Annotated in this window: 49 protein-coding genes and 1 riboswitch (2 of these 50 running past the window's edge); of the genes, 14 read left to right on the forward strand and 35 right to left on the reverse strand. The window is 36.3% G+C overall.

Annotated features, from left to right (window positions below; genetic code table 11):
* The 6 genes from K350_RS0109310 to K350_RS0109335 all read right to left on the reverse strand — a co-directional run.
* On the reverse strand, positions 1–323 hold the 5' portion of the coding sequence (locus K350_RS0109310) for an ArnT family glycosyltransferase (protein ID WP_162144151.1). 1,117 nt of this gene lie to the left of the window's left edge; only the first 323 of its 1,440 coding nucleotides appear in the window; the start codon lies at positions 321–323; the stop codon falls past the left edge of the window.
* 155 nt (positions 324–478) lie between these two features.
* Complete coding sequence (locus K350_RS0109315) at positions 479–1,783, reverse strand: HTTM domain-containing protein (RefSeq protein ID WP_037574891.1); 1,305 nt, start codon at positions 1,781–1,783, stop codon at positions 479–481.
* Positions 1,784–1,900: 117 nt separating this feature from the next.
* Positions 1,901–2,467 carry a hypothetical protein gene (locus K350_RS0109320; protein ID WP_028979683.1) on the reverse strand — a complete coding sequence of 189 codons (567 nt, stop codon included), beginning with the start codon at positions 2,465–2,467 and terminating at the stop codon, positions 1,901–1,903.
* A 92-nt stretch (positions 2,468–2,559) separates the two neighbouring features.
* Positions 2,560–3,951, reverse strand: a complete 1,392-nt coding sequence (locus K350_RS0109325; RefSeq protein WP_028979684.1) for a hypothetical protein — start codon at positions 3,949–3,951, stop codon at positions 2,560–2,562.
* A gap of 155 nt (positions 3,952–4,106) precedes the next feature.
* A complete protein-coding gene (locus K350_RS0109330) occupies positions 4,107–6,914 on the reverse strand; it encodes a TonB-dependent receptor (RefSeq protein WP_028979685.1) in 2,808 nt (935 codons plus the stop codon).
* Positions 6,915–7,217: 303 nt separating this feature from the next.
* Entirely contained in the window at positions 7,218–7,565 is a 348-nt protein-coding gene (locus tag K350_RS0109335) for an ArsR/SmtB family transcription factor (protein WP_028979686.1), read from the reverse strand.
* A 180-nt stretch (positions 7,566–7,745) separates the two neighbouring features.
* On the opposite strand from K350_RS0109335, the gene K350_RS0109340 reads away from it, so the two are divergent.
* The gene (locus tag K350_RS0109340) at positions 7,746–8,987 is read left to right on the forward strand and encodes an MFS transporter (RefSeq protein WP_051313008.1); all 1,242 of its coding nucleotides are present in this window, start codon (positions 7,746–7,748) and stop codon (positions 8,985–8,987) included.
* Positions 8,988–9,021: 34 nt separating this feature from the next.
* On the opposite strand, the gene K350_RS28085 is transcribed toward K350_RS0109340, so the two are convergent.
* The 9 genes from K350_RS28085 to nusB form a co-directional block, all read right to left on the reverse strand.
* The gene (locus K350_RS28085) at positions 9,022–9,354 is read right to left on the reverse strand and encodes a GNAT family N-acetyltransferase (RefSeq protein WP_051313009.1); all 333 of its coding nucleotides are present in this window, start codon (positions 9,352–9,354) and stop codon (positions 9,022–9,024) included.
* Positions 9,355–9,493: 139 nt separating this feature from the next.
* Positions 9,494–11,056 carry a hypothetical protein gene (locus K350_RS0109350; protein WP_028979688.1) on the reverse strand — a complete coding sequence of 521 codons (1,563 nt, stop codon included), beginning with the start codon at positions 11,054–11,056 and terminating at the stop codon, positions 9,494–9,496.
* Between the two features lie 58 nt (positions 11,057–11,114).
* Positions 11,115–11,711, reverse strand: a complete 597-nt coding sequence (coaE, locus tag K350_RS0109355) for a dephospho-CoA kinase (protein WP_028979689.1) — start codon at positions 11,709–11,711, stop codon at positions 11,115–11,117.
* Positions 11,701–12,636, reverse strand: coding sequence for a YbbR-like domain-containing protein (locus K350_RS0109360; RefSeq protein WP_156026984.1), 936 nt, complete (start codon positions 12,634–12,636; stop codon positions 11,701–11,703). The genes coaE and K350_RS0109360 overlap by 11 nt, the downstream gene beginning before the upstream one ends.
* A gap of 5 nt (positions 12,637–12,641) precedes the next feature.
* Positions 12,642–12,968, reverse strand: a complete 327-nt coding sequence (yajC, locus tag K350_RS0109365; protein WP_028979691.1) for a preprotein translocase subunit YajC — start codon at positions 12,966–12,968, stop codon at positions 12,642–12,644.
* A gap of 29 nt (positions 12,969–12,997) precedes the next feature.
* Positions 12,998–13,504, reverse strand: coding sequence for a DUF1573 domain-containing protein (locus K350_RS0109370; protein ID WP_028979692.1), 507 nt, complete (start codon positions 13,502–13,504; stop codon positions 12,998–13,000).
* Between the two features lie 27 nt (positions 13,505–13,531).
* Entirely contained in the window at positions 13,532–14,533 is a 1,002-nt protein-coding gene (locus K350_RS0109375) for an isocitrate/isopropylmalate dehydrogenase family protein (protein ID WP_028979693.1), read from the reverse strand.
* 31 nt (positions 14,534–14,564) lie between these two features.
* Positions 14,565–14,864 carry a YtxH domain-containing protein gene (locus tag K350_RS0109380; RefSeq protein WP_028979694.1) on the reverse strand — a complete coding sequence of 100 codons (300 nt, stop codon included), beginning with the start codon at positions 14,862–14,864 and terminating at the stop codon, positions 14,565–14,567.
* 111 nt (positions 14,865–14,975) lie between these two features.
* Entirely contained in the window at positions 14,976–16,112 is a 1,137-nt protein-coding gene (gene nusB / locus K350_RS0109385) for a transcription antitermination factor NusB (protein WP_162144152.1), read from the reverse strand.
* 226 nt (positions 16,113–16,338) lie between these two features.
* Between nusB and K350_RS0109390 the strand changes: the two genes are divergently transcribed.
* On the forward strand, positions 16,339–18,120 hold the full coding sequence (locus K350_RS0109390) for an ABC transporter ATP-binding protein (RefSeq protein ID WP_028979696.1): 1,782 nt from the start codon (positions 16,339–16,341) through the stop codon (positions 18,118–18,120).
* Between the two features lie 118 nt (positions 18,121–18,238).
* Here K350_RS0109390 and K350_RS28090 read toward each other — a convergent pair whose 3' ends face one another.
* The 4 genes from K350_RS28090 to truA all read right to left on the reverse strand — a co-directional run bounded on the left by K350_RS28090 (position 18,239) and on the right by truA (position 22,755).
* Positions 18,239–19,228 carry a sugar-binding protein gene (locus tag K350_RS28090; RefSeq protein ID WP_081670947.1) on the reverse strand — a complete coding sequence of 330 codons (990 nt, stop codon included), beginning with the start codon at positions 19,226–19,228 and terminating at the stop codon, positions 18,239–18,241.
* 349 nt (positions 19,229–19,577) lie between these two features.
* Positions 19,578–20,105, reverse strand: coding sequence for a hypothetical protein (locus tag K350_RS0109400; protein WP_028979697.1), 528 nt, complete (start codon positions 20,103–20,105; stop codon positions 19,578–19,580).
* Positions 20,105–21,874 (reverse strand): ABC transporter ATP-binding protein, encoded by a 1,770-nt coding sequence (locus K350_RS0109405; RefSeq protein WP_028979698.1) that lies wholly within the window; start codon positions 21,872–21,874, stop codon positions 20,105–20,107. Before K350_RS0109405 ends, K350_RS0109400 begins: the two co-directional genes overlap by 1 nt.
* Before the next feature lie 131 nt (positions 21,875–22,005).
* The gene (gene truA / locus K350_RS0109410) at positions 22,006–22,755 is read right to left on the reverse strand and encodes a tRNA pseudouridine(38-40) synthase TruA (protein ID WP_028979699.1); all 750 of its coding nucleotides are present in this window, start codon (positions 22,753–22,755) and stop codon (positions 22,006–22,008) included.
* An 81-nt stretch (positions 22,756–22,836) separates the two neighbouring features.
* On the opposite strand from truA, the gene K350_RS0109415 reads away from it, so the two are divergent.
* The 4 genes from K350_RS0109415 to K350_RS0109430 all read left to right on the forward strand — a co-directional run bounded on the left by K350_RS0109415 (position 22,837) and on the right by K350_RS0109430 (position 27,636).
* Positions 22,837–23,307, forward strand: coding sequence for a DUF4293 domain-containing protein (locus tag K350_RS0109415; RefSeq protein WP_028979700.1), 471 nt, complete (start codon positions 22,837–22,839; stop codon positions 23,305–23,307).
* 164 nt (positions 23,308–23,471) lie between these two features.
* Positions 23,472–25,334 carry an OmpA family protein gene (locus K350_RS0109420; RefSeq protein WP_028979701.1) on the forward strand — a complete coding sequence of 621 codons (1,863 nt, stop codon included), beginning with the start codon at positions 23,472–23,474 and terminating at the stop codon, positions 25,332–25,334.
* A gap of 162 nt (positions 25,335–25,496) precedes the next feature.
* The gene (pgi, locus tag K350_RS0109425) at positions 25,497–27,146 is read left to right on the forward strand and encodes a glucose-6-phosphate isomerase (RefSeq protein WP_028979702.1); all 1,650 of its coding nucleotides are present in this window, start codon (positions 25,497–25,499) and stop codon (positions 27,144–27,146) included.
* Between the two features lie 223 nt (positions 27,147–27,369).
* Positions 27,370–27,636 carry a hypothetical protein gene (locus K350_RS0109430; RefSeq protein ID WP_028979703.1) on the forward strand — a complete coding sequence of 89 codons (267 nt, stop codon included), beginning with the start codon at positions 27,370–27,372 and terminating at the stop codon, positions 27,634–27,636.
* 184 nt (positions 27,637–27,820) lie between these two features.
* Here K350_RS0109430 and K350_RS0109435 read toward each other — a convergent pair whose 3' ends face one another.
* Positions 27,821–28,798, reverse strand: coding sequence for a type I phosphomannose isomerase catalytic subunit (locus tag K350_RS0109435; RefSeq protein WP_028979704.1), 978 nt, complete (start codon positions 28,796–28,798; stop codon positions 27,821–27,823).
* A 162-nt stretch (positions 28,799–28,960) separates the two neighbouring features.
* On the opposite strand from K350_RS0109435, the gene htpG reads away from it, so the two are divergent.
* Both htpG and K350_RS0109445 read left to right on the forward strand, forming a co-directional pair.
* Positions 28,961–30,778: a molecular chaperone HtpG gene (gene htpG, locus K350_RS0109440; protein WP_037574898.1), complete on the forward strand. Its 1,818-nt coding sequence runs from the start codon at positions 28,961–28,963 to the stop codon at positions 30,776–30,778.
* A 283-nt stretch (positions 30,779–31,061) separates the two neighbouring features.
* A complete protein-coding gene (locus K350_RS0109445) occupies positions 31,062–32,519 on the forward strand; it encodes an ArnT family glycosyltransferase (RefSeq protein WP_028979706.1) in 1,458 nt (485 codons plus the stop codon).
* 37 nt (positions 32,520–32,556) lie between these two features.
* On the opposite strand, the gene K350_RS0109450 is transcribed toward K350_RS0109445, so the two are convergent.
* From K350_RS0109450 to K350_RS0109510, 10 genes are all read right to left on the reverse strand, one after another.
* Entirely contained in the window at positions 32,557–33,165 is a 609-nt protein-coding gene (locus tag K350_RS0109450) for an alpha-ketoglutarate-dependent dioxygenase AlkB family protein (protein ID WP_028979707.1), read from the reverse strand.
* Positions 33,152–33,397: an Ada metal-binding domain-containing protein gene (locus tag K350_RS0109455; protein WP_028979708.1), complete on the reverse strand. Its 246-nt coding sequence runs from the start codon at positions 33,395–33,397 to the stop codon at positions 33,152–33,154. The genes K350_RS0109450 and K350_RS0109455 overlap by 14 nt, the downstream gene beginning before the upstream one ends.
* Positions 33,398–33,400: 3 nt before the next feature.
* A complete protein-coding gene (locus K350_RS0109460; protein WP_028979709.1) occupies positions 33,401–34,105 on the reverse strand; it encodes a 2OG-Fe(II) oxygenase in 705 nt (234 codons plus the stop codon).
* Positions 34,105–34,857: an SDR family oxidoreductase gene (locus tag K350_RS0109465; RefSeq protein WP_028979710.1), complete on the reverse strand. Its 753-nt coding sequence runs from the start codon at positions 34,855–34,857 to the stop codon at positions 34,105–34,107. Before K350_RS0109465 ends, K350_RS0109460 begins: the two co-directional genes overlap by 1 nt.
* A gap of 234 nt (positions 34,858–35,091) precedes the next feature.
* On the reverse strand, positions 35,092–38,097 hold the full coding sequence (locus tag K350_RS28095; protein ID WP_081670948.1) for a glycoside hydrolase family 11 protein: 3,006 nt from the start codon (positions 38,095–38,097) through the stop codon (positions 35,092–35,094).
* Between the two features lie 832 nt (positions 38,098–38,929).
* Complete coding sequence (locus tag K350_RS0109485; RefSeq protein ID WP_028979712.1) at positions 38,930–39,553, reverse strand: SMI1/KNR4 family protein; 624 nt, start codon at positions 39,551–39,553, stop codon at positions 38,930–38,932.
* 73 nt (positions 39,554–39,626) lie between these two features.
* Complete coding sequence (locus K350_RS0109490) at positions 39,627–41,573, reverse strand: CotH kinase family protein (protein ID WP_028979713.1); 1,947 nt, start codon at positions 41,571–41,573, stop codon at positions 39,627–39,629.
* Positions 41,574–41,747: 174 nt separating this feature from the next.
* Positions 41,748–42,779 carry a YncE family protein gene (locus tag K350_RS0109495; protein ID WP_028979714.1) on the reverse strand — a complete coding sequence of 344 codons (1,032 nt, stop codon included), beginning with the start codon at positions 42,777–42,779 and terminating at the stop codon, positions 41,748–41,750.
* A gap of 7 nt (positions 42,780–42,786) precedes the next feature.
* Entirely contained in the window at positions 42,787–44,484 is a 1,698-nt protein-coding gene (locus tag K350_RS30965; protein ID WP_051313013.1) for a T9SS type A sorting domain-containing protein, read from the reverse strand.
* Positions 44,485–44,493: 9 nt separating this feature from the next.
* A complete protein-coding gene (locus K350_RS0109510; RefSeq protein WP_081670949.1) occupies positions 44,494–46,509 on the reverse strand; it encodes a TonB-dependent receptor in 2,016 nt (671 codons plus the stop codon).
* Between the two features lie 35 nt (positions 46,510–46,544).
* A riboswitch (cobalamin riboswitch) is annotated at positions 46,545–46,738 on the reverse strand.
* A gap of 160 nt (positions 46,739–46,898) precedes the next feature.
* On the opposite strand from K350_RS0109510, the gene K350_RS0109515 reads away from it, so the two are divergent.
* Entirely contained in the window at positions 46,899–47,567 is a 669-nt protein-coding gene (locus K350_RS0109515) for a superoxide dismutase (RefSeq protein WP_051313014.1), read from the forward strand.
* A gap of 112 nt (positions 47,568–47,679) precedes the next feature.
* Here the strand turns inward: K350_RS0109515 and K350_RS0109520 are convergent, their stop codons facing one another.
* The 3 genes from K350_RS0109520 to K350_RS28110 all read right to left on the reverse strand — a co-directional run bounded on the left by K350_RS0109520 (position 47,680) and on the right by K350_RS28110 (position 51,178).
* Positions 47,680–48,312: a hypothetical protein gene (locus K350_RS0109520; RefSeq protein ID WP_028979718.1), complete on the reverse strand. Its 633-nt coding sequence runs from the start codon at positions 48,310–48,312 to the stop codon at positions 47,680–47,682.
* A gap of 162 nt (positions 48,313–48,474) precedes the next feature.
* Complete coding sequence (locus K350_RS0109525; RefSeq protein ID WP_028979719.1) at positions 48,475–49,125, reverse strand: hypothetical protein; 651 nt, start codon at positions 49,123–49,125, stop codon at positions 48,475–48,477.
* Between the two features lie 217 nt (positions 49,126–49,342).
* Positions 49,343–51,178, reverse strand: a complete 1,836-nt coding sequence (locus tag K350_RS28110) for a glycoside hydrolase family 15 protein (protein ID WP_081670950.1) — start codon at positions 51,176–51,178, stop codon at positions 49,343–49,345.
* A 194-nt stretch (positions 51,179–51,372) separates the two neighbouring features.
* Here K350_RS28110 and K350_RS0109535 point away from each other — a divergent pair, with 194 nt between their 5' ends.
* The gene (locus tag K350_RS0109535) at positions 51,373–52,020 is read left to right on the forward strand and encodes a cyclase family protein (RefSeq protein ID WP_028979720.1); all 648 of its coding nucleotides are present in this window, start codon (positions 51,373–51,375) and stop codon (positions 52,018–52,020) included.
* Positions 52,021–52,026: 6 nt separating this feature from the next.
* Here the strand turns inward: K350_RS0109535 and K350_RS0109540 are convergent, their stop codons facing one another.
* Together K350_RS0109540 and K350_RS0109545 are read right to left on the reverse strand one after the other, a co-directional pair.
* Positions 52,027–52,509, reverse strand: a complete 483-nt coding sequence (locus K350_RS0109540; RefSeq protein ID WP_028979721.1) for a GNAT family N-acetyltransferase — start codon at positions 52,507–52,509, stop codon at positions 52,027–52,029.
* A 162-nt stretch (positions 52,510–52,671) separates the two neighbouring features.
* On the reverse strand, positions 52,672–53,814 hold the full coding sequence (locus K350_RS0109545; protein WP_028979722.1) for a putative sensor domain DACNV-containing protein: 1,143 nt from the start codon (positions 53,812–53,814) through the stop codon (positions 52,672–52,674).
* Positions 53,815–54,505: 691 nt separating this feature from the next.
* Between K350_RS0109545 and K350_RS0109555 the strand changes: the two genes are divergently transcribed.
* The 4 genes from K350_RS0109555 to K350_RS0109575 form a co-directional block, all read left to right on the forward strand.
* Complete coding sequence (locus K350_RS0109555; protein WP_156026985.1) at positions 54,506–55,105, forward strand: hypothetical protein; 600 nt, start codon at positions 54,506–54,508, stop codon at positions 55,103–55,105.
* Between the two features lie 80 nt (positions 55,106–55,185).
* Positions 55,186–55,560: a hypothetical protein gene (locus K350_RS0109560; RefSeq protein ID WP_028979725.1), complete on the forward strand. Its 375-nt coding sequence runs from the start codon at positions 55,186–55,188 to the stop codon at positions 55,558–55,560.
* A gap of 261 nt (positions 55,561–55,821) precedes the next feature.
* Positions 55,822–56,853, forward strand: a complete 1,032-nt coding sequence (locus tag K350_RS0109565; protein ID WP_028979726.1) for a T9SS type A sorting domain-containing protein — start codon at positions 55,822–55,824, stop codon at positions 56,851–56,853.
* 691 nt (positions 56,854–57,544) lie between these two features.
* Positions 57,545–57,671 carry the start of a T9SS type A sorting domain-containing protein gene (locus tag K350_RS0109575; RefSeq protein ID WP_028979728.1) on the forward strand. The gene runs 2,699 nt beyond the window's last position, so 127 of the gene's 2,826 nt are visible here — the first part of the coding sequence; its start codon is at positions 57,545–57,547; the stop codon falls past the right edge of the window.

The raw sequence follows: 57,671 nt of genomic DNA on the forward strand, positions 1-57,671 counted from the left end.
GAGTAAACAATCAGAACAGGAACCAGTGCATACCATTTGTTTTTAAATAGTTTTAAGCCTAATTCAAATAAAAAAATTAATCCTAACAAAAAGACAAAATAGCTTAACAGCCTTGGAATAGCTTCATGAACACCAAAAACCCTGTATAATTTTCCTGAAAGCCAATAAATAATGGGAAACTCACTTATAACATATCCTTTATAGGCCATTTGAAACATCACTCTGGGAAAAAAGAAATTTGAGCCTTCCTGAAGATAATTCAGGCAATAAGATGCACTATCGCACTGTCTCCATTGATGCACCGATTGAGGACGCAAAAACATGATATTATGCAGATTGAACATAAAAAAAATCAGCACATTAATAATGTAAAAAATTAATCTTTGAACTTTCATCTTATTCCAGAAATTCTTTTTGTTAAAAATTCTATAAAATTAACTAAAATATCACAAACATTCTCAATCCTCTATCTCTCCTTCTATTTGTTTTCCTGGATCCAATATGAATGCGAGAAATGTTCCCATTCCACTTCAGCAAGATTTACATCAGAATTTATAAAAGTTTGTAATGCTCTTCCATTCAGACTTAAATGAGAATCTGCAAATATCTGTACCGACTTCTCACCCTTTTCCTCCATCTCCCGCTTCAAATACTGTACATATTGCCAAATCATATCAGGATCTGAACACATTGAATGGTATTGTCCTATCGATATTTTATTCTGAGGATAATCGTGCATAAGCATTCGCCCCTGAGCATCTTTAATGATAAACGACAAATCACCATGCTTTGAATTCAGCATCATTCTCCAGGCCATAGAATAACCTTCTTCATTCCAGTTTACATCCCCTTCATAATGCCAATGCCTTAGCGGTAAATATATCTGAATCATTGCATATATAATTAAGATATATGCAATTGCAGTTCCCTTCTCCTCCACCTTTAATAAGGGAATACTTTCCGTCTTAGCTTTAAATAAAACCTCAGCAATTGCGGAAGGTGGAAAATACAGAACTAATGCACCGATCATTAAGAAAGGAAATGTACCAACCTGAAATACAATTGCGTTGAAAAGGTTAAAGAAAACGGCCATTATTACGGCATACTTTCTTGTTTTTGACCAAAGTAAAAGTGGCACTATAAAAAGGTCAAAACACAATCCTCCATAAAAAATCAGATACTTCATTAAATCAGACCTGAATAAGGGCCCTACAATTGGCCAATAACTACATTCATCAAATTTATATGAAAGTGGTTTCATAGCAAGCCAATCCGGATTGACCTTTGCTATACCTGCGAATACAAATACTATAGAGATCTGAAATACGAGAATATAATGACACCATGTTGAACAAGTTTTTTCTTCAGCAACTGCTCCCCTCTTAATATCCAATGATAATCTTTTATGTGCAGGTATTATTATCATGAGGAATGCAAGCAAAACCATCAGGTAATAGTGATTATTATAATGCGCTTTCTGCATGAGATAACTTCCCCACCACATGAATGCAAATAGAATAGAGGCCAACCTGAAAAATAAACCTGCTGCGATTGCAAGGCCAAGAAGGGACATTGTGGCATAATAGAAATACATTCCATTGCCAGGCAAGGGTTTCAACCATTCTATGCTAATGTAATTGAATACATATTTTGGTTCAATAAAAATATCATAAACCCAGCCGGTTAATATTGCCCCTGAAGTTTCTATAAAAATTATAATTCCAAATACAATTCTGAAAGCAACAATGCCACTATTGTCTATTCGTTTGAACAGGCTCTCCATTTGAAAAATTTATTACTAAAAATCGGAAAACTAGCGACTAAAAACAAATACAAACTGGGGATATAACAAAAGCCCGCTGAATCACGGGCTTTGTTAATAAAGAAAATAAACAACAAATCAATTCTTTCTTAGCAGACTATCCAGGCCCTCATTGACCCAAGCCTGTTTCTTTTTGTTATAAGTCCAGGTAAGATTTGGAAATTCCACATAAGTGATATCGTTTTTATACCTTTCGATATTGCCTGATGTGATAAATTCTTGAAGCAAGGTTACACCTTTATCGTGAGCTTCTTCATCTGATAAAATAGGTGTCAGGAAGATTTCTTCAAAGTCTGTAATTTTGCCGCTTGCATCTTTTCTGAATCTTCCAGCTTCCGCTCTCTTATTTGCTTCATAAAGGCTCGGCACTCTTCGTATGACCATAAAATAATGGAACCCATCTTGATCAATATAATATTGATCTAGGGAAAAAAGTTTTTTACGTTGTTCATACCCTTCTTTGAATTCTTCTCCAAAGCGATTATTCATATTTGCTCCAGATTGAAGCTTGTCCATTTGAATTATCAGTGTACTAAGCAAATTTTCTTTTTGCTCAGTAGTAAGAAGATTTTCCGGATCATAAGACTTCTTACATGAAAAAAATACACTGGTTAATAAGATAAATATTATTGATTTCTTTAGCATGATCTCTCCTGCTTATAATGCTTCAGATATTTTTTAGTTATAAAAAAGCCGGAAACATATGCCTCCGGCTTGGGGAATTATTTGATTGGGTTTTAGTAAGCTTTGTTTTTTGGATCAAACTCTGTCCATCCTTGCAACCAGTTATTAGAAGCATCGAATGCGCCTACGAAAGAAGTTTGCTCAAGACCTGCAGGTACTGATTTAGAACCTGAAAGAAGAGGTGAACCAGCTTTCAATAATAGATTTGGGTTAGAAAGTTCAAAGATATTTGCAACATTTGAACTTGAATCTATTTTCTGATTAACTACACCAGCAAAGTAATCTGCTAAGTTAAATCCTGCAAGGGTTCTGTTGTTAGCGGCAAAACCGGTAGTATCGTTTCCGTTACCAGCAGTGAAAGCTGCAAGTGTTTTGTATCTGCTTAGGAAGTTACCAGAGAATTTTGATCCAGAGTTAGCTTTCTCAAAGTTCACTGCAGTTGGAAAACCAATGATAACGCTGTTATAGATTGACTCTGATGTATTTCTTCTTAGGTGAGCTCCCTGACCATAACTTCCGCTGATATCCCCGAAAGTATAGTTGTAAATTTTCCCTTTTGCAGCTACTGATTTCACTTTGAAAGCATATGGCCCTAGAACTGTAATGTTTGAAAACTGAGCAGCTGTCAGAGGCTGACCAGCTCCACCATCTTTATCATTATCAGACTCAAAACCATTTGAAAGAGAAATATCAGCAATAGAAGGATCTCTTAATACGATACCATACTGAACATTTCCAGAGAAACCGTTATCTGTATCGAAATCATCATCCCAGCTTCTGTATGCTACAAGATATTTAGCATTTACAGTTCCTCCGAACCATTCGAAGGCATCGTCACCAGAGAAGGATACCTGAACGTGATCAACTTTAGTTGAACGACCAACACTTCCGAAAGTTAAACCGTTCAGCTCGTTATCAGGAGAAAGAGCTATCCCTGCGAACTCAACTCTTACATATTGGAATTCGCCTGAATTGTCATCAGCTTCTGTTCCACCATGTTTACCATTTTCACCAGCCTGTGCACTGATACCTTCAATGTTTACGTTTGTACCTCCATTGTTAGGAGCTTTACCAAGGATAACGATTCCCCCCCAATCGCCATAGTTTTTATAACCGCTAGGAGCAGCTGATGTAAAGATAATAGGGTTGCTAGACGTTCCTGTTGCATGGATTTTTGCGCCTCTGTCAATCACAAGAGCACCTTTGGTTACTTTATCTCCCATTATGACAGTTCCTGCAGGGATAGTTAGTTCTGCTGGAGCAGCAACATAAACATTGCCTCTCAGGATATATTTTTTGCCAGCCTCAAGTGTCAAATTTTGAGTGATTGTACCTTCAAGAGTAACATCATTTGAAGGAGTTACTTTTGAATCGTCTTTATCTTTTTTACATGCAAAATTCACCGCCATTAATGCAGCAAGAAAAATAGATGATAATCTTTTCATAATTTAATTTATTGTTTGTTTTAACCTTTAAAGCTTCACAAAGCTAAGCTCCCAGTATTAAGCAAATGTTAAGCACTTGTTAGTAAATGTTAAAATCAAAAGGCCTTTGTCGTTAATCGACAAAGGCCTTTTATTATACTATGAAATTTTTTAAGTTAAAAAGAATATGATATACCAGCTGTTATATACTGACCTCTACCGTTCTTCTGAAAATACCCATCAACAGAGGTGATCTTTGAATCAAAGTTTGAATCATACATTAGTTTATACTGTTGATTAAACAAATCCTGTATACCAAATCTTACCAGAAATCTTTCAGTGATACCTTTAGTTATAGTTAAATCCATAACGTTTCTTGGCATCTCATAAATGGTTGGAGTATTGTTATTTCCAACAAGGAATATTCTCTTTCCAATTACGTTATAAAGTAATGTAACTTGCCAACGGGTATCAGGGTTGTTATAATAAAGACCTGTATTGATAACATATGGAGACTGCCCCTGCATTGGTCTTGAATTTTCTTTGATATCTGTATTTCCAAGATCTACACGGCTTCTTATAACAGAAGCATTTGACACAAGACTAAGGTTTTCTAAAAATTTATTATTGGAAATAAATGACAATGATTTTCTCAACTCCAGCTCTGCTCCCACACTGCTTGATTTAGGTGCATTACCATAAGTGAATACAGGTAAAGAAGCGCCTTGTTCATTATAGATCTCAATTGGATTTATAAAGCTTTTATAGAAAACGCCTAAAGCTATATTCTCAGAAGGTGTAGGATATAGCTCCCATCTAAGATCATAGTTATTAATGTTTGCGATTTTCAATTTAGGATTACCGACATAGTTCACGTTATATTCAAAGTCATAATAAGAGAAAGGTGCAAGCTCTCTGAAATTACCTCTGTTAACAGTTCTGCTGTATGCTGCTCTTAAAAGCATCTTTTCACTGAAAGTATAGCTTAGGTTTGCAAATGGCAGTAAATTGGTATTGGTAGAATTAACTTTGTCACCTGCGTTGAACGATGGTGTTGTCAACTCCTGATGATAGTTTTCTAAGCGTAGTCCTGTTGAAAGATTGAAATTGTTAAGAAACCCAAACGAAGTTCCAAAATAACCTGCTGATAAAAAGCTATTAGCTTGATAAGCATCAGTCAAGTTGGTTCCCTCTTCTATTACCAGCTTGTTTGGAGCTAAATTTCCCGGACCAAATATCTGGTCAACAGGCTGAGAATTAAAATTCTGATTTTCCGGTAATGAAGGATTCTCAAAATCTGCCCATTTATAAGACAACCATCTTGCTTCAAAATCTCTTTTCTTATATTCAAAATAATAACCACCTTTTACTATGAATGGCCTTGCTGTATCAGAATCTTTAAAATTATGCTCAAGATCTCCGCTGGTCATCACCAGGTTTTCATTCATATTTGAATAAAATCTTGCAGCATCAAATGTAGAAGCTGAAGATGGAATCTGTATTTGAAAAGCCTCATTTGATCCAGTAGGTCTCTGAGATCTTACTCTTCTGTAATCAGGTTCATTTCTGTTTATATTACTATAACCTACAGTCCAGTTAAGTTTAGTCTTATCATTAGTAAGGTTATGGTCACCCTGTAACTGGCCCATATAGATTCCTCTGCTTAAATACCAAATGGCAAGATTTTGCAAATCATATTTATTCATCAGATCAACTCCATTTCTTTCTGTAGTCTGACTAGTTCCTAACCTCGTATATAGATTTCTGAATAAAATTTTATTCCTTGAATTGTACTCAAATGTCCAGTTGGAAATAAGTCCAACGTTAACATTTCTTGAATACTGATCATCACTTACACTTGTTCTCTGAGGAGTATTCTGAGTGCTTTTATCAAATGCATCATATGTAGCTCTTGAAATCTTAAAATATGTATAAGCATTGGTATAATTTACTGAAGATATGTTTGAAACCTTAACACCTTTCACAAAGAATTTTCTTGAAAGGTTAATATTGAATCTCATATCAGGCAATGCTGTTGTTGATTGTGTGTTCCATGCATTTTTGAATGACCTACTTACATCAAACAGCTGATTGCTATAGTAGTTTCTTAAATTGTCTTTGGGAAAATCCGATGGAAGACCTCTTTTAGAATCTACTCCAATGAAATCTGTTCCGCTGCCTTTTTCAAGATGAAGGTTATTAAAAGTTGTTCCAATCCTGTCAGACAGAGAGAAGCCTATTTGTGTAGCATTGGTATCTACAATATTTCTTGTGTAGACTTTGATAACTGCACCGGCAAAATCACCAGGAAGATCTGCAGCTCCTGATTTATATATTAAAAGTCTGTCCAGAAGTCCGCTTGGTATCACATCGAAAGAAAAGCTTCTTCTGTCAATCTCAGTGCTTGGAGCCATCATATCATTCAGCATAACGGCATTATACCTTTCACTTAATCCTCTGACAACAACGAATCTATTGTCTACAACAGTTACCCCCGGTATTCTTCTCATTACATCAGCAGTAGTTCTGTCCTGTGATTTACTTATCTGTTCTGCAGAAACACCGGTAACTACCTCCTCACTTTCTTTAATCTCCTGCACAACAGCTTTTTCACTGTTGGTTACTTTTGTTCCGGTAACAACTACTTCCGCAATTTGCTCCGGATCCGTTTTCATCTCTATATTAAGCTTTGTAGTTTCGTCCCCTTTGATGATTACATTGTGTACAAACTTATTTTCATAACCAAGGTATTCTACCTTGATTGTATAAGTTCCAGGCATTATGCCTTTTATCATGTAATCACCATCAATACCTGTTGCAGTTCCGAGCCCTGCTCCTTCTACAAAGACAGTAGCTCCGATCAATGATTCACCTAAGGAGTCTTTTACAATTCCTGAGACACTGCCTGTTTGTGCTAATACACTGCTTTGTGCAAAAACAAGAATTGAGAAGAGAAAAAATAAAATAGAATAATACTTATTCATATCAGTTTGGATTTGTTTTTCTTTATCGGCGACAAAATTAAGTAGAACCGAACTGATAAGACCTCAATAAGCAATTAAGGAAATATTAACAAATCATATCTAATGTTAAGACAATGTTAAAAGCATGAAAATAAAGAATACATCTTACCTGATGGCTGGACCAACCTCTTAACAATTTCTTAACACAAACTTTATGATATGGAAATGATGCAATTGTTTTAAGTGAAGCAAAGATTAGTATTAAATAAAAAAGCGAAAGCCCTCTTTAAGAACTTTCGCTTTTCAATCAGATTATTTTTAGAGTTAATTCTGTAAAACTTTCTTAGTATTCTCTATTGCTCTGAAAGATTCGTTATAAAATCTGTCCATGAAAATCTTAGACAATTTGAACTGTTCTTCATCTAGAGAATAATAAACCCTTGGCCCGTCTATCGCACCTTTGATAAGGCCAGCTTCCTTAAGGTCTTTAAGATGCTGACTGATAGTTGACTGGGACAATGGAAGTTCATTTACGATACTTCCGCACAAACAAGGCCCTTTCGCAGCTAATAACTCCATAATAGCAACTCGAGCCGGATGAGCAAGAGCTTTTGCCAATACAGAAATTTTCACCTGATGCGCCTGAAATTCATTCCTTTTTGTAATAGCCATATGAAAAAATTTTATATCGCAATTTTACGTTCTTTTATTAGAAAAACAATACATTTTTGAAATAACAAATAAATATTTCTCTCTTCAATGTTTTGCGGTACATGGGCTCTAACAAATATCTCCCATACTTATTTTTTCAGTAATTCCTAAAAGTAACTTAACTACATTTGCAATCAATATATGAAAGTTATAACCCACGATCCTTACGCTGCCCTCAGAATAGCTGATTTCAGATTATTTATTTTTTCCAGATTGTTTCTGACCTTGTCTGTTCAAATGCAGACTGTAGTTGTTGGATGGCAGATTTATGACCTGACAAAAGATCCGCTTGCACTCGGACTGATAGGACTTGCAGAATTCCTTCCTTCCATCTCCGTTTCATTGATCGCTGGACACATTGCTGATATTGTACCCAGAAAAAGGATAATTCTCGCCTGTATGGCTCTATTACTTTTCTGTACAAGCGCGTTGTTCTATTTTACGACAGACTTGTCGACATTCCTTGCCAGGTATAATGCATTACCAATTTATATAGTAATCTTCATAAGCGGCTTTGCAAGAGGATTTATAGGACCAGCACTTTTTTCTTTTATGCCTCAGTTGGTTTCAAGAGAAATTTACGCCAATGCCATTACCTGGAACTCCAGTACATGGCAGGCAGCTGCTGTGGGAGGACCAGCTCTTGGTGGACTTATTTATGGATTTCACGGAATCAGCATTTCTTATTTTACGGATCTATCTCTTATGATTATTGCAATAGCTCTTATGAGCTTTGTAAAAAGCAGACCCGTACCACTTTCTGATGAAAGTGCCAGCTCTATATTTGAAAGAATTAAAGTAGGGATCAAGTTCGTATTCACGAATCAGCTTATTTTAAGTGCTATCAGTCTGGATCTTTTTGCTGTACTATTTGGAGGAGCTGTAGCACTGCTTCCGGTTTTTGCAAAAGACATTTTACATGAAGGTCCTCAGGCACTGGGATATCTGAGAGCTGCTCCGGCATTGGGTGCCGTGACGATGGCAGTGATCATGGCTTACAAGCCAATTAAACAACAGGCAGGGTTAAAAATGCTTGGTGCTGTTGCTGGCTTTGGATTGGCAATGATTGTTTTTGCTGTTTCCAAAAACTTCTGGCTATCTTTTGCAGCATTGCTTACGAGCGGAATTTTTGACAGCATCAGTGTAATTATCCGATCCACGCTTGTTCACACACTTACTCCAGAAAGTATGAAGGGAAGAGTATCAGCAGTTAACAATATATTCATAGGATCCTCTAATGAACTGGGAGCATTTGAATCAGGAGTAGCGGCAAGGTTTTTAGGTGTGGTACCTTCAGTCATTTTCGGTGGGTGTATGACTTTACTTGTTGTTGCAGTAACCCGTATAAAAGCAAAGAAGCTTAAATCCTTAAATCTGGACTAAGCTTCTTCCCTTAAAAACACATTAACTATTAAAATCAGTTATCGCTTAAAACAATATTTTGTAATTCCTCTCTTTTCAAAACCATCTCATTCAACTCAGGATGTTCTATCAGGTAATTGGCAATGTAAGAACAGGACGTTTTAATTTTCAAATTATTCTTTTTGGCAAACTTCACTACATGTTCTATCACTTTTTTAGCAATACCTTTGCCTCTCAAATTCTGAGGAACAAATAAAACACGAAGGTCAATTATACCGTCAAATCTTTCATATTTAAGTGTTGCGCTGCGGCCAGCTATATCTATGTAAAATTTTTTATACTGCTGATCATGGTTAATTTTAAGCGTCATCTCATCCTCCTTTTTCAAATTTTCAAAAAACGTATTTAAATATCTAACCCTCAAGAAAGTCAAATTGTTATATACGTTAATATCTAGGAAACAAAGGATTTTCATGAATTCGTTCAATCAGGGAACGACTTTTCACCGACACAATATCAGTGCCTATCTAAAGCTTAAATTTGGCTATTGAGGATGATTTGCCCATCAATCCTTTCTTGCCTACAAGAACAATATTAGACTCGTCCAGAAAAAGCGTATAATCCCTTACCAAAACCAATTTATCCTGATTAGGGAGTACAATATTCTTTACAATCTTGCCAGACTTCCGGTCAAACGATACCATATTGATAGTGTGTGGGGCTGCATCCATTCCTTCAGTTGAGGCATACAGAATGCGAATATGATCTTTGGGAGAATTATCAAGAACGAATGAAATTGTATTCAAACCATCGTTTGCAGGATAAACCTGATTCTTTGCCAGATAACTGCTCCATTGTTTATCTCCATCTTTGTTGAAAGAATAAAGGATGATTCCCTCTGTCTGCACGTGGCCCAGGATTTCAACATTGTGAGATTTATCAAAAGCATCCTTTTTTATATGAGGATATCCGTCTGCATATAAATCTCTTTTCTCTAGGGCGATCATGACTGATTTGTCAGGATTGACAATGAAATGAGTTAAGTCATAATCCATCCAGTTCTCGTCGCCTTTCAAGTCTTTATTTTTCTTACGCTCCTTTGCTATTGCATTTTTCATGTCATCCGTTAACTCTTCATAGATGATCATATCAACGCTTTTATCTGTGAAATTACACTTAGTGTATTTTACCCCTGTTAATTTTTCCTGGGAAAGTTCCAGGTTGGCAATATAAATACCATCATCCTGAAAGGATATATGAAAATCATCCTTCTGATGATTTGATCCTGGAAACTCAATGATATCAAAATCTTTGGTTACAAGGCTGTATCTGATAAAATTAACTTTCCCAAAGTTGTTTACATTGATCAGATAGACTAAGCCATCATTGTCTACATAAATACCGTTGTTAACGAAATCATTATCTATACCGACCTTTCCTCTTGACAAAAGATTGCATTGGCTGTCGTAAACACTCACACTGGCTGTAAGATTTTTCTCTCCATAATTAAATACATAGGAAACAAACTTTTTATTGTCAGGAGAAAAGTGAACGTTATGTTTATATTCAAAAGGAGTGACAAAATTGTGATTGGCATGTTCACATACCACATCAAGAAAAGTTTCCTTAACTTTTCCCTTATGAGGATGCATTTCCCAATCCCCTACCTCATATGATTCCAGTTCTTTAGTCCAGATTCTGGAGCCGTTAGAAATATCAAAACCATATGCTTCCATTTTGGTCTTCTTTTCTGATTCATTGTGAATTACAGAAAGTAAGACCAGGTCTTTACCATTAAAATATAGGTCTTTATAATCTTCATAAGTCTCAGCATTCAGGCTTATCTTCCATATAGAATTTAATTCATGATTATATCTTTCAAGAGAAAATTCTGATTTCCCGGACTGGTTCCCTTTGACTTTTGCCAGCGTAATAAAATCCGTTTCGGAGATACGTACAATGTCATTTCTTCCATCTGGTTCGCTGTATGGGCTTCCTAATCCGAATTCCTTATTTAATAAAAGAGTTTGTGAATGCACAATTGTAGACAGTCCTGACAATAACATCAGGATAGCAAATAAAAATCTCATAGTATCTCGGTTAAAATGTAGGGCAAATTTAACCAATTCCTTGTTTTGAAAAAATGATTTAGCTTAGTTCTCCGTGAATCTTAACAACTTGTGGAATAACGAGATGAGCTTCATCATTCAGGATGTAAAAATCTGCCAGCTTTTGCTTTTCCTCATCTTTCATCTGCCTTTCAAGGATAGCTTTGATATCTTCCTGTGTTCTGAAAGGGTCTCTTTTTATTATTCTCCTTATTCTAAGATTTTCCGGAGACAATACCAGAATGGTTTTATCAAGATCTTTATAGGAGCCGGCTTCAAAAAGTAATGCAGCTTCTTTAAGGGTATATGGAACATTTCTTTGTGACAAATGCCACTCTGCATAATCTTTTCCAACAGCTGGATGTACAATTGCATTAAGTTGTTCAAGCAGGGCAGGATTATGAAAAGCTTTTGAAGAAATAAGTGACCTGTTGAGCTTACCTGAGGAATAAGCTTCTTTTCCGAAAAGCGACGATATGCTATCAATCACTTCTACTTTATTTTCCATCAACCATTTAGCTCTATCATCGGCATAATAAACAGGAATTCCCAATACAGAAAACACCCTGCTGACAGTTGTTTTGCCACTGCCAATGCCGCCGGTAATTCCTATTTTTTGAATCTGTTTATTCTTCATCGCTTACTTTAATAAAAGCGGGAGTGAAATAATAACGGTAAACAAAAGAAGGTTTCTTAACTAGTTTTGCTTTGATAGTCTTATCCCTATTCAATTTATTATAGTCAACAACTACTTTAAAATCTTCTTCTTTAGCTTGATTTCTGGAATCTTTATTAACGAAATAAGACAAAATGATAGTTTTCTCAGATACCTTTTTCCCCTCCGGAAAATTTACTTTCTGAAGCGAAAGAACAATATTTTCCTTGTGAACCTTTTCTACTTCAAATTTGACCTTAACCTTAGGCACACTCAGAACAATATCCGGAGAATAAGAAGTCTCTGTTTTCACATCCTCATCATAAGAAGATGAAATATTGGTTTGAGGAATAAAGAGGTTTAAAGTATCAGGAAATTCTTTTACCTGAGAATAGCCGCCTCGCACAGTAAGAGTATCGGGAAAAATCTTTATAGGACCAACAATCATATAGCCCGGTGCCATAGAAATCTTTATAGTATCCACTGCTATTACAACTTTCTTTTTTCTCAGTTTTTCAAATGGTAAATACAAAGAATCTGTCAGTACATAATTAACCTTAAGATCATCTAGTTGCTGGCTCACAACCTGATAGAGCTGCTCGGAAGACATATATTTCTTCTTAGGCACTCTCTTGATTTCAATATGAATGGGAGGCGTTTTAAACCAAAAAGTTTTTCTAAAAAAATTCCATCCATAACCAGATGCATTGATTCTGATTTTGGATGGAAGTTTCTCGACTGCTACCAGCTTATCTTCCGGATAGTCGAATATTACAGGATAAGTAATATTGGAAGTGTAATCATCATTCATAGCATTTAAAAACCAGAATGTACTGGCTGCTATAATACATAAAATTACTGCACGCCAGTCAGCTTTTATACCCAATATGAACTTACCTTTACTCAATCGAATTAGGATTTGGCAGCGGGAGCCTGAGTTCTTTTAGTTGCCTCAGCAGAGATTGCTGATCTCTCAAATTTAAGTCTCACTCCTTTGTCTACTTCCAGAATGATAGTATCGTCACTTTCAACACTGGAAACTTTACCATGAAGGCCACCAATTGTAACAACATCATCACCTTTCTTTACGCTTTCTCTAAATTCCTTTTGTTCTTTTGACTTTTTCTGTTGTGGTCTGATCATAAAGAAATAAAATACCACGATGATAACGCCGAAAAAAACAAGAGACACCCACTGATCTCCTCCTTGTTGCGCTTGCAATAAAATGTTTAGGTTCATAATTAAATTTGTAATGTAATATTAAGGTTTTATTGGTTTTTAAACGGACCAGACAAATTCTTCTTTGTAAGTACTTCTGCCTCAATCTCCAGCTTTGTTTCAGCGGGCTCTGTATTGGCAAATACAGTAACTGTTTTATTGATTTTTCCTTCTTTTCCGGAGCTATTGTATTTCACTTCCAATTTTCCTTCTTGTCCTGGCTGCACTGGTTCTTTTGTCCATTCAGGAATAGTGCATCCGCAGGAAGCCTTCGCATCTCTGATGATAAGAGGTGCAGTTCCGGTATTTTTGAAAACAAAAGTATGTTCTACAATTTCTCCTTCATTGATTTTACCGAAATTATGACTGTTTTCCGCAAAAGATATTTGAGTAGTTGCAAGTTGTTCTTCCTTTTTTGCTTCAGAAGAGTCTCCATTCGCTGAAGATTCGGTTGATTCAGAAGTTCCTGTTGATTCTTCACCTTTCTTTTCGCATGCAGCAAGCATTAACGCTCCTGCCAGACTCAAAGAAAAAATTAGTTTAAAAGCGCGTTTCATATTAGGTGTGTTGGTTATTAAAATGTTTTAAAGGTTCTTTATGACATTTTTAGTAAATTCTTTGGTCGAAGCTTTTCCACCAAGATCACCGGTGCACTGCTCTTTAACAGAAAGTGTAAGATCCAGGGCTTTGTCGATTCTTTTGGCGATAGTTTGTTCACCCATGTGCTCAAGCATCATCACAGCTGACTTCAGAATGGCAGTAGGATTTGCAATACCTTTGCCGGCTATATCCGGAGCCGAACCATGTACAGCCTCAAAAATAGATGCTTCCTTGCCGATATTAGATCCTGCAACAATTCCCAGACCACCAACCAGACCAGCACAAAGATCCGAAAGGATATCTCCGAAAAGATTGGTAGTGACAATAACATCAAACTTCTCAGGTCTTACTACCAGCTGCATGCACATGTTATCGATAATAATTTCGTCTTTCTGTATATCCGGATATTGTTTGGCTATTTCTTCACCAGCCTGAAGGAAGAGAGCTCCAGCTTGCTTAAGAATATTAGCTTTATGTACAAGAGTAACTTTTTTACGGCCATTATTTTTAGCATATTCAAAAGCCTCTTTCACAATCTGATGACAACCCACTTTAGTGACACGAGCTATGGAATCTGATATCCCTAAACGTTCGTCGTAGTATTCCAATCCAGAATAAAGCCCTTCTGTATTTTCTCTTACAATGACCAGATCTACATTGGAAAATTTAGTAATCAGTCCTGGAATGTTTTTGCAAGGTCTGATATTAGCATAAAGATCAAACAGCTGACGAAGCTGAACATTTATACTTTTAAATCCTTTGCCTACAGGAGTTGTAATCGGACCTTTCAAACCGATCCTATTCTTTTTTAAAGAAGCAATCAACTCATCAGGTATTAATTTTCCGCCTTTGTCGACAGAAATTTGGCCTGCGTTTATTTCTTCCCAGTCTATCGGGGCGCCGGCTGCACTGAAAATATCCTTAACGGATTCAATGATTTCCGGGCCTATTCCATCGCCCGGAATTAGAGTAACCAGCTTCTTCATAATACAAAAATTTTGGGACCTTATTTAAAAATTACTTACGACCTTTTATCTGATCAATCAAGCTTTCCACATCTCCCAGAAGCTCTTCCGCTCTAACTTTTGTATCATTGATTACCTTTTGCCCTTCAGCTCTTGCAGCAGTATGTGGTAAATCTTTTTCTTCCATTAACTGAGCAATAAGTTCCTGAAGTTTTGTTTTATACTTATCAAGCTGAAAGCTTAATTTATCTCTGGTATTTTTTCCTTTGTCGGGAGCGTAAAGGATACCAATGATTGCGCCTGCAGTAGCACCGGCCAGAAAAGCCAGGAAGGTTTTAGAACTTTTGCTCATATCAATACAAATTTATATTTGAAAATTTTAGTCTTCTTCTAAAAATAACCTCATCCTAAATCCTTCTCCTTTAGGAGAAGGATTTTAAGCTTTAAACTTATTACTTATAACTTATTTATTATCTATCAAACCTCTTCCGCTTTTCTTAATCACCCCGGATTTTACCAATTCTTCAGAAACCTTATCCAGTACACCGTTTACAAATTGCTTGCTTTTTGGAGTACTGTATTCTTTTGATATTTCAATATACTCATTAATGGTTACTTTCACAGGAATACTCGGGAAATGTATCATTTCACCGATTGCCAGTTTAAGGATAATTTTATCTGTTGCCGCAAGCCTTTCTATATCCCAGTTTTTAATTTTATCCTCAACCAGTTTCTCTAACTCCTCTTCATCAGCAACTGTTTTATCATAAAGTTCTCTGTAAAACTCCTGATCTTCTTCCCAGTTTCCTGAAATTTCCAGAAGATCAAAATCCTCCGCTTTGTCTTCTTCTATTTCCTTAAGAGTTTTAACTACCAGACTTTTTATGATAGATTTATCTTCTGTCCAATATATATCTCCTTCTTCAAAGAAACCATCAACTATTTTACTTTTGAATATCAGGGTTTTCAACAGATAAAGAATAAAAGCCTTATCAGTTTCGAAATCAGAAGGTTTCATAAGATACTCCCGATATTCATTATCAGGACGAACAATATCTTTGTAGATGCTTGCTATTTCCCCTTCTTTCCAACTGATGTTCTTTTTGATTCTTGCAGCCTCAATATGTTTATTCAAAGCCAAAGCCTCAACTAACTTGTTTTGTTTCAGTTTGATTTCATTGAGGGCATCCTCAGGAGTAATGATAAATTTATTTTTATTCTTGTTAAAGTTAAATTCTGCCTCTTCTGCGATTTTATATGGCAACATCAGAAATTTGATGTATCTCTCAAAGATTGAATTTACGTTTTCCCCCAGCAGGACTCTGAAATATTTGCGGTCTTTGTCTACCTGCTTTTTGAATTCGTTTCTTGCATTTAGTACTGCAACTTTTATTTCAGGATCAGATTCAGTATCGATAACACTCTGGTGTAAAAAACTTCTTTCGTATACTTTTTTGGCATGCTCCTTTTGCTTATGAAGCTTTTCATAGTCGGGTCTTTCCGGGGCATTAAGATCCGGAGCAAATTTTTCATCCATGTAATCTTTTCCCAGCTCAAAATTTGACACCTCAGACTGACTTAGCGCATAGAGCGTTTGCATCACTTTTACTCGTAATAGCCTCCTGTTTAACATCGCAGAATCGTAAAGAACGTTTTTTGTATTTTAATTAAAATTTCAGATTCTTCCGGACTTCAACTTTTTAAACTTTATTTAGTTTATCTTTGGGTTGAATACCTTCTTAAATCCCGGGAGCAATATTAGTTTTTTTTTCACTCCTTTTCAATTTTAAGAAGGGGTGGATTTTAAAATTAAGCATTAATTCGTTGTGAAGGAGTTAAATTACCTCAATAAATATTTCTACAAGTACAGGACTAAATTTTTACTGGGACTTGGCTTTATAATTTTGTCAAAAATTTTCGCTACAGTACCAGCTGTAATTGTTCGTTGGGCAATCAACTATGTTACTGAAAGTTACAATAGGACGCACACGAAAGGTATTGAAAAAATCTTTTTCCAGACAGATAACTTTGCCTATAACATTGCTATGGCCGGGCTGGCCATTATTGGTATGGCAATACTCAGTGGGCTTTTCCTTTATTTTCAGAGACAGACAATCATTGGGACTTCAAGGCTCATTGAGTTCGATCTGAAAAATGAAATTTATGACCACTATCAGACTCTTCCTCTTAGTTTTTACAGAAAAAACAATACGGGAGATTTGCTGGCAAGGGTTTCAGAAGACGTCAGTAATGTCAGAATGTACCTGGGACCAGCTATTATGTATATATTAGATTTAATTGTACTTTTTGCTGTCACCGTACCTATCATGTTTTTTGCAAATGCAAAACTTACATTATATGTATTACTTCCACTACCCATACTTGCCCTTTCAATATTTCTGATTGAAAACCTTATCGTTAAAAAATCTCTGGCCATTCAAAAAGAGCTTTCTGCCCTTTCAACTTATTCTCAGGAATCTTTTTCAGGAATAAGGGTAGCCAAATCATTTGTGAGAGAAGACAAAATTTCTCAGGGATTTGCAGATGCAAGTGAAGTTTATAAAGCTAAATCCCTGGAGCTTGCCAGAGTGAATGCATTCTTCTTTCCTGTTATTCTTGCCTTGATAGGCCTAAGTACAATCATGGTTTTATATGTCGGAGGAAATGAATTGATAGAAGGAAGATTACATTACGGAAACATTCCTGAATTCTTTCTTTACATCAACCGTCTGACCTGGCCAGTTGCTTCTCTCGGCTGGACAACCAGCCTGGTTCAGAAAGCAGAAGCATCCCAGGGAAGAATCAATGAATTCCTGAAAACCAAAACGGATATTGTTTCTCAAAAGAATTTCAGCAAAAATCTACAAGGTGGAGTTGAATTTGATAATGTTTCCCTTGTTTATCCTGACACTGGTATTACTGCACTAAATGGCGTTTCCTTTAAAGTAAAAGCCGGAGAATCCCTGGCCATTATAGGAGGCACTGGCTCTGGCAAATCTACCATTGCAAACCTTATGGTAAGACTTTATGACACTTCTCAAGGCACCATCAAGGTTGATAATGTTGCAATCAAGGATTATGATATTCAATCTTTAAGAGCACAATGCGGATATGTCCCTCAGGATGTCTTTCTGTTTAGTGATTCTATTAAAAATAATATTGCATTTGGTTCACTATTTATAGGAGAAGATCAGATTGTACAAGCAGCCAAAGATGCTGATCTGTATCAAAACATAGTAGAATTCCCTGAAAAGTTTGATACAATCCTTGGTGAAAGGGGGATTACTCTTTCTGGCGGGCAAAAGCAAAGATTATCCATTGCAAGAGCTATTTCAAGATCACCCAAAATATTGATTCTTGACGATTGCCTTTCAGCTGTTGATACCAAAACAGAAAACACTATCCTGAACAATCTTAAGAAAATAATGAAAGACAGAACAACAATCATTATTTCTCATAGAGCATCTTCAGTGAAGCTTGCTGATCAGATTATTGTTCTGGAAAATGGAGAGATTGCAGAAAGAGGCAATCATGAAAGCCTGATGAAACTTAATGGTATCTATAAGACATTATATACCAAACAGCTGGAAGAAGAAAGTAAGGTTTAAAATTCCAGTCATATAAAAAGAGCTAAGCACCTAAATGCTTAGCTCTTTTTATATTAAACTATCTCCTATTTATAAGATTGTCCTCGATGCCTTACCTTATAAAAGGAACCTTTATATCTTACTTCTTCACAAATCTTAAAACTTCCCCTTTATCTGTTTTCACAAGATAAGATCCTTTAGAATAAGAAGATATATCTACAGATGAAACAGCCTTTGCAGAAGAAACAAGATTTCCCAGAGCATTATATATCTCTATGTTAGATGTTTGATTTAAATATATTATACCTTCTTCTGCAGGATTAGGATAAATCATAAAAGCTTCCTGAGTATTTGATGCATCTATGCCTGTTGGGATAGAACCAGCAACCAATTGCAATTCGGCAAAAACATCTGCAGTGATATATCCATTATTTGCAATAGATTTATCAAGGTAGCGCGAACCTATAAAATTTTCTCTTGTCTGAGCTTTGTCATTATCACAGTAAGCCAGGTTAAAGCCCATAATCTTACCCTCATTCAAAGTTAAAGGAGTATTGTTTTGACCATAAACAAAATTATCACCGAATACCTTTACTGAAACTTCCCAGGTGTATTTTGTTCCGGACTGAGTCTTTGCAGAAGTGATGTGATCATTATATAAATGAGGCTGTTGATCTGTGCCATAGTCAGCTACATCAAGATTATTGATTGCCATATGGTACGCAAAGGCATTATAATTAAACTGATGGTTCCCTTTAGATCTATTTTCATCAAGGAACAGCTCAAGACAATCATCATCCCAAAAATTAGTTAGGGCAGGAGAATTCACATCTCTTAAAATATCGTCTGTGATTTCTGCAAGGATATATAACCTGTCACTAGTCCACACGATTTTGTATCTGCCACTAAAATCATCCGCAGTCACAGGATTGCCAATATAGACATTGCTAATTGGAACCCAGGCAGCATCATTCCATACAGCGTCGTTACCATTTCCATCAATAACCGGAGCAGTGGCAGCTTTAGGAGCTTTGTAAACTTCAGTATTGGATTCTGGCTGAGCATATAGCAAATGCCCAAACATTAGGGTTAAAATTAAAAATGAAAGATGTTTTGTATAAATCTTCATATGATTTTGGGTTAATAGATGAATGTATGTTAAATCGATTTGTTAGAAATTTTATTCAAAGGCTTAGGTTCTCTCCCTAATTTATCACAATAAAAAGAAATATAAGCATTGCAGAACACAAAGCCATTAAATAAAGATAAAAAAAATTAAAATATGAATATTTAAAAATCAGGATTATATATGAACATAGTAAAGAAAATGTTCTTTGTAAATTCTTAGTTTCTTCAAAAATCAAATACCGTTTGTGTTGGTGGATAGGGAGACGCCAATATGGCGTCTCTACGGGAAGAGGGACACCGCATTTATTTAAACTTTCCGCTTTAAGCCTTTCACTTTCAGCTCAAAAAAATCACTTCACCACAGGAACCTGTATTACAAATTGTCTTTCTTTAGGGTAAATTTCTAGTGCCGGAGAAGCTTTCACTGTTAGATTTTGTTCTTTTCCGAAGGCCTTAATTTTCTCATAAATATTAGCAGGAGCTACCAGAAAATGAGCATTTACTGTAGCCTCAACTACCTTCCTCTGATCAATTCTTAATACAGAATAGCCCTTAATCGGAGCAAGAGAATCTTCAAACAATAATCCTACAAAAGCTTTAATAGTGTCTGTTCCTTTTTCAGTCTCATTATAAAAATATCCTGAGACTAAACCGTTTTTAAACCTCCCGGATTTCAGCTTCTCTGCGTCATTAAAAAGCTGGCCAAACGCCTGATCAGCAAGAATGCCATGATAAGGCCTGCCCAACATGAAAAAGGTGGGAGCTTGCTTTACTTTATAAACAGGTTCATTAAATCCACCAAGCTTCTGGTATGCATAGCTTCCAAGTACAGCTGTAAAAAATATTACACCAATCCAGACTAACAGTTTTTTATTCATTACGCTTCCAAAAGATTTTTATATTGAAGTTTGTTAAGCTGAGCGTAAAGCCCTCCTTTTGCAATCAACTCTTCATGTCTACCGGTTTCTTTAATTTCGCCTTTATCCATGACTATAATTTTATCGGAATTCCTTATTGTAGAAAGTCTGTGTGCTATTATTATTGATGTCCTTCCCAGCATAAGCTTCTCTATTGCTTTCTGAATCAACTCTTCCGTTTCCGAATCGATAGAAGATGTTGCTTCATCGAGTACTATAATTTTAGGATCGTAAACCATTGCGCGGATAAAGGAAATCAATTGTCTCTGACCAACAGACAGCGTAGCTCCTCTTTCCTGAACATTATAATCCAGGCCTCCAGGAAGCCTTTCAATGAAACCTCTTGCTCCTACCAATTCAGCAGCTTCCCATATTTTTGCATCACTTATCGATTCATTTCTCAAAGTAATATTATTTCTGATGCTGTCGCTGAAAAGAAATACATCCTGCAACACCATTGAAATCTGAGATCTCAGATAATTCAAATCATAAGTCTTTAAATCAACTCCATCGACCAGGATTGTCCCCTTATTGATGTCATAAAATCTATTTAAAATATTTATGATTGATGATTTCCCCGCACCAGTAGCGCCAACAAAGGCAACTTTTTCCCCTGCTTTTACATTAAAAGAAATATCTTTTAAAACATAGTCCTCTTCAGAATAGGCAAACCAGACTTTCTCAAAATTTACTTCTCCCTTAAACTCCTGAGCTTTATATGTACCATTGGGAATAATATCTTCATCGTTGTCCAGTAATTTGAATATCCTGTCTGAACTTACAATACCCATTTGCAGGGTATTAAAGCGATCTGCAATCATTCTGATAGGACGAAAAAACATTGAGATATACAAAATAAATGCAACGAGATCTCCAAGACTTACCGTTTCCTTCATCACTGCATTGGCTCCATACCATATCAAAAGCCCTGTTCCTATTGCTGCCATGATTTCAGCCACTGGCATATAAATCGAATAATAGAGAACAGACTTCAAATTGGAAACCTTATGGTCTTCATTGATCTTTTTAAACTTCTCAAATTCCCTTTCCTCACTGTTAAAGATCTGCACAATGCTCATACCAGTGATATGCTCCTGTACAAAAGCATTGAGACGGGCTACAGCAGTACGTACTTCGTTGAATGAGCTTTTTATCTTCTCTTTAAAAATATAGGTAGAGAGCAACAACAAGGGCAACATTGAAAGGCTGTATAAGGTAAGCTTCCAGTTGATATAAAACATTACACCAAGAATCGTTGCAAGCTGCAGTAAATCTGCCACGATGGATGCCAATCCTTCGCTGAAGACATTAGATAAGGTTTCCACATCTGAGACGTTCCTGGTAACCAACGTACCAATAGGTGTACGATCAAAAAACTTCAGACGGAATCTCACAAGGTGAGAAAATAATTTTATTCTGATGTCCTTGATTACACTTTGTCCAAGCCAGCCGGCAATATACGTGTGGGAATATTCGACAACAGAATGCAAGGCAAGAAGCCCCAAAAGCAACAGGACCATATTTCTCAGGCCTATTGCATCGCTTTTCTGCACATATGTATCGAGTGTGTACTTGATGATCAAAGGTTTAGCCGGTCCCAGTATGGCTGAGAGAACGGTAAGTAAAATCAGGAACAGAAAGGATCCTTTGTAAGGCTTCAGGTATTGAAAAAGTCTGTTCAGGATCTTCAGATCAAATAAATTCCCGCTGATCGTTTTCTTATCTTTCACAATGCTTCAATTATTTTGAGCAAAAGTAATCTAAAAACCATGAGGAGCGAAGGAAAGTTAAATTCCATTTTTCCTTTTTTACTTAAAGAACTTAATTACTAATGCTTTGATTAAAACTTTATTCTATAAAATTATTCTTTCGAAAAGATTTCTCTGGGATACTTTACTTCACAAAGAAATAGCCCTTCCGGGGGCGCTGCTCGTCCTGCAGCCTTCCGATCCTTTTTATCCAGAATTTCCTTAAATTCCTCTATAGACATTTTACCTAACCCTACTTCAATCAGAGTACCGACCAGCGCTCTGACCATTCCCCTTAAAAACCTGTTAGCTTCTACATGAAAAATCAGTAGGTCTCCCCTTTCTTCCCATTCAGCTCTGTAAATGGTACAAAGGAAATTCTCCACGGAGGTCTTTACCTTACTAAAACTTTGAAAGTCAGAATAATTATACAACAAAGCGGATGCATTGTTTAAGAGAGCCACATCCATAGGACGAGGGTAAAAGTAGGTCAATCCAAACAAAAAAGGATTTTTTACACGAGTAATTCTATATTCGTATCTTCTTGAAATAGCATCGAATCGCGCATTCGATTCAGGATTCACTACAAAATATTCCCTTACTGAAATATCTTCCGGAAGCATTCTGTTGATTTTGTACAGATAATCAGCTGTAAGGTCTTTCTCCAGATCTATTTGCACGAATTGTTGTTCTGCATGCACTCCCGTATCTGTACGACCGCTTCCAAGGGTATTTATTTTATCTCCGAATAGTACCTTTAGTACCTTGTTTAACTCTTCCTGCACTGAAACAGCGTTTTTCTGTATCTGCCAGCCACTGTAATTTGTCCCTTTATAGGCAACTTCTAGAAAATAACGTTTCACTTTACCTCCACTCAAAGAAAGTTGTAATTTAAAACAAAATGATATTATTTTTGCTTTTCGCAATTTAAAAACGATCCTAAGATGATTCAAAGAATCCAATCAGTCCTTCTCTTTTTTGTGGCAGTAGTGATGGTACTTACCTTGTTTTTTCCTATTTGGGAGAAAACAGAGCCACAAACTGGCCTAAAAATCATTGTTAATTCCTTTAAGGCATATGAGACGACCAATCCTGGCGACGCAGTGTACGCATCTTCTTATATAGCAGCTATTGCAATAGTGGCCGCAGTTACCGCTTTGATTTCCATTTTCAAATACAAAAACAGACTATTCCAGATGAAGCTTGGTCTGGTTAACTCGTTGCTGATGTCTGCACTTATAGGCGCAAATGTTTACGCTATTCATGAAGTTAAAAAAATAGGGTTTACCCTTTATGAGGAAAGCTTCGACATTGCTTTCTTTTTACCGATAGCTGGTATTATCCTGAATATGCTTGCAAACAGATTTATCAGAAAAGACGAAGAACTTGTAAGATCTGTGGACAGACTGCGATAATTCAATATTTTAAAACCATTTTCGTTTCTTTATCAGCAGAGTGTCAGAGAGCATTTAAAGTTTTCTGACATTCTTTGTTTTTTAAGCCGCAGTCATCCAGGCATATTTCAATATTGTCGTTAAAACTTTTACTGCGACTAAAACCCACTAAATCTGCAAGCCCTATGCAATGCATAAGAATTATATTTATCCTTTCCGCCCTTCTTTTTTCGTTTAAAAGTTTTAGTCAGGACGAAAAACTTATCAAAAAAGCAGATAAGTTATTTGAGGAAAAAAATTTCTTTCAGGCACTTGGAATGTATGAGCAGGCCCTGGAACAGAAGAAAACGGATCCTTACGTTAATTTCAGGATAGCACAATGTTATTACCTGACGTCTCCCAAAACCAAGGCTTTGAAATTTGCAGCAGATGCAGTGGCAAACTCAGTAGCTCCAACCGGTGAAATGTATTTTCTTCTTGCTCAATCTTATCAGCTTAATCATAATTTTGACAAGGCTATTGAATTCTACAAAAAATCAGACCCAGGTAACAAAAATAAGAGAGCAATTTCCAAACTAATTACAGAGTGCGAAAACGGAAAGGGTTATATCAAGAATCCGGTCGATTTTAAAATTTCAAATGCAGGCCCCATTGTAAATACTCAGTTTCAGGAATATTTACCCTACATCACTCCTGACCTGTCAGAACTTTATTTTACTTCCCGCAGAACAGGCTCCACAGGTGGGAAAAAAGAATATGACGGCCTATATTTCGAGGATATTTATGTAAGTCAGAACAAAGGTGGGGCCTGGGATACTCCTCAAAATATGGGCACACCCATAAACTCCGATTTACATGATGCGTGCATAGGCATAGCGCCTTCCGGGGAAACAATGTTCATTTACAAAAGCAGCAACGGAGGAGACATCTACATGTCTGAGAAGAAAGGTAATCAATGGACGAAACCCGAACCTCTTTCAATTAACACTCCTTTTTTCGAAACATCCGCATGTCTTTCGCCGGATGAGCGGACATTGTATTTTGTAAGAGCTGAAAACTTTCAAGCTAACAGAGACATCTACTATTGTTCAAGAACTTTAGGTGGTAAATGGTCAGTACCTAAAAAGCTTGAAGGCATTAATACACCATATGATGAAGATGCACCATTTATTCACCCGGATGGGAAGACCCTTTATTTCAGTTCCAAAGGCCACTCAACCATGGGAGGCTATGACATATTCAAGTCTGAGAAAACAGCTACAGGTGGATGGTCAACACCTGTAAACCTTGGTTATCCGCTCAACACAGCAGGAGAAGATGTTTATTTTGTGCTTTCTGCTAATGGCAAAATCGGCTATTATTCTTCTGATAAAGAAGGCGGGCAAGGAAGACAGGATCTATATTCTGTAAGAATGCCAGTAAGCGAAGAGCCGGAGCTTGCATTACTTAAAGGAACTGTAAAAGACGAGACGGGCAAGCCTCTAGATGCTGATATTACCATTACTGATAACTCAAGCAGAGAGGTAGTTGCTAAATTTTCCTCTAACAGTGCAAACGGAAAATATATGGTTGCCCTGCCATCCGGAAAAAATTACGGAATCACCATTGAGAAAAAAGGGAAGTTATTTTATTCTGAAAATGTCTTTCTTTCGGAAAAAGACGGATACAAAGAGTTAAAGAATGATGTTCAGCTTCAAAGTGCAAAGTCGGGTGCTACAGTGGTTCTGAAAAACATCTTTTTTGATTCGGGCAAATCTGACCTGAGACCAGAGTCAACTATTGAATTACAGAAGCTTGTTAAACTTTTACAGGAAAACCCTGCTATTAAAATTGAAATTTCCGGTCATACAGACAATACCGGAAATGCTGATGCAAATCTTGCCCTATCAAAGACCAGAGCCCAAAAAGTCTCCGAATACCTTTTCTCCTCAGGTGTGTCAAATAACAGACTGATATACAAAGGATATGGCAGCACAAAACCAATTGCCGATAATTCCACTGAGGAAGGCCGACAAAAGAACAGACGTACAGAGTTTAAGATTTTGTAGTTTTTAGTCATAATGCATCTGGGAAAATCCCGATATTTTTATATCATTTTCTTATATTTGGCGGATTTTTCGAATAAAAATCGAAATAGTGAAAATCTAATTACCGCCATTTGTTATGGAGGAAATTGATTCTCACCGGGAAAAACAGAATTAAACACACTTATGAAAAAATTAACAGAGCTTGCTTCCTGGCAGAAACTAAAAACGCATTTTGACCAAACCAGTTCTCTGCAGATGCGCGACTTGTTTGAGAAAGATCCATCTCGTTTTGACAAGTTTTCATTAAAGTTTAATGACATACTTGTTGACTATTCAAAAAACAGAATCACGGAAGAAACTCTGAAACTCCTTTTTGATCTAGCAAAAGAAAGAGATGTAAAAGGATGGACTGAAGCGATGTTCAAAGGTGAAAAGATCAACAACACCGAAGGCAGAGCTGTATTGCACGTAGCATTGAGAAACAGGTCAAACACACCTGTAATCGTTGATGGCAAAGATGTAATGCCTGAAGTGAACAAAGTCCTTGACAAAATGAAAAAATTCTGTGAGCAGGTTAGAAGTGGCGCATGGAAAGGATATACAGGCAAATCTATTACAGATGTAGTAAACATTGGTATCGGAGGTTCTGATCTTGGTCCTTACATGGTTACAGAAGCTTTAAAACCATATGCAAAAGCAGGCCTTAATGTTCATTTTGTTTCCAACGTAGACGGAACGCATATAGCAGAAACACTTAAAGCGGTAAATCCGGAGACCACACTTTTCATCATAGCATCAAAAACCTTCACTACTCAGGAAACAATTACCAATGCTGAGTCTGCAAAAAGCTGGTTCCTTGCAACGGCAAAGGATCAGAAAGCTGTAGCAAAGCATTTTGCTGCTCTTTCTACAAACGCAAAAGAAGTATCTGCATTTGGTATAGATACTGAAAACATGTTCGAGTTCTGGGACTGGGTTGGAGGAAGATATTCTCTATGGTCTGCAATAGGCTTGTCTATTGCTGTGTACATAGGATTTGAGAATTTCGAAAAACTTCTTGCAGGTGCTCATGATATGGATAACCATTTCAGAAATGAGCCTCTTGAGAAAAACGTACCTGCTATATTGGCATTGCTAGGTGTATGGTACAATAACTTTTACGGAGCTGAGTCTCATGCAATTTTACCATATGATCAGTACATGCACCGTTTTGCTGCATATTTCCAGCAAGGTGATATGGAAAGCAATGGTAAGAGAGTTACAAGAGATGGAGATGTTATTGAAGGTGCCTATCAGACAGGTCCTATTATCTGGGGAGAGCCTGGAACCAATGGCCAGCACGCTTTCTATCAGTTAATACATCAGGGAACAAAACTTATCCCTTCTGATTTTCTTGCTCCAGTTCAAACTCAGAATCAAGTAAGTGATCATCATGAAAAACTTCTGGCAAACTTCTTCGCTCAGACAGAAGCTTTGATGAAAGGTAAAACAGAAGCTGAAGCAAAAGCTGAACTTGAGAAAGAAGGTCTAAAAGGAGAAGCTCTGGAGAAACTACTTCCACATAAAGTATTTCCTGGTAACAGACCTACCAACTCTATATTCTTCAAAAAACTAACCCCTGAAACTCTTGGTGCGCTTGTAGCAATGTATGAGCACAAGATATTTGTGCAAGGGATGATCTGGGGCGTTAATCCTTATGATCAGTGGGGTGTAGAACTTGGAAAACAACTTGCAAAGAAGATCCTTGCTGAACTTCCTGGTGATGCTAAAGTAACATCCCATGACGCTTCAACCAACGGATTAATCAACTATTACAAAAGTAACAAGGCTTAGTAAATTAGTTTATATAATATGCAGAGGCAACCTAATCAGGTTGCCTCTTTTTTTTTCTACTTTTTATATCCGTCTGTACACCTTAGCAAACAGGCATTTTCTTTTTTATAAAATCACAATTCCGTCAAACTATCAATAAAATCAACCCATCCAGCGCTATCACAAACATATCATTTCCTGCTCCTGTTTTTCAAATAAGAGGAACATTTACTCCCAACAACTTATGAAGAAGATTCTATTAATTCTTATAACATATATACTTGTAATACCTGTTACGCACGCTGAAGCTGTTGAAGATGTGAACACCTATAGAATAACAATGCTTGCTTCTATTGGCACTATCGTATTGTCAATATTTGTTTACTATCTCATCTGGAAATCAGGAAATACAGCAGGAGCAAAGAATAAAATTAAAAGAACTACGGTACAGGCCGCAAAAATAAATCCTAAAGCCGTATCGCCAGTACAAAAGCAAAAAATGGCAAGCTGAGGTTTGTCTTTTACCAGGAATTGCTTGCGGGGTTTTGCATCGATTCCTGTTTTTTTCTTTTGCCCAACTTTTCTTATAATCCATCCTTCCCTACTAAAACACTTAACTTAATTCCGAAATAAAAAATCCTTCCCTTTTAGAGAAAGAGAAGGATTCCAACTTAAATATCTATCTGTATTATGATTTAATCAATATAAGACTCCAAAAGTTTGGTTTCCGAAATACTTTCCACCATTACCTCATCAATAGTCGCCGGAATCAGAACCGAATCTCCCTTCTGAATACTAACCGATTCTTTTCCATACTTAATAACTGCCTTCCCTTCAAAGCAAACATATATCACAAAGCAATCCAGACCTTTATAGGAACGGGAGATTGTCCCGTCTACATGCAGCAGGTTTGTGGTAAAGCAGACATTCTGAACAAGCTGAACCGGGGCATTGATCTTGTCTGTATATTGGGTTTTATAATCGGAATAATGGTTAAAATCGATTACATCCAGAGCCAGTTCAGTGTGTAATTCCCTTTTCTGCCCCTTGTCATCGACCCTGTCAAAATCGTAAATGCGGTAAGTTATGTCAGAAGTTTGCTGAATTTCAGCCAGAAGAATCCCCTTACCTATAAAATGTACTCTGCCAGCAGGGAGAAAAAATACATCTCCGGATTTTACCTCTTCAAAATTCAGTACTTCTTCAAGCTTATTATTATCCAGGTATTCAAGATACTTCTCTTTCGTTACGCCCTTTTGAAAACCAGTGTTGAGCCTCGCCCCTTCCTCTGCCTGAAAAACATACCACATTTCAGTTTTTCCGAAACAGCTATGTTTAGCCTTTGCAACCTTATCATCAGGATGTACCTGAATACTCAGATCTTCATTTGCATCAATAAATTTTACAAGCAAAGGAAATTCGTTTCCGAATTCTTTATAGATCCTTTCTCCCACCAGTTTCCCCTTATACTCTTCGATCAGCACATCCAGGCCACAGCCTTTTAATAACCCTTCACTTACCTTAGAAACATTTCCCTTTACACCAGAAATCTCCCATGTTTCTCCACAGTTTGGTAAGGGACCAAAATCTTTTCCGAGGATAGTCTTAATCTTTTGCCCTCCCCAAATTTTTTCTTTAAAAATCGGGTTAAATTTTAAAGGATATAATTCCATACTAAAATATCAAACGTCAAAATTGATAGATATAATTTAAACTACAAAAAAAGTATTGACGATAATGTTTACATTAATTACTGTCAGTTTGACAGTTTTGCCCTCCAATGGAATGGTTTTTGAAAATTATCGAATAGAAAATTAATTAAATATAAAAATACAATGGCAGAAGAAAAAGGTACTTTATCCATTCACACCGAAAATATTTTCCCGATAATCAAGAAATTTCTTTATTCGGACCACGAAATTTTTCTTAGGGAACTGGTTTCCAACGCTGTAGATGCCAGCCAAAAATTAAAAAAACTTGCATCGTTCGGAGAATGCAAAGAAGAAGTCGGCGACCTTAAGGTTACCGTATCACTAGACGAAAATGCAAAGACCATTACCATTAGCGACAATGGTATCGGTATGACAGCAGATGAAATCAAAAAATACATCAATCAGATTGCATTTTCCGGTGCCACCGAATTTCTTGAAAAATATAAAGACAAAGGGGAAGACAAGCAAATCATAGGACACTTCGGACTAGGCTTCTACAGTGCCTTTATGGTTGCTTCAAAAGTAGAAATCGTTACTAAATCATTCAGAGAAGGTACTGAAGCAGCAAGATGGATATGTGACGGTAGCACTGAGTTTGAAATTTCCGCTGCAGATAAAGCTACACGAGGTACTGACATTATCCTTCATGTAGCTGAAGACAGCAAAGAGTTTCTAGATAAATACAGACTTCAGAACATCCTTGATAAGTATTGTAAATTCCTTCCGGTTCAAATTGAATTTGACGCAAAGGTTGTAAACAATCCAAATCCAATCTGGACAAAACAACCTTCTGACCTGAAAGACGAAGACTACATTAATTTCTATAAAGAACTTTATCCATTCACTGAAGATCCATTATTCTGGATCCACCTGAATGTCGATTATCCTTTCAATCTGACAGGTATCTTATATTTCCCTAAACTGAAAGGGGAATTCGAAGTACAGAAAAACAAAATTCAGCTTTACAGCCGTCAGGTATTCATTACCGATGAAGTAAAAGATGTTGTCCCTGAATTCCTGATGTTGCTTCATGGTGTGATTGACTCTCCGGACATTCCGCTTAACGTATCAAGAAGTTATCTTCAGGCAGACGGAAATGTTAAGAAAATCAACACTTACATTACTAAAAAAGTAGCAGATAAATTATCTGAATTATTTAACAATGACAGAAAAGGCTTTGAAGAGAAATGGAATGACATTGGCGTATTCATTAAATATGGAATGATCAGTGAAGATAAATTCTATGAAAAAGCTAAAGACTTCTGTCTGTTAAAAAACCTTAAGAATGAGTTCTTCACTGTAAACGAATACAAAGAACGCATCAAAGACAATCAGACTGACAAGAATCAGGATATCGTTGCCCTTTATAGCTCTGATCCGGGTAAGCAAGACGCTTACATTCAGTCTGCTGAAAGAAAAGGCTATGATGTTCTATTATTAGACACTCTTATTGACAGCCACTTCATAGGTCTTGCAGAGAGAAAAAATGAAAAGTTCCATCTGAAGAGAGTTGATGCTGATACAGTTGAAAAGCTTATAGATAAAGATGAAAAGCTTGAAAGCGTATTGAGCGAAGATCAGCAGAAATCAGTAAAAGAGATTTTTGAAAAAGTGATCAGCAAGCCAAATATGACTGTAACTGTTGAATCACTTCCTGTGGATGAGCTTCCTGTATCTCTAACCATGCCTGAATTTATGAGAAGAATGAAAGACATGGCTATGGGTGGAAGGTCCGGCTTTGGTGAATTCCCTGATCAATTCAATGTAATCGTTAATGCTAATCACAAAACGATCCAGAAAATTCTTCAGGCTGATGGAGATGAGGCTAAATCAAGAATTGCAAAACAAGCATTTGACCTGGCATTACTTTCACAAGGAATGCTGAAAGGCAATGATCTTACAAGCTTCATTAAAAGAAGTGTTGAATTAACGTTAGTATAAAGCTGAAAGCTAAAAGTTGAAGTTGTTTTATTTTCATGATCGGGAAAGGCTGCTGTATTTTTTATGGCAGCTTTTTCTATTTTTACTAATGTGTACCTCATCCCTAACCCTTCTCCTGAAGGAGAAAGGAACAGTCTACAATAATAAAACATGTAATCAATGTAGATAAAAATTTAACAAGTAAATTAAATCTTAACATACTCACCAAAGTCCCTCTCCTTTAAGAGAGGGATTTAGGGTGAGGTCTTTTCACGACATTTTATAAAAAAGATTTTCACTAACTATGTCAAGTAAAATAACTTTTACTCTTTATTTTATTCTCACATTATTTTTTACAGCACTCATCCCTTTGATTGCTGGATCAAATGGAATTGAACTGACTCATGATTCCGGATATTACGTGCAGGCTGCAAGGGCTTTTACCAACTCAGACCTCTTCCTTGATATTCATGGAAACAGATTAACCCTATACCCTCCGGGATATGCATTATGGTTATCTTTTTACCAATACACCGGACTAGACATACCTACCTTTGCCATGTGGAGCAATGCGATATTCTTTTTATGCATGCTCGTCAGTTCAATATTCATTCTACAAAAAGCAATTAGCAACCCCATTATCCGGCTTATAGCTTTTATATCTATTGGCCTTTCAACAGTATTAGTCCAGAATGGAGTTTTCCTCTGGTCTGATCTCTTATTCATAGTTTTTTCAGTTGCATATCTTTCAACACTTATAGCATTTCTGGAAAACAAAAATGGGATATCCCTTTTCTTACTTGTGCTTTATTCTGTAGCTGGATTTTATATCCGATACATTGGAATCACCTTTATTTTCAGTACTGTTCTTGCACTCACATTTTCAGGAAATTTCAGCTTCGGTGAAAAAATTAAAAACATAATATCTTATGTAATATACACAGGCTTCTTTCTGGGACTTTGGTTTATCAGAAATTATATAGTAAGTGGAAATCTCTCTATCGAATACGATAAAGGAACAAAATCTATCTTCAAAAACATAACAGATGCATTGCAGATTGTATCAACATACTTTATCCCAAATACATTACCCTCATCAGTCAAATTAGTATTCATAAGCATTTTAATTATAGCTTGTGTTGTTTTTAGTTTGAAACTAAGAAAAAAAATACCTCCAGCTTTCAACGCACTTGTCTCTTTTATCTTTGCCTACCTTGGATTTTTCATCCTTATCAATACCATTAAAGATATATGTGATTTCGATGACAGATATCTTTCTCCTGTATTTATTCCTGTTGTGATTTCTACTTTTATTATAATAGATAGGGCAATTGAAAATTTCAAATACAAAAAATACCTGATATCTGTTCTTTGTCTATGGCTTATTTATCCTGCATACAGGACATACAAAAATGGTCTGCAATGGCACAAGGGCGTTGGCTACAATACTGATAGCTGGAAAAATAATGAGGTTATTACTAAAGTAAATAAATTACCCAAAAGTTTGATCATCTCTAATAATCCCATACCTATCATCCTTATCAATAACACAACAGCATATTCTATGGATTATAAAGATGCTCAAGGAAAAGAATTTTATTTTGTGGAATGGACCAATGGCGAGCGTCTCTTATATCTCAACACCAATGAGAAACAATTTAAAGAACAACATACTTTAAAGGAAATCAAGAAGTTGAAGGATGCTACGATTTATTATCATACTGATAATGCTTATCCTTCTTTAATGAAACATGATCAATAGAGGAATGTAATTAAACAATTTTCACTTTTCGCTTAGTTTAATGAATTATAGTCCTGAATGTCAGGTTTACTCTTGGCATTTTTATTTTTTTACTCAACGGCAATCTATGAAGCCAATGCGTTTGAGTTGTATCTTTCATTACTAAAAGACTTCCGTGTTCCAGAATCATTTCTACTTTTTCTTTTGTTGTTTTGTGTTTGAAAGCAAACTTCCGCTCTGCTCCTAAGCTCAACGAACCGATTGCTCCATCTTTCTTTAGATCGGTTTCCCCATCGCTGTGCCATGCCATTCCCTCTTCCCCACTATGATACAGATTGAGTAAACAGGAATTAAACGTTTCGCCCGTTTCTATTTCAACGATCTTTTTGATTTCCAAAAGTTCTTTTGTCCAGGGCAATGCATGTTTGGTTGTATTGGAATAAGTGTATTCAAAAGGCTTGTCGCCATACCAAGCCACTTTTCGCTTGGTTATAATTTTCTTTCCAAAGAGAACTGCTTCATCATTTCGCCATTCAATGTCACTAAGCAATCTTTTCAAATAATAATCTGCTTTTTCCTGGTTGAATAACTTGCCGTAATAATTTACAGTGCCGTCTTTGGGCAACCAATTTCTTGATTTATCAATTATGTCCTCAAATAGTTTCATGCTTCCACTTTTTATATGGCTCTTTCATACAATGACTGCAAGGGCGAAAACCATTGTTTATCGCTTCTGTTTCCTCAAAAAAGAATACCCTATTGTCTCTTTTCATCTTTTTACCCGAAGCACATGACAAAGTTCCGTAAATCTTCAGTTTGATGTTTCCACCAAAACGTATTTCCTGATGTTTGATTTTACTAAGTAAATCCTTATCAGATATTTCTTTGTGCTGTATCATTTTTCAACTTATAGCATCGTGAAAAATAATACCCAATGTATAACGCTCTCCACTGAGAACTTCACTTACACCATGTTTCATATTGACACGAAAATAACCTTTCGTTCCTTTCTCAGGCTTGAAGTGAGTGGTAAAAATCAGCATATCACCTTTCTTCGGTTTTAAGACAATGGCTTTGGATTGCGCTCTTGGAATTTGTTGTATCAATACAAATTCTCCACCTGTATAATCTTGGTCGGGCTCGCTCAAAAACAAAACGGTTTGTATTGGAAAATAAATATCTCCATATAAATCCTGATGAAGTGTATTGTATCCGCCTTTGCCATATTTCAATATCAAAACAGTTGCCTTTTGTTGATTGCTGACTTTGCATTGATCTAATAATTCCTGGTGTGTAGGCGGAAATTGTTTGTCTATATTTAACACCTTAAACCACATGTTGGCTATCGGTGCAAGGTGCGTATATACCTCTGTTCGAATTTGCTGAATGATGTCAGGAAGCGGATAGTTGAAATACTTATATTCTCCCAAGCCAAAATGATAGCGTTCCATTACTATGGTTTTTCTATAAATGTTAGGACTTCTGTAATCTGATTTTAAACTCTCACATTCATCATTCAATAAGAATTTAGGAATAACGGCGAAACCCTTTTGATTCATTTCATCTGCAACAAAGGTCCAATCTATTTTTTGTAACTTTTGTTCCATTACTTTAAGACTGAAACTCCTGCATCTACTGTTAACTCCGTTCCATGTATATATGAAGCTTCCTGAGAAGCAAGAAATAAAACTGCATTAGCAATTTCGACAGACTCACCAAATCTCTTGAAAGGTATCGTAGGAATAATACTTTGAATGGCTCCTTCAACTTGTTCATGGTTTAAACCTGTATTATTAAACCCATTCGTTTTGATATAACCAGGACTAATACCATTTACACGAATGTCTTTTGCTGTAAGCTCTGCTGCAAAAGTTTTGATGAATGATTGAACTGCAGATTTTGCCGCCGAATAAACTGAGAAATTCTGCATACCCATTCCTGTAACTACTGACGTATTGAGTATTATTGCACTTCCTCCTTTCATCATAGGAAGAATTTGTTGAACGGTAAAAAAAGTCCCTTTCACCAACATATTGAACAATTCGTCAAAATGAGCTTCGTCAGCATTTTCTATGGAAGCAAATTTTCCATACCCTGCATTAACAAAAAGAAGATCAATGCTTTCCGTATATCGCTTTACATGCTCTTGCAAAGACAATATATCTCTCATATTACCTGCATTGGATACAATACCAAACGCATTGTCTCCTAATTGTTCTATGGCTCTATTCACAGTTGCTGATGTTCGTCCTGTGATGATTACATTGCCACCTTCATTGATGAATTGTTGAGCTGTGGAAAAGCCCATTCCATTGGTTCCGCCTGTGATAAGTGCGAATTTGTTTTTAAATCTTTGCATTGTGTTTCACTTTAAATTTCCCATGCAAAGATTGCAAAGCCCGCTCTATCAGGAAACCCGGAACTTGCTACATTTATTTTTTATAAAGTATTTCAATTTTTATTATTAAAAATGAAATAATAAAAGCTTCAACTTTTATACATATACAATAGTATCATAAAAAAACAAAACTCCAGTCGATTGATATCAACTGGAGTTTAAGAAGAAGATGATGATAGATGTATGTGTTTTTAATTAGTGTGCTACAATAATCTTTTTTGTTACAATCTTTGAATCCTGTCTGATCATCAATATATAAGGCCCATCAGCTAATTCACTCACATTTAAACTGACATTGCTACCTTGAATATTAACAGGCAACGATACTTCCGTTCCTAAGGCATTTGTCATTTTAACAGATGCATTTATCAGATTCAATTCTGTCTCAACTACAAATTCATCTCTGGCAGGTACGGGATATACATTTGCAAACATATTGTTACCTGATGATATTCCTGTAGTTATACCGGCATTCACTGGTAGAGGCGCTGAAGTAGTAATACCTCCATTACTGTCAGTTACCCTGACCGAAATTACATGAGCACCTATACTGGCATTGGTCCAATTGAAGTTATATGGTTGTGAAGTATTTGTACCAAGCAAAGAATTTCCATCTAAGTATTCAACCAATGTAACACTTCCATCCGGATCCGAAACATTTATTGCAATAGTGATTGTTCCTTCAATTGTTTCATTCGCTGCCGGAGATGTAATTGAAATCACAGAAGGTTGATTAGCAACAACATTTATATTCGTTGGCTGTGATGTAGCCTTGCAACCTGATGCGTCTGTTACTTCAACAGCATACCCCCCAGCAGTAGAAGCTATATAGGATGCAGTAGTCCCTACCTGCACAGAACCATTATACCATTTATATGTTAAACCTGAGCCAGTATTTGCATTCAAAGTAACTGAAGCTCCTGAAGGGATGGTGGTTGAACCGGCCGAGGTGATCACTGCTGCTGGCAGAGAATTTACAGTGACTGAAATTTTTGACCTTGGACTCTCACAGCCATTTGTTGTTTGAGACACATAGTAGTTTGTTGTACCTACTGATGTTGTTGAAGGCGTCGGAGCTGTTGGCAATGCGGTAGATGTCGTATTGTCTGCATACCACTTCAATGAAGTTCCTGTTGCAGTTAATTGTGTTGCAGCGACATTCTGACAATAAGCCACGGATGCGTTAACCGTTGGTTCAGAGGGCGCTGCATTAACTGTTACAGTTGTTGCGGCAGATGTAGCTTTGCAATTATTTGCATTTGTAACTTCAACGGTATACGAACCAGGTGTTGTTGCAGAATATGTTGCACCAGTTCCAACCTGTGTCGTTCCATTTTTCCATACGTATGAAGAACCTGTACTTGATGTCAATGTTACTAAACCGCCGGAGCAAAATGTAGTTGCTGAACCTGCGGTGACAGATGCTGTCGGCAAGGCATTTACCGTCACTTTAATCTGAGCACGTGAACTTTCACATCCTCCAACATTCTGCGTTACATAATAAATAACCTCTCCTGCTGCGGCTGTAACAGGTGTTGCAGTTGCTGTACCTGTGCCTCCCGTCGAAGACGTGTACCATAACAAGTTTGTACCTGTTGCAGTTAAAGCTGATGCAGTTGCATTCTGACAATATGTAACAGGCGATACAACTGTTGGAGGCTCTGGTGTCGTACATGGTAATAATCCCTGTAAGATAGCAGTACCAAATAAGGAAGGATTTTCCCAGGCATCATCTTCACTTGCATTCCAGGATAACTTACCATCACGTGTTCCGTTATCGTCATCGTCGTTGATCATAAAATCCATACCTACCAACTGACCTATTGCAGGTGAACCTTGTAATGTAGTCCACGGAATACGCGCTTCCACAATATAACCACCTGTTTTGTCTACAACTTTATAAGTAATATTAGTTGTTGAACGTCCTGAAGGCAATATACCAACCGTTGTGCCATCGTTCCACCCAAAAGAATATTGTACATCGTTTGCCGCATAGGTGGTAGCCTTGTCATTATTAATGTCTACGTAGACTTCAACAGCATCATCATCATATACATTGGTACTTTCATTCACTTTTTTGTCATCTGTTACATCTGCCAGCACATACAAATAGGTATCGTCCCATAAGGCTTTAAAATTACCCGACAGATCTGCAATATTCGTAACAGTTCCTGAAAGCAACTTTGCTGCGGCTGCCGGCTGCACACTTGCATTCGTCCACGTGGACTCAATTGCTCCATCAATGGCAATCGGTGTTGGCACTTTATAAATCTTATATTTCTGTGACACGCGAATAGTAACTTCAGCTCGTGGTCCTTCACATCCGTTCAGTGTTTGTCCTACATAATACTTTGTAGTACCAGCTGTAGCAGTACTTGGTGTAGGAGCAGATGATAAAGCTGTACCACCTGATGATACAGTATACCATTTAAGATTAGTACCTGTTGCTGTTAATTGTTTAGCTGTTTCCCCAACTTCGTAATCAAACGAAGCTGTCGTTGTCGGCGCAGGAGTTGCGCAAGACACGCATTCACTCACTGTGATATTTGAACTTCCTGAACTATGATACCCTTCTGATTCCATGATTTGGTAATCCCAGGTTGAACCCATGTTCATCCCGGCAGCCTTCCATGCAGCAACGTGGTTGGCAAAGGTGATGGTTCCGCTAGATCTTGTTTGTGTACGAACACTCCAATATTGTTGAAATGTCGCTGTACCAATAATAGACGGTTGATTGGTACGAGTTGCCGTATAAATAGTATATGTACCTCCATCACTCGTATAAGTACCTTTTTTTTGTATATCACTTGTATTTCCCGGAGGTGTCCATTGTCCATGATTTTCACACACATAATATTCAATTAAAGCATTTTTTGTCCATCCATATAAAGCCAGAAACCCGTTGCTTCCACCATTAAATGAGCCAGAAAAGCATACTACTCTATCCGGTTTCCCCACAGCCCAGCCTTTTCCAGCAGTGAAGTTTCCAACATTGTTCCATGTTGTACTATAGTTTCCTGCTGCCCCCAGGGTCATGGATGCTGATCCTTGGCTATTATCATTCCAGAAGGAATAAAAAAAACCATTATGGGTACTTTGCGTATTTGTGGTTACAGTCTGTGCATACATATGAGATGTTATAAATAACATCACAAATGAAAAGACGACACGGGACAACATTGGAGGTAGTTTTATTTTCATGCCTTTACGGATTTAGAATTAGGATAAATTAAAGGAAATTTTGGGTTCTACACATCCAGATCAAAAAGGTAAACATCGAAACAGCTTTTGGAAACTATCTATTAACCACTGCTTATCAACAACTTACAAAAGCGCTGTAAAAAAAATACTGAATTTTACGCCGTAGAAGGCATTATTATATGATTATTCGACCAGATTCAAATTCCTCCTTCTGACCGGTCAATCAACTTTTGCATAAGCATTATTATGCATTGATAATTTTGTTAATTTTTACTTTAATTGAGTTCAAGTCTATATTAGAGTCCATTAGCTCGGGTAAGCTTTCTAAATAAATTTTATCTTCGGCAATTTTAAATATAGATGGAGAATTCACTTTTATTCCCTGGTAGTGACCAATTAATTCAATTGCCACTGAACGTTTAATATCGCCAACAAGTTTCGAGCCTTCATAATAAACTCTTAAAGTGTCTTTAGGAAGAATGGGCAAAAATTTCTCTTCAATTTCTGTCTAAATGTCCTTTTTAGTAGGATAATAGAAAACAAGTCTATTGCTATTTTGCATTTTCCATAATCTTAATTCTTGTATATATTTAAAATTATGAATTCCATTTTTAGCAAATATTACAATGATTAAAATCCCAAAAATAATTCTTATGATTCCCTCATTCTTATAGCCCCATAAAATTAACAGCCTCCGATTAAAAACGTAATAAGAGTTGTCAACATGATATTTTTATAATCTCTCATTATTTATGGATAAAGATTTCCATATTTCGATGACAAGAAAATTTCATTACTAACTCTTTCTAGAACTGCTAATATTCAATTACACTTACTGTCGCTTCCACCTTTCACTTGATTGCCAATTAACTATGTCAATTGATTGATCAGTTTCCAAATAATGATTTTCGTCTTGTAAAGCATCTTCACTAAGATGATATAGATTATCTTCTAAATCTTTCGCAAAATCTGACACTAATTGAGAGGTAGAATTGGCTACTAAAATTCCAGTTTCATATTCATCATCAATGAAAATGATTTGTCCATACTTTCCTTCATTGGTTGGCCTAAGGTCAAGGTATAAACTTGTATGTGAACCATCAAAAGCAAATTTCACCCAATCTGAATTGTATATATTAGATTTATCTATTTCCTTATCTGCCTTCTTTAAAGAAATATTTTCAGAAGAAAATTTCTCTTTACTATGATATTCTTCAAGTATTCTTTCAATCGGATAAAAATCCATCCCAAAGAAAAGACTACCGACATTTCCATCATCACACAAGCCATTATGCCATAAGTATAGCTCTTTAAAATCTTTCGGAAGAGTCTTGTTTATTGCTTTTTCCAGTTTATTAATTTCATTTTCACTTGCAGGTTCTAACAATGAAAACTCAGTAATTTTCTCAGCATTTTCATTTAACCAATTTTCAATTTTATCAAAACTGCTTTTCATACTTGTTTTTTTTTGTTAGATCTTATCTCTGCCGCAAATACAGCCAACTAGTTTTAATGAGTTGCCCATACTCTTAAGGCACTATACATTTTATAACTTCAGATTCCCCTGATGAGCTTGTCACAAGAACCAGATAAATTCCTTTTTCTATGTTAATGATAGTATTTTCTGCTACTGTTTTGGAAACAATGGTTCTTCCTAAAAGATCAACAACATCAACTTGTTGTTGCTGGGTAGTATTATAGATCTGTATACTGTTTTCATCTGTACGTATAATGACTTTCGAATTCCATTTCTTACCGGTAGAAGCAATAACTGTAGGAGTATACTCTAATTTTCTATCCATCCAAACTAATCTTTTTTTGATATACTCCTTTACATTATTTACTTCAGCAGCATAACTCCCATAGGTTCTCGGATTCATGTGAACCGGAGAATTGAGTATATTCCAACGAATAAAATTTAACTGTTGAGATTGCTCTAATTCAACTGCATAATCATTAACAACATTTAACAAAGTTGATTCATTCAATATTCCATGATCCCGATATGTAGCATATACAGATTTTAAATCAGCATATAGACTTGAATCGGAAAGTAACCTATTCACTATTGAGCGTGCTCCTCCCGCAGCACTTCCTTTAGAGACATAAACCCATTCCGGATTATTATTGATAGGATAAGTACGGTAATCGTTTTCGTATGCTATATCAAAGTCCCATACCGGACCAAATCTAAAGAGATCATCATTCCTTTTCTTATATAGGTAAGTACTCCAATATGTGTCCGTATTGCCACTAAACTCACCCACTAAAAATTGACGTATAAAACTTCCTTTATCTATGTATTTTGAGTATCCATTTATTTCGTCTTTGTAGCCGGGTGAAAACAATGCAGTTTCCATTGAATTGAAATAAGCAGTTATATAACTTTTCTGTCCTGGTACAATCTCATCGTCTTTCGGATATTGGATAGTTACCGGAGTATAAGTTCTAGTAGATACAAACCAAGAAGTTCCCTCATTGGCATATGCATCAATTTCTAGTAAGTATCCTCCTGACAAATTGGGCAGAGATACATCTTCCGGTGCCATTTTCTCTATATCAATTCTTTGTTTTGCAACTTCAATCTGATCGCATAATTGATAGGTACCTTTGTACTCCCCGTTCAAAATAACATCCACTGCCTTTCCTGCAGGCGTATAAGACATATCCAAACGTTGGCTTAAATCAAAAGCCAACAGGTTTCTCATCAGAGTTTTGTCTCCATAGTTATTTATAAGTGTCCAGTTTTTCTCTTTAGCAGGTAATTTCAATAAGGAAGCTTTATTATAGAGCTTCATCTTATATGGTTTCTTTGGAAAATTCCAACTGGCGTTTCCTCTTCCTTTTATCTCAAGACTATCAGTAAATACCTGAGCGCCATTATCAGAAATTATAGTTACTATTCCCTTTAGATAATTATCTTTTGAAACTATATCAGCAGCATCTTTAGTATGAATTGTAATGGTAGGTAAATTTGTTAGCTGGTAGAGATTGCTATTATCACCTTCCCCTTTTTGCCCATAAAATTCAAGTTCAGCTATGTTGCAATAAGTACCGGAAGGACCTACATACCTTACATATCGAAATCCTTTGGAACAATTTATAATTTGCTTGGTAAGTATATTTTCTTTAGGGACTTCCTTGATAATGAATAGTGGTACGGCATCACCGAAGTCAGGATTATTTGCACCTTCAAATACTCCAAGTTGTAATTTTGAGGCTCCACCTTTTGCGGGACAATATGAAATCTTTTCAATTACATATTTTTCGCCTAAATTTAAACCTACCCAGCTCCCACTACTTTGTGTAATATTAGCAAATGTGGTTTCTAAATTTCCATCAAATGCATTGTGTAAATTATTACCAGTACCAATAACATTGTCACCAGAGAGTTTTTCCGGAACATCTTGTGCACTTAGTGTCAAATAATTAATGACCATAATTACTAACACAAGGGCTTTATTTGCATTTTTCATTAACTGCGGATTTTTATCAATAGTATAAATTTAAAAAATTTTATAATATTTCATAGAGAAAAAAAAGGATATGTATTAGAATAGACAATTCAGATATCCACAAAAAAAGGCTGCCTTTATAACAAAGACAGCCTTCCTATTTCCAAATCCAGTAAATCAAATCAGAACTTTTTATTAATAAAAACAGAAATCTCCCGGCGTTGTGCCGACTTTAAAACTATTCAATAAAGTTCCGTTTGAAAGATGGCGGTATACTATTCCCTGCTGAACATAATCTATAGCATTCGAGACATAGATAACCCCTGATGCAGGATCAATGCCTAACCCATAAAACAACATATTACCCTGCGGGATCAATACTGCGTTAGGTAATGAGACATCTGAAATAGACAATTGACATACTCCTTTATTCAGATAATATAATGTATCTTTTGTGCCATTGATCTCTAATGAACCGGGGTTGTCTGAGGCATTAAATGAATATGATTGTTCAATTGCATTAGTAATCGGGTTTATCTTATGCAACTTTGCAGCAACTGAGCCATTCTTGCCTGCAAGCACCCACACCTTATTATTCTTATCTGTTTTAATAGAATAAGCATTCAAACCTATCTTAATGCTATCTTCTATAATATCACTTGCAGGATTAACAATATATAGGTATTGCTTTCGTACATTCGTTACAAAAACCTTGTTAGCCGCAAGCACCAGCTCTTCTGTCCAACCTTTACAGGGAATTTCTTTAATCACATTGTTGGTTGAAAGATCCACAACGTAAATAGCATTTCTTTTGTAATCCGTCACATAAGCTTTATTCTCTCCAACTGCCAATATATACCTTGGAGAACTTAAGCCGCTTATCACCCCCACGGACTTAAGACTATCAGGAGTGACAACTTCTATTTTAAATGAATTATTCACCACAATGTAAGCCTTTCCATTTATAATAGACATAGACTGACAGACATCTCCCAGTTGACGATTATTAACTGCTTTAAATGCATCTTCAGTCACCTGTTGATCTGAAAAGTTATAATAACTTACAGAGGCATTTCCCCAAGTAAAGTTTCCTTCATTGGTAATATATACACCGGCAGCAGGTTTCGCTGCCACCGGTATTTCAGGTTTCACATCTTTGGCTTTGTCACTTACACAGGCACTTAAAAGGAAAATGCCAGCACAAACAAATCCTGTGATATTTTTCATCTTTAAATTAGTTAACAACAAATTTTCTTGTAATTACTTCACCTTCCTCAATTACTTTTACTACGTAGATGCCAGCAGTAAAGCCTTCAGTAGAAATAGTGAACTTTTGAGAGTCTGACTTCTGTGACTTCACAAGTTGACCAGCAAAATCATACACCTGAACATCATACTCCTGATCTACAGAAACATTTAGTGTGACATTTATGAACTGATTTTTTTGAGAAGGGTTAGGATAAACATTGATACGATTTTCTTCTGCATTAGAAATACCAGCAGGAACTCCTGTGTTAATCACACCAACAGCATCCAGATCAAAACCACTGGAAGCAAATGGAGTTGGCCAAGGATCATTTACATTTCTACCTTCAGCATCTTTGCTAGCGTAGAATGGATTAATACTTCCAACAACGTCTACTACACGTACATACGTCACAGCATATATATCCAGCCCGTCTAGATCTTTTAATTCATCAAGATCGAATGGTGTACCATATTCACCATTATACTTGCCTGCTAAATTATTAAGAAGGTTTTCACGAAGATATGCATTGGTTCCTGCCTGATCAATCTGATGCGTTACAGGATCTGTATAAGAAGTAGCAGGGAAACGGAAAAAATGTTCTCCGTCTGAACTCACTTCCACAAAGGCGAGTTCTTTAAACTCCTGAGCAAAGCTATATTCAAAGACTGCAAAATCAGGCCCAACGCCATTTATAATTGGCATATCAAAGGTAAGTGTAGCATAACCACTATCTCCGAGACTTACTAACCCTGTGCCTGCTCTTCCATAAGCACCAGTTAATTCTCCGGTTGATGCTTTACCCAGATCATGGTTTGAAATATCCTGAAATCCTCTTGAAATAACACCTCCTGAAGCCCAAATCTTAAACAATTCACTATCCTTGTGAATAGCAGTGTTTCCTGCAGAGCCAGGCTTACCTGAAAACTGAGGATTGTTAAAATTATCCATTGCAAAATAAGCAGGAGTATTCATACCCCACTCTCCCACATCAGATGAAGTGAGTTCAAATGAAAGACTGTCAACATTTCCAAGCGGAGTAAGATCCACCCATTGCCAGGTATTTACGATATAATCAAATAAGTTATCTGATGAGCGATAATCAGCGAGATAGAAATCAACACTATTAGCTTTTCCTTCACCATTTAAATAACCTTTAACAGTCAATTTGTACCAGTCCTCATCATTGCCGGATTCTCCACCAAACTGCTTTGCTCCAAATTCTCCGTTCTTTTTATCTTTCATTGAAAGTGCAGTGTTGGTAGTATTGGTAACAAAAAATCCACTGACCGTCTTTCCTCTAAGTGCACCTGTAAGACGAACCGATGATGGTGAATATGCAGATGATACTATATAATTTCCTGAGGCATTATAGCCTGCTCCTGTAATTGCGCTGTATGGATTTACATGTTTAGGAGTAATGGTGTCCTTCATGTTCGTATAAGAGAAACCTGACCAGGACTTATATAATGTGTTATAATTATTATAAAAGTATGCATCACCACTTTGAAAACCGCCAGAACCGTCAGAACCATTCCAATAGGAGTTGGGAGAAAGAGTATGCTCATCAACAGTTGAAACGCCTTGTGCTATGGCTACTTCCGCCAAAAGCAAAAAGCAACAAAAGGTCAAAAGAGGTTTTAATCCTCCTAAGTATTGACTACACTTACTGTAAACTTTTTTCATTTTATTATTCTAGTTTATATGTTTATTTGGTTTATTAAAGGCATATGAGAGGCCAGCTTGAAAATACCTCATTGGCATGGCCTGGTTTAAAACTACCTGATAGGATTCATTCCAGAGGTTATTCACTCGAACATTAACATTCAAAAATGAATTGCCCATTCTAAAATTCTTTCCTACTACAATATTCCCTAACTGATAGGCAGCTACTACCTTTGAGTTATCTGTAGTATAGTATCTGTTTCCGGTATAGCTGTGAACATAATTCACGTAAAAACCTTTGTATATGAGCTCTAAAGTTGCCTGACTTGTATAAATAGGAACATAGATTAATTGCTTTCCTACAATATTATCATTATCCATCCTTGCCTTCTGATTGGTAGCAACAACATAGTTGTACAGTGCTGTAAGTCTTAATTGAAAATCTCTGATTTCTTTATAAAAGGAAACACTGCTTTCCAAACCTCTGGACCAAATGGATTGGATATTCTGCGCATTCCAGGTACCTCCTGAGGGAAGCCACATGATGCAGTTTTCAATGTTGCTATTGAAGAATGTAAGCATAACAGAATTTTTATTTCTATTTCCTCTGATTTGAGAAGCTATCAAACTTACTTCTTCGCTCCATCCAGACTCAGGTTTAAGGTTTCTGTTTCCTCCAGGATTCCAGTACAAGTCATTAAAGGTCGGCACTCTGTATGTTCTTGAAACATTCGCTTTTAAAGACAAATACTTAACAAGTCGTCCTTCAACACCTGCTGATGGTGTAAAAGGTATTAGCTTTCCCTGAACCATCTCCTGACGAAGACTTACTACAGTCCTCCAATGATCATTCAAAAAAGAAAATTTATATGAGCTAAACAATGCCGTTCTATTCTGTGAAGGAGAATCCGGATAACCATTAGAGGTTGCCTGATTAAATGTATTATTCAACCCTATATTCAATAAATGATTTCGTCCTAATCTTATATTGCTCTCTGCCTCCGAAATTGAGGTATGGAATCTTGTTACTGAAAGCATGTGAGCAAGCGTATCTTCATAACTCATACGCTCATTGAAATAAGCGGTCCTTACAAAATAAGAAGCTACCTTTCCCGATTTCTTCCATTCAGAGGTAACTCTAAAAAAATCTGAACCAAGAGTCTCGTTAACTAAGAGCATAGGCTGATTGCTGGATCTGGAAGCCATGGATGGCGGAATCTCTCGATAATTATCCTGCAACCAGATCCTGACATTCAGCTCCTGGTCCTTTTTTATTCTGAAAAAATTCTCTGACAATAATCCCTTCTGCCTCACAGCAGCATTGATTTGTCGTACTCTATACTCACCTACATAAAATGGAAAATCATTCTCAGCTGTGTAATTAAATACTTTAAGAACACTTACAAATCTGTTTTTAGAAATACAAACATTAGCTGATTGCTGGTAGGAATTAAAACTTCCTCCATTTAAAGAAGCGACAATAGTTAATCCTTTGTTAAATCCAGGTGAAGAATTAAGACTTATAACTCCACCAGTCGCGCCGCTACCAAAGAGTGCTCCGGCACCACCATACTGTATTTCAATATTATCTGCGAAATTTACCGGAATATAAGAGAAATCAGCCTGGCCAAGAGTAGGTGATTGTACATTAAAGCCATTCCATAAGACTGCTGTCTGGCTCGCATTTGTCCCTCTCGAAGATATGGAAGCCATATTTCCGATTCCATAAGACTTAATAAACAGATGAGAACTAAAAGTCAGTAGATCTCCAAGATTACCAGACTTATATCTTTGTATAGATGCAGAATCAATCCTTTGTATTTTATTTCCTGCAGTAAAAGTATTCAGTCTGTTTCCTTCAATCACAACTTCCCGCAAATGAGATACTGTATCAGCTTCAGTCTGGGCAAACAAAGCCTGACTCAGCATGCAGAATAGTGACAGAAATAAAAACTTAACAAACTTCATTACAAGATGATCATTATTATAATAATCATTCGTAACAACGAAAATACGGCCTTGAGTGAATACAGGTATCCCTATCAATGAAGCATAAATCCTTTGCCCTTTCTCCGAAAGCTACGAATGTACAGATTCTGGCAGGTCTTCTGACTCACTTTACTTTTGACGGCCTTCCCATCCATAAAGGACAGTGGCGAGGATGTCAATCGTTTTTACAAAGCTTACAGCAGCGGGAACTGTTCAGGATTTCCACCTGATTCCCTTTTAATTCCGAAGGTGCAGACCACCGGAAACCAAAACTTGCGACAAATATACTAAATCTATTTTTCTTTTTGATCTTTTTTAAGAATCATAAATTATAGAGGCACAATAATCATATAATTATCAACCCATTACAACTTACTACTATTAAGTTTATATAAATAAATCTAAAACTTACTATTTTTAGCCAATAATAACCTAACTCAATCCCTATGAAAAAAATATTGTTAAGCGTTTTAGTATTGTTTATTTCAACATTATCATTCGCACAATTTACCCTTCCTGCTCTGCCTTATGCTTATGAAGCGCTGGAGCCAAGCTTCGATACTCAGACCATGCAGATACATCACGACAAACATCATGATGCTTATGTAAAAAACTTAAACAAAGAAGTAACAGCCAATCCTGCTCTCAATGGAAAGACCATTGAAGAGATCTGCAAAAATGTAAGCAAATACAACACAGCGGTAAGAAACAATGGAGGTGGGCATTACAACCATAGCTTATTCTGGACTGTCCTTTCCCCAAAAGGAGGTGCACCTGCAGGAGCTCTTTCTGAAGATATAAACAAGACTTTTGGCTCATTTGACAACTTCAAAGCTCAATTCAGCGACTCTGCAAAGACAAGATTCGGGTCAGGATGGGCTTGGCTGATAGTGGGTCAAGATGGGAAACTAAAAATCACTACGACTCCAAATCAGGACAATCCTTTGATGGATATAGTAAAAGTTAAAGGAACTCCTGTGTTGGCACTCGATGTATGGGAACATGCATATTACCTGAAGTATCAGAACAAAAGACCGGACTATATCTCAGCATTCTGGAATATAGTCAACTGGGATGAAGTAAGCAGAAGGTATGCTGAAGCGAAGAAGAAGTAAGTTGAAAGCTTAAAGTTCAAAGTCACAAAAAGAGAGGCTGTAATATTATAGCTTCTCTTTTTTGTGAATCTTCATGTTAAAAAAGCTATACTTCTATAATATCATATAGCTTTTAAAATTTTAATCCTACAAAAAGTCTTGGATTAACATACGAAGCTCTGTCGTGGACGGGATCTTCATCTTTATCAAGGTCATCAATAAAAAGTGTACCGAAATTAACTTCAGCACCTACTACAAGTTTTTTATACCTGAATTTAAGACCCGGAACCCAAAGGGCTCCATAATACAAATAAGTATATCCCTGATCATCATAGCTAAAAAAATTAAATTTAGCAGTCGGACTAAGGTTAAAGAAGAAATCAAATGCACTGTTTTCATCTAGTTTAACTGAAACCATTGGTCCGAATCTTATAAGACCAAAGTTTACATCCCAGCCAAAAATATCTTCCCCATCCCGAATACTGGTCGCTATTGTAACCCAACTAAAGTTTGCACCAATAGCTACGTTACTTTTCTTAGAGAATAAAAATTGACTTCCAAACTCAAAAGAAGGTTGTAATCCTTGAAATTGTTTACCTTGACCCAGATAGTCAAGCTGTGGCATTCCAATTCCAAAATGCAGGTAAACTCCATCACTAAACATATCATTGCCTTTAACACGGCTGTTAAGACCTATCAACTGATCTCCTGCAATTGATGATATTGCAATTAAAAGGAACGATAAAACAAAACAGAACCTCTTCATAATAAACAAAAATGAATCTTCAGTTTAAAAATAATTGTAAGTACTAATTTAAAGAAAACAATCAAAAAAATATTAACAATGGTTAATAAAAGCCATATAAAATAAATGAGGGAATTGACACAGAATCAACTCCCTCTTTTAAAATGCTTTTATCTTCTTTTATTAAAACTTCATTCCTAACAGGATTCTTGGGTTCATATAAGATATTTTACCATCCTCAGCATCTGAATTATCTAAATCAACCACTTTAAGTCGGCCAAAGCTATTTTCAAAACCAACAGCAAATTTTTTAAATCTGAATTTTACACCAGGAGTCCATGTAGCTCCATAAAGCAAGGTATTACTTTCAAACTGACCAGAAGACCAAAAGTTGTATTTTACTGTTGGATTAAGATTAAAAAACACATCAACTGCTATGTTGTCACCGAAGCCTACAGAAGCCATCGGACCAAATCTTAAAAGCCCAAGATTAATATCATAAACATTAAAATCTGCATTTTCAAACTTATAAGTACTTCCACCTATAGTCAGCCAGCTTACGTTCATTCCGAATCCGAAACGGTCATTCTTAACGAACATCCACTGATTACCTGCCTCCAATGTGAACTGAATGCCTTGACTTTGACGCTTAAATTCTGGATAATCAACTGATTTATAAGAAGGGAAACCTATACCCAGATTCCAATAAAAACCCTTACTGATCATGCCATCATCATTACTCTTTTTACTAGTAAGACCGATCATGTTGTTTCCCCCTGCAAAAGACGAAAAGGTTAACAGGCATAGCAGAAAAAATAAATAAATTCTTTTCATGATAAATAGAAATTTAATTGATACTAAAATAATTGAATATCGAATTTACGCAATACATTTAAAAACGATCGTCTTTTTTATCCCCATTCGTACATACAAGCTCTATATGAATACTTTAAAAAAATAAAATTTTACTTTACAAAAAAATACCGGACGAATATCATACAAATGATTCGTCCGGCATTTCAGATCAACTAATATGACCAAAACTATCTAACTATCTAACTACCTCTTCTTCTTTTATTGGCATTGCACTTATACCAATTGTATTACCATCATCAACTCCTGTCGTTAAAAGGTGAGCAGAAGCAATTAAAGCAAGATGAGAAAAGGCCTGAGGGAAGTTGCCGATCTGTCTTTTAACAGATGGCTCAAACTCTTCTGCCAGAAGGCCTAAATGATTTCTGAGTGAGAGTAATTTATCAAAAAGCTCTTCAGCTTCTTTTTTTCTCCCCACCATAAAATAATTGTCTACCAACCAGAAACTACATGCCAGAAATGCTCCTTCAGAGCCAGGTAAACCATCACCAGCCTTTTGGTTTTCGTAGCGAAGAACGAATCCATCTCTTAACAATGTATTCTCAATCGCCTCTACTGTTCCTTTAATTTTAGGATCATTCGCAGGTAAGAAACCATAGTGAGGTATAAGCAACACACTTGCATCAAGCACCTCTGCGCCATAAGACTGTGTAAATGCATTAACTCCTTTATGAAATCCACGCTGGCTGACTTCTTCATGGATTCTTTCACGAAGAGTACGTAAATGTGACAGAAGAGAAGGATCAAATTCTATATCAGGATTCTCATCAATATACTTAACAACCCTGTCTACAGCTACCCAAGCCATTACCTTAGAATGAGTAAAGTGTCGGCGACCGCCTCTCACCTCCCATATACCATCATCCGGGTACTGCCATATTGTGGTTAAATGATTCACAATTCTTCTTAATGTTCTGGTTGATTCTTCTTTCCTAGGCATACCCATTTTGGAAGCCAAGTACAAGGCATTAAGTACCTCTCCGAAAATATCCAGCTGAAACTGACCAGAAGCTGCATTACCTATATGGACAGGTTTAGAGTTTTCATAACCAGGTAAATATTCTAATTCAAATTCAGTTAACCTTCGTCCACCATCAATATTATACATGATCTGTATCTGTTCAGGATCACCGGCGACAGCACGTATCAACCAATCACGAAAAGCAATTGCTTCATCAGCATATCCACATAACATAAGAGCCTGCAATGTAAGACTCGAGTCTCTTATCCAGCAGAATCGATAATCCCAGTTACGCACACCACCCAGTTCTTCAGGCAAAGATGTTGTAGGAGCAGCAACTATACCTCCAGTAGGAGCATATATCAATGCTTTGAGGGTTATCAATGAACGCATAACTGCATCCCTGTATTTCCCTCGATAAGTACATCTAGAAGACCAGTCAATCCAGAAGTTTTCGGTAGCTCTGAATTCTTTAACAATATCAAGTGGTTTAGGAGGTTGCAAATTGGAGCTATACCAACTCATCTGAAACTCGATGCGATCTCCCTTTTTAACGTTAAAATAAGCGCTTACCCCTTTGTCATTTCTTTTCATCTCAACGTTACCCCGCACCACAATTGCATCTGGTCCCGCAATCAGAGTAAATTCCCTATCCCCCCCATCTATCATTGGTGGATAAGCCCCATAACCGAACTTGACGTTAAGAAGCATCTCCATAGGAACTTCCCCTTCTATTCCTTCCAAAACCCTGATAACTTCAGAACCATCCTCGGTAAGAGGCATAAACTCAGTCCTTCTGACAATACCGGTATCACAGATAATATCTGTTTCAAGGATAAGTGTATCTCCCCGGTACCTTTGTTTAAACTCTTTTACACCAATAGATGGTCTCAATGCCCACTGACCATGCTCATCATATCCGATTAGTGATGAAAACATTGCATCCGAATCAAAACGTGGTGCACAAAGCCAGTCAACAGAACCTGTATCTGACACTAGCGCAGATGTTCTCAAATTCCCTATCAACCCATAATCCTCTATTCTCGACGCCATATATCTTTTGTTTCTTCTTACAATCCAACCTGACAGTATAAAATTATATTTTACAAATTCAATTCTGCCATCTCAAAACAGAACTCATCCATATCTTAATTCGTTCTTCCCGCACATAACACGGTAGATATCATGTACTAACACACAAAAAAGCCCGTCCAAAAACTGTCTTATATCTTTCAGGTTAATATTATATGAAGACAATAAATAACCCAAAGTGCTGGACTGATCTATCTGCTCCAGTGACAAATAAAATGGTTCATTGGCCAGGAGAACCTGAAGTTTCGGTTTGTAAACTTTTTGACATGAACAAAGGTGGGCCAGCCAACGTTACCACCCTTTCAATGAGTGCTCATACGGGAACTCATATGGATGCTCCCTTACATTTTGTAAAAAATGGAAAAGATATATCTATGTTTCCTTTAGATCTGATGATAGGACCTGCACGGGTTATAGAAATCAAACACGACAGATTTATCCCACTCGAAGAAGTAAAGCAATATGAGATCAATCCTACTGAAAGGGTAATTTTCAAAACTAAAAATTCTTTATCTGAATGGGCTAAGCAAGAGTTTAAGAGAGATTACGTTTATCTTTCTTCAGAAGCTGCTCAATACCTTAAGGAGAAAAAAATATCTATTGTCGGAATAGATTATATATCTATAGGAGGAAAGAATAACGGAAAAGAAGTACATCAAACATTGTTAGGAAACAACATATGGATCATCGAAGGTCTGTTTTTAAAAGATGTTATTCCGGGCTTGTATGAAATGATTTGCATGCCCGTCAAAATAAAAGATTCTGACGGAGCACCTGCAAGAGTGATTATAAGAAAAATATGACTTTGGTCAGACCAGGTGTTTTACGAATAAAACTCTGTCTTCTCCGTCTCCATCGTAGTTACTGAAAAAATCTATGCCATCGACGGTCTTATTGCTTCCTGGCATTATTTCAAAACCAATTCTTTTGTGAAACGCAATTGAGTTTTTATTAAAGGGAGAGGTTACACAATAGATTTTTTCCACACCAGCCCCTTGTACCCTATCGACAAAGAAGTCATACAACCTCTTTCCAATTTTATAATTTCTATATCCGGGATCTACTCCTACAAAATGTACATATGCATCTCTATGATTTTCCTGACTGAAAAATCCAATAATAAAACCTAGTACTCTTCCATCTGCAACAGCAACAAAACCTGTATCATTAAAATATTTAAAAAATAAACGAGGAAGCATACTAGCCATCGCTCTTCCATCCCACCAGCTGTTTAGATTATTGATGACATACACATAATCATCATCTGAAACATTTCTAAAAGTTATTTCCATATAATAGATTTTGGTTAAAATTAATTATAAAAACATTTACCAATCTTTAATTTTCGGATTAATAATGCTGATTTACAAATCAATGATACAATGCCGAAAACCAGATTTTTCATTTAATTGATCTGACTTCATTCACAAATCAACATTTAAAGTCGAATCAACCTACAACAACAGGGTATCAATCTTATGCGCCTGAACAACTTCTTCAGTTGGCGACCAGGTAAAAATAGTAAAGTGTCCATCCTGAGAAGCAACAAAAGCTAAAGCGTTTTTCTGATCATAGACAAACTGAGCTGCTGAAAGATGTCTTGTTCCACCTGTATTGGATGGATTAATCATAATTGCTCCTCCTCCGACAATAGGCTCACTCATATAAACCTTATCCACTCTGGCATTACCAACAGACCTTCCTATTTTAGCACCAAAAGCATAGAGTTCATATTTATCATTAATAATAGTTGCTCCATCTACAGCAGTTAAACCAGCAAGGGTTTCAACCTCAGTACGCAAAGCTCCTTGCCAAATTACTTCCGAACGCACATCTACATCCTTACTCATGAGATCCGAAAGACCTGAATAAGGCGGAGCAATGGAATATTTAATTGGATGCAAAATCGACTTTCGCCAGTCATCATTTACAGAAGGAACTACAAGAAGAGAACCGCCATGACGATGTGCTCTCATCGAAACGGCCAACTGAACCAGCACATTCATTGAATCACTCCAGGAATGAGGAACTGTATAGCCCAAAAGATATTTTAAAAGTTCAGGACAATCAGGATGATTGGCGCTGTTTTCATCAATGATTTTGACCTGATCTCCAATAAGGACAGCAACGTTGGCAAATTTACCAAAACCATGTACCCTTCTGTGTTTGATAACCAATATCCCTGGTTCACTTACATCAAGCACAAAGCAAAGATTCGGAATCTTAAGCGTCGTTCCCCAGATATACAACTGATCATTTTCATGCCACACTCCCAAATGTACCCCGGGACGTTCTACTCCTAAGGACAATTTTGTAAGATGAAATGCGGTAAACGCCATCTTCTGTTCGAAAAGAATTGGTACACCCACCTGCTCCGGTGGCAAAAATGCAATGGAAATTTTGGTGGAATTACCTTCCTCCCTTCTCAAACTTGCCCAGAATGCCGTATCAATCATTGTCTCTACCATTTTCACAGTCGGCTCTGCGGCAAGATTAGTATCTCCTCTCATTCGGGCAGCAGAAAGTTGATGGGCAAAATGTTTCTCAATGGTTTTTGCTACCGATGATGCAGCCTTATATGTTGTTTTTTTACTCATATTTAATCCTAAAAATCTCTATTATCAAACTTCAACAAGGTCACAAATTTATAGGTTTCTGCTTAAGGCCTATCAATTCTCTCCTTAAAATGTAAAAATCAGAGCCCAAAGACCAAGATTCGAAACCCAAAGTTCGAAAATTGAAGTTCTAAGCTCGGAGTTCTGAGTTAAAAGCTTCGAGATTTAGCTAAAAGCTTGAAGATTCGAGTCAAAAGCTCAAAGATTCGGATTGAAAGCTCGGAAATTCGAGTCAAAAGCTCGGAGATTTGAGTTAAAAGCTCGGAGATTCGGATTGAAAGCTCGGAAATTCGAGTCAAAAGCTCGGAGATTTGAGTTAAAAGCTCGGAGATTCGAGTCAAAAGCTCGGAGGTTTGAGATAAAAGCTCGGAGATTCGAGTCAAAAGCTCGGAGATTCGAGTCAAAAGCTCGGAGGTTTGAGTTAAAAGCTCGGAGATTCGGGTTAGCTTCCTCTGCCAGGATACAAATCTTGAATGAAAAGTGGTAACAGAAGACAGTTGGAGCAAAGCGAATTGGTTAAGAAGATGTGACTCCCAGGATGTATGTTTTGAATTATAGTTTAGAAAGATCACCCCATCAGGCCTTCTTTTTTTTAAAACAGTAGCAATAATAGTCCTGCTGATTTAAAAAATTATATCTTACTGCTACCTTGTCAAAATGAATCCAATCTCAAATGAATAACATAAAATCTAAATTAACCCTATTCTTTTTTTTGATGACAACTATTATTGGGTGTAAAAATTCCGATAGAATCAGAGAAGATAAACAGATTGAATCTAATAAAGATATAGTTCGGCTTAACGGCAACGATTATGATTTGAGTGAGACAAGAAAAGATACCATAAGGCTTCTTATAGATTTTATTAATAGACAAAGTGCTCTTCTGGATAATGATGAGGAAGCGAGTTCCTTGAGCCAATTAATTTCAGGATATTCATTTGATGGAAGATTTATTTATTCCATTAGTTCGGATCTCGACGCTCAAGGTAATGAAGATTTAGTTTTAAATAAATTTGATCAGGATTCAGGTTATATAGTTTCTTCCGTTTCCATTAATAATCTTATTGAAAGGCAATCTCCTTGTAGTTCTGATAAATTTGATAAGTCTTCAGGTTGTCAAGTCCATAGATTTTTGATTTCATCACCTGAAAATGTTTCTATAGCTTCAATAGGAAAGGGATATGGGTTTACAATATTCAATCATGATCTAGTAAAGCAATATGAATTAAGTTTAAAATTTGACACAAGAACAATCGATTTTATTAATAATTAATTTCAAATTCCTATTACTCTGATAGTACTATATTAATAAATTCGGTTGAAGGGCTTCTGGCAATCAAGGACTCAAGCGTTATGTTATTAGATAGCAATGCTATTTGTGATATTAAAACAGGAGAGATCTTTGAAGTAAAGAGAAATTTAGAATCTTCTTCAGTAAATATCTTTCAGAATGATTCTCTTGTTTTAAGTTATAAATCTTTACCCGACGATATTAGTTTGTACAACCAAAAAATTTATTTTGGGACTTATGCTGGGAACGATAGTTATGATCTTTTAGTCATAAATACGATTGGTGGTCAAATCCGCCTTCATAAAATTTTTCTGCCCCATTCTATTGGCCCGTTTGAATTTAAATTTTCTCCTTATTCAAAAGGTATATTTTGTAGTTTAGAATATGAAGATAAGGGGAATAGATCCACTAGTTGTTTTTTCTTAAAGCTGGATTAAGTAATATAATAGGTGCCGTCGTTAAATCGATGGCACCTATATAATGTGATATATTTTTAACCTACCCTTATATGAACATCAGGAAACTTCTTTAACTGTCACACGTTTGAGACTGCCATGTACATTTTGATGGCCCATATTTATGAAACAGAAAAGATAATTAACGACTACAAGGCTTTCTATAACAATAAAGGAATGATATATAATTATATATCACTTTAATTTACTCAACTAGTATTCAGCACATTTAACATTAACAACATGAAGAAACTTTTACTATCATTGCCACTTTTAGTAGGCGCATTAACTACCAATGCTCAATCCCTTAATTTTGATGGAATCGATGACTATGTTCAGACAAACAATAATATCACCATTGGCAACCCATCAACTATAGAAGTATGGGTAAACATAAACACCCCAGGCGATTGGGACGGAATTATTACAAGTTCAACAGTAGTAACTGATAATAGTGTCCCCTTTATACAACTGACAATGACATCCGAGGGGATACTAAGGCACGAGATCCATGCAATTCCATTATCTGAAGGATTACCTGTAACAAAATCTTATTTGGGAGCAACTGAACTGCCCGGTGCATGGCATCACATTGCTGTAAGCATAGATGGAGCAAACATAAAGTTATACGTAGATGGCAATATCGAAGGCGACTATACTGATGAAGACCTTCTTCTTCTGACTGAAAATCCTGTTGTCAGCCCTATCCTAATCGGAGGAGAAAGAAATCTGAATAATTTTCTTGATGGAACCATGGACGAAGTAAAGATCTGGAATGTAAGCCGCACAGAAGCTCAAATTCAGGAAGATATGGATTACAAACCTGTTGTTCCACAAGAATCTTTAATCGCTTACTATGATTTTAATGATGGAAGACCTAACGAAAATAACAACGAGAGTACCACTTTGACCGACGTTTCCGGGAATGAGAATAGCGGAACGTTAAATAATTTCACACTTGCAGGTACAAGCTCAAACTGGATAGATGATTCAGGCAAGGGTGCTTTAATAACAGGCAATAGTTCATCTGTAAATATTCAGACTATCAGCATACATCCTAATCCGGCAACAGATGTATTCTACTTACAAAAAGACATAGCCCTTGATAATGCTACTATTGAAGTATATGATATGACAGGACAAAGAGTATTGTCTGAGAATATACAGAACAATGTAACAAGCATAAACCTAAGCAACCTGAATAATTCCGTTTATCAGGTTCGTGTTATGAACAACAATAAAGTTATTTACCAAAACCGTGTGGTAAAGCAATAATAACTTTTAAGTAATAAAGTCAATTCAGACATACCTATTTTCAGATATAAAAGGATCGCATATAAGTGCGATCCTTTTTTTGTTTGAACTAACACAGCAAAACAACTAGCAGGTATTATTTTCTAAAAGGAGAATTTTTTTAAGACCATTTAAACAAAAGAGGAAACTTACTGTAACTTTTAAAAAGTTTAAAATCATCATTTCCATTCTTTCCTTAACAAGATAAGGACCTGCATTGTGGTAATTGAAGGTCTGTAATTTCTGCCTTGCTCCAACTCCGAAAGTCTTCAACTTGTCATTTGTATTTGATGAAATAACTTCCACAATAATCCTGACTGATCTAAGAGTAAAATTAGATGCTGAAGAATCAGGAAATCCCCCTTATCCCTTCCGATAGTGATAAGCAACTATAATTTTTAAGTCGACAAAACCTGTATTGAGACAATACTAATAAGTTCTATAAATACTTTTTACTTAAACAAACAAACTACGGTTGGACATATAAAATAAGTAGACAAACGTTTAGAATAAAAATGTAAAATTAAATTTGTTTAGGCATTTACTCACCATTCCCTACTTCCCTTATAAAATAAGGTTTTCCCTACAAATAAAATTAAATTAAAATTATATTAAAAACACTTAAACACGCTCTAATGCTTCGTGTTATACTTCCATATATCACACTTCAGCCATGTTAAATCCATTCAAATTTGACAAAAGATTTATACTCGTATATGTATTTTTCTATGCTATAATTATACATACAAAAATATATGGACAAAGCTTTTCTTTCAGTAATCTAAAAGGAGTTACTGTAT

This window comes from Sporocytophaga myxococcoides DSM 11118 (assembly GCF_000426725.1).
Taxonomy (GTDB): Bacteria; Bacteroidota; Bacteroidia; order Cytophagales; family Cytophagaceae; genus Sporocytophaga; species Sporocytophaga myxococcoides.

Coding starts and splice junctions, on each gene's coding strand:
- K350_RS0109315 (WP_037574891.1), bottom strand. CDS start 1,783: ATGGAGAGCCTGTTCAAACGAATAGACAATAGTGGCATTGTTGCTTTC.
- K350_RS0109320 (WP_028979683.1), bottom strand. CDS start 2,467: ATGCTAAAGAAATCAATAATATTTATCTTATTAACCAGTGTATTTTTT.
- K350_RS0109325 (WP_028979684.1), bottom strand. CDS start 3,951: ATGAAAAGATTATCATCTATTTTTCTTGCTGCATTAATGGCGGTGAAT.
- K350_RS0109330 (WP_028979685.1), bottom strand. CDS start 6,914: ATGAATAAGTATTATTCTATTTTATTTTTTCTCTTCTCAATTCTTGTT.
- K350_RS0109335 (WP_028979686.1), bottom strand. CDS start 7,565: ATGGCTATTACAAAAAGGAATGAATTTCAGGCGCATCAGGTGAAAATT.
- K350_RS0109340 (WP_051313008.1), top strand. CDS start 7,746: ATGAAAGTTATAACCCACGATCCTTACGCTGCCCTCAGAATAGCTGAT.
- K350_RS0109350 (WP_028979688.1), bottom strand. CDS start 11,056: ATGAGATTTTTATTTGCTATCCTGATGTTATTGTCAGGACTGTCTACA.
- coaE (WP_028979689.1), bottom strand. CDS start 11,711: ATGAAGAATAAACAGATTCAAAAAATAGGAATTACCGGCGGCATTGGC.
- yajC (WP_028979691.1), bottom strand. CDS start 12,968: ATGAACCTAAACATTTTATTGCAAGCGCAACAAGGAGGAGATCAGTGG.
- K350_RS0109370 (WP_028979692.1), bottom strand. CDS start 13,504: ATGAAACGCGCTTTTAAACTAATTTTTTCTTTGAGTCTGGCAGGAGCG.
- K350_RS0109375 (WP_028979693.1), bottom strand. CDS start 14,533: ATGAAGAAGCTGGTTACTCTAATTCCGGGCGATGGAATAGGCCCGGAA.
- K350_RS0109380 (WP_028979694.1), bottom strand. CDS start 14,864: ATGAGCAAAAGTTCTAAAACCTTCCTGGCTTTTCTGGCCGGTGCTACT.
- nusB (WP_162144152.1), bottom strand. CDS start 16,112: ATGCAAACGCTCTATGCGCTAAGTCAGTCTGAGGTGTCAAATTTTGAG.
- K350_RS28090 (WP_081670947.1), bottom strand. CDS start 19,228: ATGAAGATTTATACAAAACATCTTTCATTTTTAATTTTAACCCTAATG.
- K350_RS0109400 (WP_028979697.1), bottom strand. CDS start 20,105: ATGAATAAAAAACTGTTAGTCTGGATTGGTGTAATATTTTTTACAGCT.
- K350_RS0109415 (WP_028979700.1), top strand. CDS start 22,837: ATGATTCAAAGAATCCAATCAGTCCTTCTCTTTTTTGTGGCAGTAGTG.
- K350_RS0109420 (WP_028979701.1), top strand. CDS start 23,472: ATGCAATGCATAAGAATTATATTTATCCTTTCCGCCCTTCTTTTTTCG.
- pgi (WP_028979702.1), top strand. CDS start 25,497: ATGAAAAAATTAACAGAGCTTGCTTCCTGGCAGAAACTAAAAACGCAT.
- K350_RS0109430 (WP_028979703.1), top strand. CDS start 27,370: ATGAAGAAGATTCTATTAATTCTTATAACATATATACTTGTAATACCT.
- K350_RS0109435 (WP_028979704.1), bottom strand. CDS start 28,798: ATGGAATTATATCCTTTAAAATTTAACCCGATTTTTAAAGAAAAAATT.
- htpG (WP_037574898.1), top strand. CDS start 28,961: ATGGCAGAAGAAAAAGGTACTTTATCCATTCACACCGAAAATATTTTC.
- K350_RS0109445 (WP_028979706.1), top strand. CDS start 31,062: ATGTCAAGTAAAATAACTTTTACTCTTTATTTTATTCTCACATTATTT.
- K350_RS0109450 (WP_028979707.1), bottom strand. CDS start 33,165: ATGAAACTATTTGAGGACATAATTGATAAATCAAGAAATTGGTTGCCC.
- K350_RS0109455 (WP_028979708.1), bottom strand. CDS start 33,397: ATGATACAGCACAAAGAAATATCTGATAAGGATTTACTTAGTAAAATC.
- K350_RS0109460 (WP_028979709.1), bottom strand. CDS start 34,105: ATGGAACAAAAGTTACAAAAAATAGATTGGACCTTTGTTGCAGATGAA.
- K350_RS0109465 (WP_028979710.1), bottom strand. CDS start 34,857: ATGCAAAGATTTAAAAACAAATTCGCACTTATCACAGGCGGAACCAAT.
- K350_RS28095 (WP_081670948.1), bottom strand. CDS start 38,097: ATGAAAATAAAACTACCTCCAATGTTGTCCCGTGTCGTCTTTTCATTT.
- K350_RS0109485 (WP_028979712.1), bottom strand. CDS start 39,553: ATGAAAAGCAGTTTTGATAAAATTGAAAATTGGTTAAATGAAAATGCT.
- K350_RS0109490 (WP_028979713.1), bottom strand. CDS start 41,573: ATGAAAAATGCAAATAAAGCCCTTGTGTTAGTAATTATGGTCATTAAT.
- K350_RS0109495 (WP_028979714.1), bottom strand. CDS start 42,779: ATGAAAAATATCACAGGATTTGTTTGTGCTGGCATTTTCCTTTTAAGT.
- K350_RS30965 (WP_051313013.1), bottom strand. CDS start 44,484: ATGAAAAAAGTTTACAGTAAGTGTAGTCAATACTTAGGAGGATTAAAA.
- K350_RS0109515 (WP_051313014.1), top strand. CDS start 46,899: ATGAAAAAAATATTGTTAAGCGTTTTAGTATTGTTTATTTCAACATTA.
- K350_RS0109520 (WP_028979718.1), bottom strand. CDS start 48,312: ATGAAGAGGTTCTGTTTTGTTTTATCGTTCCTTTTAATTGCAATATCA.
- K350_RS0109525 (WP_028979719.1), bottom strand. CDS start 49,125: ATGAAAAGAATTTATTTATTTTTTCTGCTATGCCTGTTAACCTTTTCG.
- K350_RS28110 (WP_081670950.1), bottom strand. CDS start 51,178: ATGGCGTCGAGAATAGAGGATTATGGGTTGATAGGGAATTTGAGAACA.
- K350_RS0109535 (WP_028979720.1), top strand. CDS start 51,373: ATGAAGACAATAAATAACCCAAAGTGCTGGACTGATCTATCTGCTCCA.
- K350_RS0109540 (WP_028979721.1), bottom strand. CDS start 52,509: ATGGAAATAACTTTTAGAAATGTTTCAGATGATGATTATGTGTATGTC.
- K350_RS0109545 (WP_028979722.1), bottom strand. CDS start 53,814: ATGAGTAAAAAAACAACATATAAGGCTGCATCATCGGTAGCAAAAACC.
- K350_RS0109555 (WP_156026985.1), top strand. CDS start 54,506: ATGAATAACATAAAATCTAAATTAACCCTATTCTTTTTTTTGATGACA.
- K350_RS0109560 (WP_028979725.1), top strand. CDS start 55,186: ATGTTATTAGATAGCAATGCTATTTGTGATATTAAAACAGGAGAGATC.
- K350_RS0109565 (WP_028979726.1), top strand. CDS start 55,822: ATGAAGAAACTTTTACTATCATTGCCACTTTTAGTAGGCGCATTAACT.